33 protein-coding genes and 2 pseudogenes are annotated in these 43,492 nt (G+C 67.2%); 21 read left to right on the forward strand and 14 right to left on the reverse strand.

The features are described 5' to 3' along the window. A pseudogene (locus tag D7Y13_RS06450) lies at positions 1 to 874 on the reverse strand (hypothetical protein); the annotation flags it as partial. Between the two features lie 215 nt (positions 875 to 1,089). Between D7Y13_RS06450 and D7Y13_RS06455 the strand changes: the two are divergent. From D7Y13_RS06455 to D7Y13_RS06475, 6 genes are all read left to right on the forward strand, one after another. Continuing rightward, positions 1,090 to 2,013, forward strand: a complete 924-nt coding sequence (locus D7Y13_RS06455; RefSeq protein ID WP_120583466.1) for a DUF2381 family protein — start codon at positions 1,090 to 1,092, stop codon at positions 2,011 to 2,013. 10 nt (positions 2,014 to 2,023) lie between these two features. Next, positions 2,024 to 2,521, forward strand: a complete 498-nt coding sequence (locus D7Y13_RS06460) for a hypothetical protein (RefSeq protein WP_120583467.1) — start codon at positions 2,024 to 2,026, stop codon at positions 2,519 to 2,521. A 131-nt stretch (positions 2,522 to 2,652) separates the two neighbouring features. Beyond that, positions 2,653 to 4,008 (forward strand): cation-translocating P-type ATPase, encoded by a 1,356-nt coding sequence (locus tag D7Y13_RS47780; RefSeq protein WP_233595512.1) that lies wholly within the window; start codon positions 2,653 to 2,655, stop codon positions 4,006 to 4,008. A gap of 25 nt (positions 4,009 to 4,033) precedes the next feature. After that, complete coding sequence (locus D7Y13_RS47785) at positions 4,034 to 5,257, forward strand: HAD-IC family P-type ATPase (RefSeq protein ID WP_233595513.1); 1,224 nt, start codon at positions 4,034 to 4,036, stop codon at positions 5,255 to 5,257. Between the two features lie 78 nt (positions 5,258 to 5,335). Then, entirely contained in the window at positions 5,336 to 6,820 is a 1,485-nt protein-coding gene (locus D7Y13_RS06470) for a serine hydrolase (RefSeq protein ID WP_120583468.1), read from the forward strand. Positions 6,821 to 6,907: 87 nt separating this feature from the next. Beyond that, positions 6,908 to 7,480: a glutathione S-transferase family protein gene (locus tag D7Y13_RS06475; protein ID WP_120535574.1), complete on the forward strand. Its 573-nt coding sequence runs from the start codon at positions 6,908 to 6,910 to the stop codon at positions 7,478 to 7,480. A 22-nt stretch (positions 7,481 to 7,502) separates the two neighbouring features. Here the strand turns inward: D7Y13_RS06475 and D7Y13_RS06480 are convergent, their stop codons facing one another. Further along, positions 7,503 to 8,417, reverse strand: coding sequence for a LysR family transcriptional regulator (locus tag D7Y13_RS06480; RefSeq protein WP_120583469.1), 915 nt, complete (start codon positions 8,415 to 8,417; stop codon positions 7,503 to 7,505). Positions 8,418 to 8,521: 104 nt separating this feature from the next. On the opposite strand from D7Y13_RS06480, the gene D7Y13_RS06485 reads away from it, so the two are divergent. The 6 genes from D7Y13_RS06485 to D7Y13_RS06510 all read left to right on the forward strand — a co-directional run bounded on the left by D7Y13_RS06485 (position 8,522) and on the right by D7Y13_RS06510 (position 16,078). After that, positions 8,522 to 9,280 carry an SDR family oxidoreductase gene (locus D7Y13_RS06485; protein WP_120535572.1) on the forward strand — a complete coding sequence of 253 codons (759 nt, stop codon included), beginning with the start codon at positions 8,522 to 8,524 and terminating at the stop codon, positions 9,278 to 9,280. Positions 9,281 to 9,376: 96 nt separating this feature from the next. Next, on the forward strand, positions 9,377 to 11,284 hold the full coding sequence (locus tag D7Y13_RS06490; protein ID WP_120583470.1) for a M23 family metallopeptidase: 1,908 nt from the start codon (positions 9,377 to 9,379) through the stop codon (positions 11,282 to 11,284). Between the two features lie 114 nt (positions 11,285 to 11,398). Further along, positions 11,399 to 11,944 (forward strand): RNA polymerase sigma factor, encoded by a 546-nt coding sequence (locus D7Y13_RS06495; RefSeq protein WP_233595514.1) that lies wholly within the window; start codon positions 11,399 to 11,401, stop codon positions 11,942 to 11,944. Continuing rightward, entirely contained in the window at positions 11,941 to 12,648 is a 708-nt protein-coding gene (locus D7Y13_RS06500; RefSeq protein WP_120583471.1) for a hypothetical protein, read from the forward strand. Before D7Y13_RS06495 ends, D7Y13_RS06500 begins: the two co-directional genes overlap by 4 nt. 54 nt (positions 12,649 to 12,702) lie before the next feature. Continuing rightward, on the forward strand, positions 12,703 to 13,209 hold the full coding sequence (locus D7Y13_RS06505) for a hypothetical protein (RefSeq protein ID WP_233595515.1): 507 nt from the start codon (positions 12,703 to 12,705) through the stop codon (positions 13,207 to 13,209). Positions 13,210 to 13,234: 25 nt separating this feature from the next. Continuing rightward, positions 13,235 to 16,078, forward strand: a complete 2,844-nt coding sequence (locus D7Y13_RS06510) for a CHAT domain-containing protein (RefSeq protein WP_120583472.1) — start codon at positions 13,235 to 13,237, stop codon at positions 16,076 to 16,078. Positions 16,079 to 16,120: 42 nt separating this feature from the next. On the opposite strand, the gene D7Y13_RS06515 is transcribed toward D7Y13_RS06510, so the two are convergent. Both D7Y13_RS06515 and D7Y13_RS06520 read right to left on the reverse strand, forming a co-directional pair. After that, positions 16,121 to 18,742: a DEAD/DEAH box helicase gene (locus D7Y13_RS06515; RefSeq protein ID WP_158620356.1), complete on the reverse strand. Its 2,622-nt coding sequence runs from the start codon at positions 18,740 to 18,742 to the stop codon at positions 16,121 to 16,123. A gap of 33 nt (positions 18,743 to 18,775) precedes the next feature. Next, positions 18,776 to 19,723 carry a HamA C-terminal domain-containing protein gene (locus tag D7Y13_RS06520; RefSeq protein WP_120583473.1) on the reverse strand — a complete coding sequence of 316 codons (948 nt, stop codon included), beginning with the start codon at positions 19,721 to 19,723 and terminating at the stop codon, positions 18,776 to 18,778. A 477-nt stretch (positions 19,724 to 20,200) separates the two neighbouring features. Here D7Y13_RS06520 and D7Y13_RS47790 point away from each other — a divergent pair, with 477 nt between their 5' ends. Further along, positions 20,201 to 20,518 carry a CHAT domain-containing protein gene (locus tag D7Y13_RS47790; RefSeq protein ID WP_244222326.1) on the forward strand — a complete coding sequence of 106 codons (318 nt, stop codon included), beginning with the start codon at positions 20,201 to 20,203 and terminating at the stop codon, positions 20,516 to 20,518. A 42-nt stretch (positions 20,519 to 20,560) separates the two neighbouring features. Here D7Y13_RS47790 and D7Y13_RS06530 read toward each other — a convergent pair whose 3' ends face one another. After that, the gene (locus D7Y13_RS06530; protein WP_158620356.1) at positions 20,561 to 23,182 is read right to left on the reverse strand and encodes a DEAD/DEAH box helicase; all 2,622 of its coding nucleotides are present in this window, start codon (positions 23,180 to 23,182) and stop codon (positions 20,561 to 20,563) included. A gap of 33 nt (positions 23,183 to 23,215) precedes the next feature. After that, positions 23,216 to 24,163 (reverse strand): HamA C-terminal domain-containing protein, encoded by a 948-nt coding sequence (locus D7Y13_RS06535; RefSeq protein WP_120630645.1) that lies wholly within the window; start codon positions 24,161 to 24,163, stop codon positions 23,216 to 23,218. Between the two features lie 438 nt (positions 24,164 to 24,601). On the opposite strand from D7Y13_RS06535, the pseudogene D7Y13_RS48990 reads away from it, so the two are divergent. From D7Y13_RS48990 to D7Y13_RS06545, 3 genes and pseudogenes are all read left to right on the forward strand, one after another. Beyond that, positions 24,602 to 24,715 (forward strand): annotated as a pseudogene (locus D7Y13_RS48990) (CHAT domain-containing protein); the annotation flags it as partial. Between the two features lie 99 nt (positions 24,716 to 24,814). Beyond that, entirely contained in the window at positions 24,815 to 26,059 is a 1,245-nt protein-coding gene (locus tag D7Y13_RS06540) for a GAF domain-containing sensor histidine kinase (protein WP_244222325.1), read from the forward strand. 52 nt (positions 26,060 to 26,111) lie between these two features. Then, a complete protein-coding gene (locus D7Y13_RS06545; RefSeq protein WP_120535738.1) occupies positions 26,112 to 26,906 on the forward strand; it encodes an ABC transporter ATP-binding protein in 795 nt (264 codons plus the stop codon). Between the two features lie 24 nt (positions 26,907 to 26,930). On the opposite strand, the gene D7Y13_RS06550 is transcribed toward D7Y13_RS06545, so the two are convergent. Further along, entirely contained in the window at positions 26,931 to 28,433 is a 1,503-nt protein-coding gene (locus D7Y13_RS06550) for a DUF8189 domain-containing protein (protein WP_120584994.1), read from the reverse strand. A gap of 309 nt (positions 28,434 to 28,742) precedes the next feature. Here D7Y13_RS06550 and D7Y13_RS06555 point away from each other — a divergent pair, with 309 nt between their 5' ends. After that, positions 28,743 to 29,387: a TetR/AcrR family transcriptional regulator gene (locus D7Y13_RS06555; protein ID WP_233595797.1), complete on the forward strand. Its 645-nt coding sequence runs from the start codon at positions 28,743 to 28,745 to the stop codon at positions 29,385 to 29,387. 13 nt (positions 29,388 to 29,400) lie between these two features. Here D7Y13_RS06555 and D7Y13_RS06560 read toward each other — a convergent pair whose 3' ends face one another. The 3 genes from D7Y13_RS06560 to D7Y13_RS06570 form a co-directional block, all read right to left on the reverse strand. Beyond that, entirely contained in the window at positions 29,401 to 30,804 is a 1,404-nt protein-coding gene (locus D7Y13_RS06560) for an amidohydrolase family protein (RefSeq protein WP_120584992.1), read from the reverse strand. Positions 30,805 to 30,891: 87 nt separating this feature from the next. After that, entirely contained in the window at positions 30,892 to 31,530 is a 639-nt protein-coding gene (locus tag D7Y13_RS06565; protein WP_120584991.1) for a M23 family metallopeptidase, read from the reverse strand. Beyond that, positions 31,527 to 32,393, reverse strand: a complete 867-nt coding sequence (locus D7Y13_RS06570) for a TolB family protein (RefSeq protein ID WP_120584990.1) — start codon at positions 32,391 to 32,393, stop codon at positions 31,527 to 31,529. Before D7Y13_RS06570 ends, D7Y13_RS06565 begins: the two co-directional genes overlap by 4 nt. Positions 32,394 to 32,617: 224 nt before the next feature. Here D7Y13_RS06570 and D7Y13_RS06575 point away from each other — a divergent pair, with 224 nt between their 5' ends. Then, positions 32,618 to 33,568, forward strand: coding sequence for a hypothetical protein (locus tag D7Y13_RS06575; protein ID WP_120535744.1), 951 nt, complete (start codon positions 32,618 to 32,620; stop codon positions 33,566 to 33,568). A 54-nt stretch (positions 33,569 to 33,622) separates the two neighbouring features. Next, a complete protein-coding gene (locus tag D7Y13_RS06580) occupies positions 33,623 to 35,416 on the forward strand; it encodes a Vps62-related protein (RefSeq protein ID WP_199732879.1) in 1,794 nt (597 codons plus the stop codon). Between the two features lie 21 nt (positions 35,417 to 35,437). Here the strand turns inward: D7Y13_RS06580 and D7Y13_RS06585 are convergent, their stop codons facing one another. Continuing rightward, positions 35,438 to 36,346 carry a CPBP family intramembrane glutamic endopeptidase gene (locus D7Y13_RS06585; RefSeq protein ID WP_120584989.1) on the reverse strand — a complete coding sequence of 303 codons (909 nt, stop codon included), beginning with the start codon at positions 36,344 to 36,346 and terminating at the stop codon, positions 35,438 to 35,440. A 203-nt stretch (positions 36,347 to 36,549) separates the two neighbouring features. Here D7Y13_RS06585 and D7Y13_RS06590 point away from each other — a divergent pair, with 203 nt between their 5' ends. After that, the gene (locus D7Y13_RS06590; protein ID WP_120584988.1) at positions 36,550 to 37,869 is read left to right on the forward strand and encodes a ferritin-like domain-containing protein; all 1,320 of its coding nucleotides are present in this window, start codon (positions 36,550 to 36,552) and stop codon (positions 37,867 to 37,869) included. A gap of 65 nt (positions 37,870 to 37,934) precedes the next feature. On the opposite strand, the gene D7Y13_RS06595 is transcribed toward D7Y13_RS06590, so the two are convergent. Further along, on the reverse strand, positions 37,935 to 39,206 hold the full coding sequence (locus tag D7Y13_RS06595) for a DEAD/DEAH box helicase (protein WP_120584987.1): 1,272 nt from the start codon (positions 39,204 to 39,206) through the stop codon (positions 37,935 to 37,937). Positions 39,207 to 39,383: 177 nt separating this feature from the next. Between D7Y13_RS06595 and hflX the strand changes: the two genes are divergently transcribed. Continuing rightward, positions 39,384 to 40,814, forward strand: coding sequence for a GTPase HflX (hflX, locus tag D7Y13_RS06600; protein ID WP_120584986.1), 1,431 nt, complete (start codon positions 39,384 to 39,386; stop codon positions 40,812 to 40,814). Positions 40,815 to 40,860: 46 nt separating this feature from the next. Here the strand turns inward: hflX and D7Y13_RS06605 are convergent, their stop codons facing one another. After that, a complete protein-coding gene (locus D7Y13_RS06605; protein WP_120535749.1) occupies positions 40,861 to 41,667 on the reverse strand; it encodes a hypothetical protein in 807 nt (268 codons plus the stop codon). Between the two features lie 231 nt (positions 41,668 to 41,898). Further along, a partial coding sequence (locus D7Y13_RS06610) for an AAA ATPase domain-containing protein (RefSeq protein ID WP_120630647.1) occupies positions 41,899 to 43,492 on the reverse strand: 1,594 nt, incomplete at its 5' end.

Below are 43,492 nucleotides of genomic sequence, written 5' to 3' on the forward strand. Positions count from 1 at the left end.
GGCGGCGCACTTCCAGCCGTGCTCGCAGGTCCAGCGTTGGCGACACCGCGTCGACTCCCGCGCCCGCCACCACGCCCCATGCGCCACCCTCACCGGGACGTCCTCCCCAGCCGGCGAATATCTGCGCTTCAAAGCCACTCGCCTTGTCCCGTCGCGCAACCAGCACCGCCGTGCCGTCCAGGTGCGCCAGCGTCACCGTTCGCGAAGGACCGTCCGTCCGCCGTCCGTCATGCACCGCGGACAATGCCAGCGCGTAGCGTCCAGGCCGTGATGGCCGGCCAGAGAGGAGGTGCTGCAAGTCCAGTGCGACCTCCGCGCCCATGAGGCGGAGTCCCAGGACGTCGGAGGTGAAGCCCTCCAGGTAGAAAGGCCCAGCGGTGGCGGTGAGCACCCCTCCGGCGGGATGTTGGTCCGGGTTGCCCCGGTTGGAGTAGTGACGCACCAGGTGCCCGGACAGCAGGCTGTAGCTGTCCATCGCGCCTGCCCACAGCGCCACGGGTGTTGCCTCGTTTCCCAGGCGGAGGAAGCGCACCCACTGCCCCCAGTCGGACAGGGTGTCCCAGTCCTCCTTGCGGAGCAGGCCCGCGCCTTTGTCCCCGTTCCACAGCCTCCATCGCACCGGGGCCCCCAGATTGAGTCCGAGCGTCGCTCCTCCGTCCACCACCACCGTGGGCTCCATCTGCATGAAGCCTTCGTCCTCGCCCGTCTTTGAACGCAGCGTCAGCGCCATGGCCTCCAGTCGCAACAGGTAGGCCCACTCCCGGCGAGGAGGGCGCTCCTCTTCCAACGGCGATGCGTCCGGGAGGGTCTCCGCCCCGACAGAGGCAGGCAGGAGCAGCCACAGCCAGAGAGCCCACTTCCGCGCCACGTGCATGCCGCCTCCTGTGACTGAAAGCCCAGCGATGCCGGAAGCAAAGGACACACGTCTGACGTTCGACCCGGCTTCGATGCCACGGTCTTGAAGGGCAGAGTCTCCGCCTCCTCTCGCGGACAGCCGCGCTCCCGTAAGCGCGGGCCCCGATGAAGGGACGCGAGGCGCAGTGCGTCCCTCCTGGACGGACGCACTGCGGACGCTATGCTTCAGGTCCTATGAAGACGTCCCTACCTGCGAAGTGGGTGTTGCTCGGCGCGCTGCTCGCGGGCTCCGCGTTGGCGGAGGGGCGTGAGCAGCCCGGTGTCCGGAGCCTGTTCCTGTCGAGTCAGCCAGACGCCGCGCCTCAACGTGTGTACGTGAAGGGGCAAAGGGTGACGGTCCTTCGCTTCGCGCAGGCAGTGGACGTGGAGCGGACCCGCCTGCTGGGAGGGGAGGGCCGGTTCGAGCCCCTGGGCATCGTCGGGCGGAAGGTCATCCTGGAACCTCGTCAGGATCTGGCCTCGGACGAAGGGTTCTCCCTGGTGGTGACCCTGGCCGACGGGCGTGAAATTCCCTTCCTCCTTCGTCCTCATGGACAGGGGGAAGGGCGAGGCGCGGACCAGCAACTCGACGTCTTCGATGATCACCAGAGTTGCGAAGCCTCGGTGGCGGCGCTCCGCGATTCGGCGCAGGAGAACAGGGCCTTGCGCGCGGAGTTGGAGAAGCTCCGCAAGGAGGAAACCTCCGAGGACCATGCGCTGGCGGCGCTGATGGCCTCGGGCTCCGTGGCCCAGACGCCCTTCACGCTCGCGGACCACTTCTCTGGGAAGGATGAAGACGCGGCATTGGACGGCTCCGTCTTTCGAGGCAACGGGAAGGCTGCCGTCGTCTTCAAGGTGAAGAACCTCAATGCGACCCAGCCATGGAGCGTGAAGACCGTGCGTCTGGTGGGGGTTTCGGATGCGAGGGAACGAGCCGTGGCCCTGCGGCTGTCGGCGGCGGAAATCGCGCCAGGAACTTCCGGCGTGGTGGCACTGGTCGCGGATGGGAGCGCATTCTTGGACGAGGGCACGCTGACCTCCCTGTTCCTGGAGTTGTATCGCCAGGACGGGCTTCGGCAGGCCATGGTTCAACTGGATCCGCACCTGATCGGAAAGTAAGAGCGACCGGATGAGTTCCCGCAAATGCATGTTCGTGGGGTGGATGGGCCTGCTGGGATTGTCGTTGGGCTGCGCCACGGTCCCTGGAGAAGTTCGCCTTCGAGCCGACGGCACGCCCCTGTCGGAGAAGTGCCCGGAGAAGTCGCAGGAGGTCATGAAGTATCTGCGGCTCTTCGTGGGGGAGGCCGCCTGGGTCCAGCTGGATGCGAACCAGAGCCGTGCGGACACCATCACCCTCTACGACGGCCCCATCGAGAGCGTGTTGGACGAGGACATTGGGACCCTGGATGCGCCGGCCCGGCTCTACGGACGCGTCTGGACCGGAGGAGCGCAACCGGTCATCCGCTACTACTCGGCCCAGTCCATGAAGGGCGGAGACATCATCCCCATCTGCGCCGTGGCGCGGCTTGGGTTCGGACAGTTGCGCAAGCTGCCAGAGTCCAAGCCGGGAACCGCGGTCCTCGCTTCACCGCGAGCAGGTGTCTACATCGTCAATGAGTTCAGGTGAGTCCTGGCGTCCGCCGGGGACTGAAGACGCGACGCACGCGCTCAAGGACCTGAGGCCCAGGCCAACAGGCGCTCCGTCTCCCTCTGGCATGCCAGGTGGTCATCCCCGGTAACGCTGTCCACCCTTGGGGTATGGCCGACGAACGCCCGAGCGGCCGTGCTGCCAGGCCCGCGGTGCGGTCCCCAGGCCATGGTCGCAAGCGGCGAGGACCGGCCCCGAGGCGCCCGGGCCCGCCCGCCTGGAGCGGCCCCCTGGAGGCGCTGTGTGCCCGGCTGGACACGACGCCCCAGGGACTGTCCCAGGCAAGGGCGGAGGCGCGACTCGCCTCGGGAGGCCCCAACACGGTGGAGGCCCGGCACCGGCGCTCGTTGCCGGTGGAACTCCTCCTGCGCCTGGGCAACCCGCTGGTGCTCGTGTTGCTGGTGGCCTGTGGCGTGTCGGCCGTCGTCCATGACCTGACCAGCTCCGCCATCATCGCGGTCATCGTGTTGATCAGCGTGGCGCTGGACTTCGTCCAGGAGCACCGCGCCAGCAACGCGGCGGAGCGCCTGCGCGGCGCGGTGGCCCTGCGCGCTCGCGTGCTGCGCGACGGTGAGGAGCGCGAACTGCCCGCGGTGTCTCTTGTCCCCGGAGACGTGGTCCTGCTCGCGGCTGGCAGCCGGGTGCCAGCGGATGCGCGCCTCCTGGCGTCGCGGGAGCTGTCCGTCAACGAATCGCTGCTCACCGGCGAGCCCTATCCCGTGGAGAAGGCCCCCGCGGACGTGCCGGCGGACGCTCCGCTCGCGGAGGTGGGCAACGCCGTCTTTTCCGGCACCTCGGTGTTGGAAGGCACCGCCCGGGTGCTCGTCTTCGCCACCGGAGGCGACACGGAGGTGGGCGGCATCACCCGGGCCCTGGACACCCCCGTCGCCTCCACCGCGTTTGAAAAGGACACGCGCCGCTTCTCCGGGATGTTGATGCGGCTGACGGTGCTGATGGTGCTGTTCGTGCTCCTGGTGAACCTGACCCTGGAGCGACCGTTGCTGGAGTCCTTCCTCTTCGCCGTGGCGCTGGCGGTGGGACTGACGCCGGAGTTGTTGCCCATGGTCGTGTCGGTGACGCTCGCGCGAGGCGCCCTGCGGCTCGCGAGCCAGGGCGTCATCGTCAAGCGGTTGAGCGCGGTGCACGACCTGGGGTGCATGGACGTGCTGTGCACGGACAAGACGGGGACGCTCACCGAGGCGAGCATCCGGATGGAGCGCCACGAGGACGCCTCCTGTGAGCAGAGCGAGCGCGTCCTGGAATGGGCCTTCCTCAACAGCCACTTCGCGACCGGCCTGCGCAGCCCCATGGACGCGGCCATCCTCGCGCGCCCCCTGCCGTGCACGCAGGGCTGGAGCAAACAGGACGAACTGCCCTTCGACTTCGAGCGTCGCCGCGTGTCCGTGCTGCTGGAGAAGGCCGGCCGCCGCGTGCTGGTGGTGAAGGGCGCGCCGGAGGACCTGTGAAGCACGGGAGGACGCGGACGGGACCATGCGCGCCCTGGACACGGCCGCGCGAGACGCCTTGCAGGCCCGGGTGGATGCGCTGGGGGAGGAGGGCTTCCGGGTGCTGGGTGTCGCCTGGCGCGAGGGGCTGTCTCCGGGAGCACCCGCGACCCTGGAGGACGAGGCGCGGCTCGTCTTCGCGGGCTTCGTCGCCTTCCTGGATCCGCCCAAGCAGAGCGCGCGTCCGGCGCTGGCGGCGCTCGCCCAGGCGGGCATCGCGGTCAAGGTGGTGACGGGCGACAACGCGCGCGTGGCGGTGCATGTCTGCCGCGAGCTGGGGTTGGAGGTCGAGGACGTGCTCACCGGCGCGGAGGTGGCGCTGCTGGACGACCCGGGCCTGCGCGCGCGAGCCGGATCCACCACGGTCTTCGCCCGGGTGTCCCCCGCGCAGAAGGGCCGCATCCTGCGCGCGCTGCGGCAGCGGCGCCACGTGGTGGGCTACCTGGGAGACGGCATCAACGACGCGCCGTCGCTGCACGAAGCGGACGTGGGCATCTCCGTCGCGGGGGCGGTGGACGTGGCGCGCGAGGCCGCGGCGTTGATCCTCCTGCGACAGGAGCTGGGCGTCCTGCACGACGGCGTCATGGAGGGGCGGCGCACCTTCGGCAACGTCATGAAGTACATCCGCATGGGGACCAGCTCCAACTTCGGGAACATGCTGAGCATGGCCGTGGCGTCGCTGGTGCTGCCGTTCCTGCCCATGCTCCCCATCCAGATCCTCCTCAACAACCTGCTGTATGACGTGTCGGAGCTGGCCATCCCCCTGGATACGGTGGACGCGGAGCAACTGGAGAAGCCCCCGCGCTGGGACATGCGCGTCGTGCGCCTGTACATGGCGGTGTTCGGCTCGCTCAGCTCGCTCTTCGACGCGGCCACCTTCGCGGTGTTGCTGCGCGGCTTCCACGCCGACGCGACGCTCTTCCAGACGGGCTGGTTCATGGAGTCGCTGACCACGCAGGTGCTGGTCATCTTCATCATCCGGACCCGGGGAGGGCCGGGGCGCAGTCCTCCGTCGCGCTGGCTGCTGCTGTCATCGCTCAGCATGGTGATGGTGGCCAACGTGCTGCCCTTCACACCCCTGGGAGCCTTCTTCGGCTTCGTGGCGCCCCCGCCGAGGGTGCTGCTGTCGCTCGCCGCGCTGGTGGTGCTCTACCTGCTGTGCGCGGCGCTGCTCAACCGCTGGTTCCTCCGCCGCTTCAGCACCGCGTGACACCGCGTTCTTTTTCGCGCCGCCCATGCAATCGCTCGGCCCCTGGCGCGTGTGGAGGCTCATGAGCGGAGAGACCGAATGAATTGGAACCCCGTGCGCCTCTTGAGCGTCCTCGCCGTCCTGTTGCTGTTCGTGCCCGTCGCGGGCGCGGCGCCGAAGGCGCAGGAGCTGGACCGGCTGGTCACGCAGTACCACCAGCTGCGCCAGTTCAACGGCGCCGTGCTCGTCGCCAACGAGAAGGGCGTCATCCTCAAGAAGGGCTACGGCTTCGCCAACTTCGAATGGCAGGCCCCGAACACGCCGGACACGAAGTTCCGCCTGGCCTCCGTCTCCAAGCAGTTCACCGCGATGGTCGTCCTGCAGCTCGTCGCGGAGGGCAAGCTCCAACTGGAAGACCCGCTGGTGAAGCTGCTGCCCGACTATCGCAAGGACACGGGCTCGCGCGTCACCCTCACGCACCTGCTGAACCACACCTCGGGCATTCCCAACTACACGTCCGCGCCTGGCTTCTTCGAGAAGGTGTCGCGCAATCCCTACAAGGTCGCGGACTTCGTGAAGGAGTTCGCCAGCGGCGACCTCCAGTTCGAGCCCGGCTCCAAGTTCGCCTACAGCAACTCCGGCTACTTCCTGCTCGGCGCCATCATCGAGCGCGCCACCGGCAAGACGTACGCGCAGGCGGTCCAGGAGCGCATCTTCGACAAGCTGGGGATGAAGAGCTCCGGCTACGACGTGTACGCCACCGTGCTCCCCAAGCGCGCGAGCGGCTACGAACTGGAGCCGGAGGGCTACATCAACGCCCCCTATCTGGACATGTCCATCCCGTACGCGGCCGGCTCGCTGTACTCCACGGTGGAGGACCTCTACCTCTGGGACCGCGCGCTCTACACGGACGCGCTGCTGCCCTCGGCGCTCAAGCAGAAGATGTTCACGCCCGGGCTGGAGAAGTACGGCTTCGGGTGGACCATTGAACCGATGAAGCTGCAGGACGACAAGACGGAGCTGGCCACGGTGACGCACAGCGGCGGCATCAACGGGTTCAGCACCCGCATCTTCCGCATCCCCGCGAGCCGGGAGGTCGTCATCCTCCTGGACAACACGTCGCGCGGCGACAGGCTCAAGGAGCTCGCGAACGGGTTGTTCAGCGTCCTCCATGGCATCACGCCCAAGGCGCCCCGGCCCGGCATCCGGGAGACCTTGAGCCAGACGCTCGACAAGGCGCCCGTGGCGGACCTCATCGCCCGGTATCGCGACCTGAAGGCGAAGAAGGCGGACGCGTATGACTTCTCCGAGCAGCAGCTCAACGACCTGGGCTACCAGTTCCTCCGCGCGGGGCGGGTCACGGACGCCATTGAAGTCTTCAAGCTGAACGTGGAGATGTTCCCGAAGAACGGGAACCTCTACGACAGCTTGGGGGAGGCGTACCTGGCCCACGGCGACAAGGAACAGGCCCGGGTGAACTACCGCAAGGCGCTGGAGCTGGAGCCGAACATGCCGAGCGCGGTGGAGGCACTCAAGACGCTGGGGCCCGCGGCGACGGCGCCCGCGACGAAGGCTGTTCCCTGAAGGACCGTGCGGGGAACGAATGGACCCGTTCCCCGCGACGTTCTGCTAGGTGGAGGCCCGACGTTCGTCCCTTCCGGAGGTGCCTGGATGAAGCTCTATTTCAATCCGAAGAGTCGCGCGGTGATCGCCAAGTGGATGCTCGATGAGTGCGGTGCCGAGTACGAGATCGTCCCCATCAGCTTCGAGAAGGGCGAGCACAAGGCGCCGGAGTTCCTGAAGATCAACCCGGCCGGCAAGCTGCCCGCGTTGGTGGACGGAGCGACCCGCGTGTTCGAGGGCGCGGCCATCTGTCTGTACCTGGCCGACAAGTATCCCCAGGCGAAACTCGCGCCGAAGCTGGATGCGCCGGAGCGCGGCCGCTACCTGTCCCTGATGGTGTACTCGACGTCCCAGTTGGAGCCCTCGATGGGCGACTTCCTGATGAAGGCCCCGACGGCGCCCTCGCGCGGCTGGACGGACTTCGAGGGGGCCCTGAACGCCATCGAGAACGAGCTGGGCGACGGGCCCTACCTGTTCGGCGACTGGTTCACCGCGGCCGACGTGATGATCGGCTCGATGTTCATCTGGCAGCGCATGTTCGGCTCCACGTCGGGCCGTCCGAAGATTGACGCCTACGTGGACCGGCTCCTGGCCCGTCCCAAGGGCATGAAGCTGCGCTGAAGCCTCCGGGGCGCGCCCTGTCTCAAGCGCGCCCCGAGTCGTCCCCTGCCGGTGCCGCGAACCCGCGCGCCAGCCAGTCGATGAACACGCGCACGCGAGGCGAGAGCTGCCGGCTGCGCGGGTAGAGCAGCGACACCGGCGTCGGCGTGGGCGGATGCGCGGTCAGCACCGGCACCAGCGTGCCTTTCGCGAAGTCCTCCTCCAGGTGGTAGCGCGGGGCCTGCATCAGCCCGAAGCCCAGCCGCGCGGAGGCCACCAGACTCTCCGCACCGTTCACCGACACCGTGGCGGGAAGCACCACGTGGCGCACCTCACCGCCCACGGTGAACTCCAGCGGCAACAGGCTCCCCGTCGCGGAGGAACGGAACCCCACCATCCGGTGTCCCTGCTGGAGCGCTTCAAGGCTCTCCGGCACGCCATGCCGCGCCAGATACGCCGGTGACGCGCACGTCACCTCCTCCAGCATCGCGACCCTCCGGGCCACCATGTCGCTGTCGTGGAGGTCCCCCACGCGCAGCACGCAGTCGATGCCCTCCCGGACCAGATCCACCAGCCGGTCCCCCTCGCTCATGTACAGCTCGATGCCCGGGTAGCGCTCCAGGAACTCCGGCAGCCGGGGCAGCACGAACCTGCGCGCCAGCGTCCCGTGCACGTCCACGCGCAACAGCCCCTTCGGCTGCGCCCCCGCGAACGCCGCGTCCGCTTCCTCCAGGTCCGCCAGCAGCGACACGCAGCGCTGGTAGTACGCCTCGCCGTCCAGCGTGGGGCTCACATGCCGCGTCGTGCGCTGGAGCAGGCGCACGCCCAGCCGCTCCTCCAACTGCTTCACCGCGTCCGTCACCGACGACCGGGGAAGCCCCAGGTCCTGGGCCGCCTGCGTGAAGCTCCTGCGCTCCACGATGCGGGTGAAGACCCTCAGTGCATCGAACCGGTCCATTGTCCGCCCTGTCGAACAGTGATGACGAACCGTGCCTGATTATCCGTACGGGGGAAAGGCGCATCTTCCTCTCATCCACGCAGCAGCGACCCCGGAGAGAGACCATGACCGCCCAGACCCAGAACCCCCAGAGCACCAAGAAGACCGCCATCGTGACCGGCGCCTCGCGCGGCATCGGGGCCGCCGTGGCGGAGCGGCTCGCCCGGGACGGCTTCAACGTCATCGTCAACTACGCGGGCAGCAAGGACTCCGCCGAAGCGCTGGTGCGCAAGATTGAGGCGGCCGGGGGCCGCGCCCTCAGTGCCCAGGCGGATGTGTCCGACCCGACAGCCGTCGCCCGGATGTTCGACTCGGCGGAGACCGTGTTCGGCGGCGTGGACGTGCTGGTGAACAACGCGGGCGTGATGATGCTCAAGCGCTTCGCGGACAGCGACGACGCGCTGTTCGACCGGCAGATCGCCATCAACTTGAAGGGCACCTTCAACGGCCTGCGCGAAGCCGCGCGCCGCCTGCGCGACGGGGGCCGCATCGTCAGCTTCTCCACCAGCGTCGTGGGGCTGAAGCTGGAAACCTACGGCGTCTACGCCGCCACCAAGGCCGCCGTGGAGACGATGACGGCCATCCTCTCCAAGGAGCTGCGCGGCCGCTCCATCACCGTCAACGCCGTCGCCCCCGGCCCCACCGCCACCGACCTGTTCCTCGACGGCAAGTCGCGGGACGTCGTGGACCGCATGGCGAAGATGAACCCGCTGGAGCGCCTGGGCACCCCGGAGGACATCGCCGCGTCGGTGGCCTTCCTCGTCGGCCCTGACGGCGGGTGGATCAACGGCCAGGTGCTGCGCGCCAACGGCGGCATGGTCTGAGGCTTTTCTCCGGGAGGGAGTGAGGAGAAAAAAGGGGCCATTTCGTTGGGAGGGGGCAGGCGCGAAACCAGCGCCCCCGTCCCAGGAGCCGCACCCATGCCCTCCCGCCTTCGTTCCGCCGCCCGGCTCACCGCCGTGGCCGTCGCCACCGTCAGCGTCGGTGCCTCCGCGCAGACCTATGCCTTTCCCGGCAGCAGCGCGGACCTCCCGGAGGGCAGCCACTGGTGGATCTCCAGCGACCATGACGGCACGGAGAACCGGGACCTCAATGCCGTGCGCTTCGATGACACCACCAGCCGGTTCACCCGCGTGAAGATTCCCTTCGCGGACTACGCCGTGAACCCCAAGAACTCCGACTGGGTCATCTACGGGCTGCCCGTCTCCGCCATCGCGGACGGTGAGGTGGTGACCTGCTGGCGCAACGCCCCGGAGGGCCTCAAGCCCGCCGTGCACGGCGGTGACGACGTGCCCCACCCGGGCCGCACCTCGGATCCGCTCAGGATCCCGCGCTCGGGCAACCACCTGAACATCCGCACGAACGACGGGAAGATCATCCTCTACGCGCACATGCAGCCGGGCAGCATCCCGGAGGCGCTGTGCCCCTTCAATGACACCTACGTGGCGGACGCGGAGGACCGCGTGGGCGACCTTCCCCGCGAGGTGATGGTCCCCACCGCGCAGCGGGCCTTCGTGAAGCGCGGGCAGTTCATCGGCCGCGTGGGCAGCTCCGGCGCTTCGTCGGGTCCGCACCTGCACGTGCACCTGAAGCCCATGCTCAGCGAGACGACGATGGGGGAATCCCTGCCGCTGCCTTTCTCCCAGGCGTGGCAGAAGAACGGGTCGGTGGCGTACGACTCCTCGCTCGACTTCGTTCCGCTGCGCGCTGAAGCGCTGAACCAGTTCCCCTCCGCCATCCACCCGGATCCGCTGCTGCGCCGGGGCTCCATCACCGGGGATGCGGCGATGGAGGTGGCGATGACGTCCTCGGGCGACACGGTGGTGACCGCCACGCGCGACGTCTCCGGGCGGCTCGCGCTGGGCTCCTGGCGGCTCGCGGGGGACGGCACCTTCACGAAGCTCCACGGCACCACCACCACCGACGCCTCCACCTACGTCTCCATCGCGAACCCCGGCCTGGGCCGCGACGTGGTGACGGCCGCGCGGGATGGTGACGGCAAGCTGAAGCTCACCGCGTGGCGCGTGTCACTCGGCGGCAGCTTCACCCGGCAGGCGGAGGCGGGCGGGGATGCCATCTCCAGCCAGATGGCGCTCGCGTCCATGCCGGGCGGGAGCCTGGGCGTGGTGAGCGCCGTCCGCGACGCGGCGGGCCGCTTGAAGGTCAGCACCTGGGAGACCTCCTCCAGCCTGGACACCATCACCCGCCGGGGCAACGGCTTCGGTGAGGATGCCACCCACGTCTCGCTCGCGGCCGTCGCCAATGGCCGCGTCGCGGGGGACACGGGCAGCAGCTTCAAGGGCGTCGTCACCGCGGTGCGCACCCCGGCCGGCAAGCTGAGCGTCACGGCCTGGGAGATCGGCTCCACGGGCCTCGTCTCCAAGCGCGGCACCTACCTGGGGGGCGACGTGGCGGACGTGGCCATCAGCAGCCTCTCCTTCACCAACGTGCGGGACCTGGTGGTGGTCAGCGCCCGGCTGCCCACGGGCGTGCTGCGCAACATCTCCTTCGACCTCACCACGGCCGGACAGCTCGTGCGCCGTGACGACGAGGACGCCAGCGGTGTCCTGGACGTGCAGGCCGCGCGGGTGGTGGGCCAGCACCTGGTGACGTCGGTGCGCGACTCGGGCGGCAACCTGCGCGTGTTCACCTGGGACGTGGACGCGAACAGCCAGGTGCACCGCACCGGGCAGGAAATCGCGGGCGACATCCTGGACGGGACGGCGCTCACGTCCACCTATGTGGGTGGCCGCTTCGTCATCACCGCCGTGCGCCTCACGACGGGCGGCGATGTGCGGTTGATCGCCTGGGACGCGAACCTTCCGTAGCGGGTGTTCGTCTCCGAGCACCGACTCGGGGATTTGCCCGGTTTGCCCGACTCCGCCTTGCCGCCGATGAGGCTTTCAACGACCATCGGCACCCTTTCCCGGAGGGGATGCATCTTGGAGCTGCGACACGGCCACTCCGCGGGGGCCTCGCCGGACGCCGGGCTCGAAACGCTGCGGCGCGACCTGGAGAAGGCCCTCGCCCGCGTCTGCCCTCCGTCCCTCGCGGACCGGCGGGACGACCTGGTGCAGGTGGCGATGATGCGGGTGGTGGAGCTGCGCAAGCGGGACCCGGGACACGCGGACCTCTCGTCCGCGTACCTGTACCGGGTGGCGTACACGGCGCTCATCGATGAGCTGCGCCGGGTGAACGCACGCAAGGAGGTGGCGCTGGAGGAAGTGGAGCAGTCGCCCGTGCAGCCCGTGGCGCCGGGGGACCCGGAGCGTTCCGCCGGTGCCGCGCAGATTGCCCGGGCCGTGCGCGACTGCCTCCAGGGGCTGGTGCAGGACCGCCGCCTCGCCGTGACGCTGCACCTGCAGGGGCACACCATTCCGGAAGCAGCGGAGCTGCTGGGCTGGGAGAGCAAGCGCACCGAAAACCTCATCTACCGCGGACTCAGCGCCCTGCGCGCGTGTCTCTCCACGAAGGGAATCACGCCGTGAGCGAACGCCGCCCCGAGGATGACTCCATCGACGACGCGGGGGTGGAGCGGCTGCGCACGGCGCTGCGCGAGGACGCGGCGTCAGGAGAACCGGTGGACGCGGACCTCGTCTGGCGCGCCGTGATGAAGGAGCTTCCGGCGGATGAGCGTCGCGCGGTCATCGAGCGCGTCGCGGCGGACCCCGCATGGGCCCAGGCCTGGCGGCTGGCGATGGAGATGTCCCGGGCGGCCACGGAGGCGGAAGCACCGGCGAAGGTGCTGTCGCTGACGGACCGCAAGGCGCAGGGCAAGCGCTTCTGGAGTGGCCGTCCTGTGTGGGCCGCGATGGCGGCGATGTGGGTGGTGCTGGTGGGCGCGGTCGTGGTGTTGCGGCAGCAGCAGCAGGGGGCGGATCCGGAGCGGATCCGGGGGGGCGCGGCGGAGGCCATCACCTCCGAGGTGCCGGAGGCCACCGCGCTGCCTCGTGACCGCTTCGTGTTGCGTTGGAGCGGGGTGCCCCAGGCGACGCACTGGAGCGTGCAGGTGTCGTCGGAGGACCTGAAGGTGTTCCACCGCGTGGAGCGGCTGGAGCAGCGGGAGTACACCGTACCCGCCTCGGTGCTGACGGAGCTGCCCTCGGGGGCGAGGGTGCTCTGGCAGGTGGAAGCGCGGTTGCCGGATGGCGGTGTCCGGCGTGGCAGCACGTTCGTGAATCGGTTGCAGTAAGTCCGCGCGAGGCCGGCGCGCGGTCCATTCCAAGACAATGCAGAGGGGGATGTGATGATGGCAGGCAATGCTGGCGGTGGATGGGTGCGGGCGCTCGCGGTCACCGCGCTCGTCTGGGGTTTCACGGCGATGGCGCAGGCCGTGCCCACCACGAAGGTGATGACGACGGTGCCGGTGACGGGAGCGGCCCTCGACACGGTGGTGGCCTCCGTGCTGGACGTGGGGGTGAGCCGGGGCGGCACGCTGACGGTGACGTTGCGCATCCTGTCGGACAGTGGGGCCGTGCTCGCGGAGGTCACGGGGCCGGTGACGGAGGGTGTCCCGCTGCGCCTGTCGGCCCGGGCCCCCTCGGCCGCCGGCGTTCGGGCCCAGCTCGTCTTTCCGTCGAACACCGAGCCGCTCGCCCTGGGCGGTCTGGTGTTCGAGCGATGGACCCCGCCGGCGCCTCCCGGAAATCGACCCTTGTTCTGCAAGATTCCCAGGACCGGTGATCCGCTGGGCGGGTATCCCAATCCGACCACGGGGGAACCCCTGCGGTGCACGGTGGCCTACGGGAACTGACGTGTCCGGGGTCCGGCGACAGCGCATGCCGCGTCTGGGATTGCTCCTCCTCGCGGTGGGGCTGACCCTGCACGGCCTCGTGGCCGTCGCCGGACCTCCAGAGCCCTCCGCGCTCGCCCGGTGCGAGGAGGGCTTCGCCGCCCATCCGGAGGGTTCGGACGCGGCGATGTGTTTCTTCCGCGAGGCCCAGGACCCCGCCCGTCGCGACGAGGCCCGGCGCAGGCTGGGCGGCCTCATCGCGAGCCATCCGGATCGCCCCTGGCTCACGCTGGTGCTCGGACACGTGGAGATGCTCTCCGAGCCGCGCCTGGCGGAAGCGTCCTACCGCCGCGCGGCCCTCGCGTTCCGGCGGCTGGGGGACGCGGAGGGGGAGGTGATGGCCGGCATCAACCTGCGCAACGTGCTGGGGTTGCTGGGCCAGACGGAGGAGGCGCACGTCTGGGTCCTGCGGGTGGGGGAAGTGGCCCGTGCCTCCGGGGATGCCCAGCTCCAGGTGCGAGCGCTCATCCTGGAGGCGTCCGAGCTCTCCGACCTGGGCCAGGACCTGGGCCGCGCCTATCGCCTCCTCAAGCGCGCGGAGGTGCTCGTCTTCTCCGGGGGCAGCGACGGGATGAAGAAGCAGTTGCTGAACGGCCTGGCCACCGTGAGCGCGAACCTGGGGCATTACGACGAGGCGCTGGATGCGTATGGGAAGCTCGCGGAGCTCGCGCGCAGCACCCACGACCTGGGCACGGAGGCGCGGGTGCGGCTCGCCTTCGCCACCCTCGCGTTCCAGCGCCATGAGGAGCAGCCCGAACCGGGAGGTCGGCCGGAGCTGCTGCGCCTCGCACGCGAAGCGCTCGCGGCGGCGAAGCGCGCGGGCAGCAAGGCCTTCGAGGCGATGGCCCTGCGCCTCGTGGCGGAGCTGCTGGGCGACGGCCCGGAGGAGCAGCGCGAGGCGGATGGACACCTGACGCGCTGTCTGGACCTGGCCCGCGAGGCGGGGCTGCCCGAGCGGCGCATCGCCTGTCTGTGGACGCGCGCGGAACGGCTCGCGGGCGTGGATGCCGCCGCCGCCGAGCGCGACGCGGACGAAGCCCTGGCCCTCGCCGCCGAGCATGACAATCCGCGCTACCTCGCCTCCGCGTGGCGGGCGCGCTCGATGGTGGCCTTCCGCACGCGGCCCCTGCCGGAGGCGCTGCGACAGGCGGAGCGCGCGCTGGACGCGGTGGAGGTCCTGCGCCAGTTGCAGAAGGACGCCTCCAGCCAGGCGGAGCTGTTCTCCAGTTGGGCCCATGACTATCACCGGCTCGCGGGCCGCACGCTGGAGGCCGGTGAGACCTCCGCGCTGCCGTCCCGCGAAGCGATGGAGCGCGCCTTCGCGGTGAGTGAGCGGCTGCGCGCCCGGACGTTGTTCGAGGCGCTGGCGGCTTCCCGGGCCCTCTCCGCCGGAGAGGACACGCCCGAGCGTCGGGAGGCGCGGGCCCACGCGCTGCGCGGCCTGTCCACCACCCAGCGCCGGCTGCTCGAAAAGGACCTGTCCGAGTCCGAGCGCACGCGACTGCTGGCAGAACTCCAGGAGCTGGAGCGACGGGAGCACGAGCTGCGGCCCGCACCCCGTCACGCCGAGGTCCGGTTCGCGTCGCTGACCCAGACCGAGCAGCGCCTGGGGACCGACGAGGCACTGCTCGTCTTCCTCGTGGGCGCGGACCAGGACTTCCAGGGCGCGCCAGCGGGTGGTGCGTGGGTGCTGGCGGTGACCCGCGAGGGCACGCGCGCGCACCGCCTTCCCGAACGGGCCCGGCTGCGTCCCGCGGTGGCGCTCCTGTCGGGCCTCATCGAGCGGCGCGACGGTTCGGAGGCCGGGGCCGCCGCCGCGCTGTATGCGCAGTTGCTTGCCCCCGCGCTGCGGGAGCTTCCTTCGAGCGTGTCGCGTCTGTTGTTGGTGCCGGACGGGCCGCTGCACGACCTGGCCTTCGCGGCGTTGCGGGAGCGCGCGGACGGACCGCCGTTGATCTCCCGGTACGAGCTGGCGTTGGTGCCCTCCGCGAGCCTGCTGCACCACTGGCGGGAGCGGGCCGTGCGCCCCCCGGGAGGCGAGGCCCTGGTCCTGGCGGATCCGGACCGGGCCGCGGCCCCGACGGTGGTGGCCTCCGCGCGGGGCGGCGTGTTCGGGGAGACCGCGAACCTGGGAGCGCTCCCCGAAGCGAGGCGCGAAGGGCACACCGTGGAGGCGTCCCTGGAGGACACCGCCGTGAAGCCCCGGCTGCTGGTGGGGGCCGCCGCCTCCGAGCAGGCCCTGAAGGCGTCCCGGTTGGACGACGTGCGCATCCTCCACGTCGCCGCGCACGCCGTCGTCGACGTCGAGGCCCCGGAGCGCTCCGCGCTGGTGCTGGCCCCGGGCGCGGAGCAGGAGGACGGTCTGCTCCAGCCCCGGGAGATCACGGAGCTGGGCCTGGGGGACGCGCTGGTGGTGCTCTCCAGTTGCCAGGGCGCGTCCGGCGCGCAGCTCGCGGGGGAAGGGGTGCTGAGCCTGGCGCGGGCCTTCTTCGAAGCCGGTGCGCGCGCCGTGGTGGCCAGCCTGTGGCCCCTGCGTGACGCCGAGGCCGCGTGGCTCCTGGAGCGCTATTACAGACATCTGGCCATGGGGCAGGGCGTGTCACAGGCCCTGCGCTCCGCCCAGCGCGACGCCTGGGAGGACGGTCAGCCCGCCGCGGCCTGGGCCGGACTCGGGGTGATGGGGGACGCGGCGCTGGTCCCCGTGCCTTCCCAGGCGCAGGATGTGTCAAATGCGGCGGCTCTGGGATGGACGTGGTTTCTTCCTGCTCTAATCTGCGCCCTTCTTGGGACTGCCTACTGGCATTGGAAGAGGAACGCTAGCAATAGATAGAAGTTGCCAACAAGCAGAGTGGGAGGATCTGAATTGTTGTGACTATCGTGCATGCACACGAGAGGTCGACTTAAAAAGAGAGCGTATTTCCTGACGACAAAGTTCAGGTAGTTGCAGGGTAGCTAAGTCTAGTTCTTGAATTTTCTGCATTAGATCATCTCGATCCAGCGCCCGCGGCCAACGAGTGGCGCTCATTAACAGAAGCGCGGTCATTCTTGACAATCCTGCCGCAATTAAGGATAGCGTAGTCTTGTCGCTTGCTCCGAATTCAATATAAAAGTGTAGCGGGACTAGTGAGGCCACGAGGTCTCCTTTCCCTGATGCTTGAAGGAATGCGGCTAGAGTTTCGTTGTAAACCCGCAAGTACTTCACGTATTTGTAGTGAAGGTCGCGTTCGAGGGCCTCCAGCAGGTCACGGATGGCTGTGTTCGTTTGAGTATCCGGAATGCTATAATACGTGATTCGATTGGAAATCAGCTCGCGAAGAGAGTCCCCCAGACACCAGCGACATGCGAGTGCCCCGAAATATTTGTAGCTCTCGTTCTCGGTGCGAAAAAACACATCATCAAGTCTTTTGAATAGGGCCTGGATTTTTCGGGCGGCTTGTACTGCGCGCGGATCGGGCGGAAACATCGACTGGATGTCTTCGACATCGGTGAAGAGTTGCCATAGATCACGTATCTTCCAAGGCGATACCGTGCCGCTTCTTCTGAGAAGATCTGAAGGCACGCCTACCTTTTCAACTACTTCTTTGACTACGTCGCGACAACGCACGTCTAGCTCTAGAAGGCGCTTGCGCGTGCCTTCCGAGGAGAACTGGGAGTCAGCAAGTGAAATGCCTGTGAGTGAGTATTCTGAAACTACCTTTGAGAAGGCTTGTTCCCCTAGCTTTGTTGCCTCGTGTTCCGAAGGGAGTGAGGGGTCATTGATTGCGTCCAGGATTTTCTGGAACTTGGCATCGATGGTTAGTGTTTCTCGAAAGGATGAGCGAATTTTGCGTAGGCGGGATGCGCTTATTGCCTCTTCTGCCCATTGCTCATTTTCGAGGCACCAAACGTTGCCCGTAAATGTGTAGCGTAGCCGGCCAGCTCTGCCGGCTAGGTTCCAGAAATCCCCAGACGACATGGGTTTTTTGCGCCCGCGCATTGGCTGCTGGACAAATAGGTTCTTGGCTGGAAGGTTGACCCCTTGCAGCAAGGTGCTTGTGCAACATACGAATCGAATCTTTCCTGTTCTGACGAGGTCTTCGATGCGCGCTCGTACAACATGGGGCATCGCGCCATAGTGGTAGGCGACCCCTCGTCGCAAAACCTCAATCAGTGCGTAGCTGCGGTGAATATGATTTTGCATGAAGTCTATGAGTTCTTGAAGCTCCTCTTCGACAGGCTCAATTTCGGGTAGGCCTGCGGCAATTGCTTTGGCGACCTCTTCTGCTGAGTGTGCGTCGTTTGCGTAGATGATGCTGGTCTCTGCTGCTCCCGTAAATGTAAGGGCTGCCGCTGCTATTTTGTTTCGCACCCCGCGAAACCGTCTGTTGATTGTGGTTGAGCTAACATTGAGCAATCCACGTGTTCCGAGGACGCGAACGCCAACTTGCTGCGGCATTCGTTCAATCTCGGATAGAATGATGAGCGTTTGGGAGACAGGGGACTCTTCGGTTGTGAAAAACTCGCCGTCGCGCTCCAATGAGAATTCGCTCAGCAAAAAACCTGGGTTCTCCGCTAGAGGGCTTGCAAAGTGAATGAGTGCTCGAGGAAATACCTCCCGGACGCGCGACACTGCTGTGTGCAGTAGCATGCCTCTGTCGTCGTCCTCTAGTTCCTGTGCCTCGTCAACGTAGAGCACGTCAATACGCGGCCGAGGTTCCGGTTCGGCTGGGTTGAGCAAGCTCATCAACCGCTCCTGGGTCAATACGTAAACTATTCCTTTGAGGAGCTGACTCGAGTCCACTGGCAGCGGAGCAGATGTGACCTCGACACTGTCGAGGTTGTATCGACGAAGTTGTGAAATTAAGTCTGCCTGAACTTGTCGAATCAGGGCGCGTGTTGGGACTAGATAGACAATAGAGGTTGGGTGCCCGGTAGTTAGTCGAGTTGCGAACTCTCGAATAATGTCTAGCGATAAGACGAATGATTTGCCTGCGGACGTAGGAGCGGAAACGCTTACTGGGCGCCGGCTGCCGAGCGCCTCGAACAGGCGGTGTTGAAAATCGGTGAGAACTTCGGTGACCTCATTGCCGATTGATATGGCAATTGGTGCTACGGTGTTCTCTTGCTCGCGGACAAGTGTCTCGATGGTTAAGGTGGAGAAAGTTCTTTCCCCTGAGACTCTCCCGTGGACCTCTTGAAGCAGGGGTCTGGCGGGGAAGTGGCCAAGCCGTGCTAGAACAACGTCGGCTGCGAGTTGTTCTCCGATGCCTCCGTTGTCAGTGACGATCTTTGTTACTGCCTCGTACGCATATCGGCGGAATCGTTCACGTTCCGATGCGTCCTCAAAGTCTACGCCAAGTGCAAGGCGAGATGAGATGAGTATGACGAAGCGCCGCTCTGACGAGGTTAATGCCGCATCTGCTGATGAGAGAGGGGCAGGAAGTCTCGCGTATACTTCTCGCCTCCGAAGTTGGTCTAAAAGACTGAGATATCGAGCAGTGTCTTCGGGGTTCAATGAGCGAGGCCTTTGGTTGCGCGTGATCTGAGGTTAGCTTTCGCCTCTGAGTTCCTTGTGGAAATAATCACGAAATTCCTGAACGCTTTGGAATGGCAGAAGTAGAAATTCAAAATTTAGGTGGGCGTATTCGAATTTTGAAAATCTGTTTTTGATCATCTGTGCGATGTTTGGGAGGTATTGCTTGTAGAGCGACTCAAAGTTCTTGGCGAAAGCTCGGCGGTCTGTAGACATCTCTCGATATTTGCCCCAGTCCCAACCAATAAGACAGGCATGGACTATCCGACATCGTCGGTTGGCGGGATCTGCGTCGTCAATGAATTTGCTGATTTCTTCGCGAAATCTCTCGTTGATGTGCTTGAAGTGAGATGTGACGAGCATGAGTTCGTTTTTTCTACGATTCTCGTCGTGGAAGTCTTTAATGCTTGTAAATGCGCTGCTCAGTCCTCCAGCGATTTCTCCGTGGAGCTTTGATTCCCCTAGATAGACGACCAAGCAGTCGGAGGTATTGTCCCACCTGGCATGGATTCCATCGCACCCCTTGACTTCGTCGTTTTCATTTGTCTTGAGTTCCATCTTGCAGACAAGTTGAGGAGCCTCGAAAAGGCTTTCGAGCAGTAGGTAGAGCAAAAGCTCGCCTGGGTCTCCCGCTGTCTTTTTCTGCGTGAATAAACGCCGTGCTTCGCGCCATTCCAGTGCTGACAGGTCGTCAGGGTCTGATGAAATGGATTTGAGTTGGTGTCTGACTCGGGATGAAAGTGCGTATTTGACGATATGGCGCATCAACACCGAGGCCAGCACACGAATCTTGGGCTCACCGTCTCCATCGAAGTCGATGTAGTGCGCATGGAGGGTTGCTTCGACCCCTTGAATTTCGGCTGAGAACTCGACTTGACGAATGCACGCTCGGCACTGTTTGGCCGAGGCCGACAGTAAGTTCTTGAGGCCGGGTAGGATAAGCGGAGGATCCTGGGCGTCCATGAGCTGCCATCCTACACCGGCATCGCCCGCTTACTATCTCCATGGGCGTGCCGCCCCGTAGAGCAAGCCCAAGATGAGGGACGGTGGTGGAGTGTCGCTCAATCTCGCGATGTCGCGCCACGACGAGAGCTTCTCTGCACCTGGACTGCATGCGAGAGGGAGCACAAGTTCGTTGATGACTTGGCGGTCGGTTGTTCTGAAGAGGGCACGGAGGTCAGTAGGGTCAAGTGTTGAATACAAGGTCATCAATGCGATTCCTCGTGCTATCCGCCGGCGGTTACTATTGGTGACGGACCAGTACCTATCGATGAGGGGACTCGCGGGACCGCGTAAAGGCGCTCCCCCCCCATCCGTTGATGTACACAGGGAACCGCATTTCGTTGTTCACGCCGCTCGTGTAGAAGATGTCCAGGTGCTCGTAGCCCCGGCTCATGCCCCCTGGCGCGGGCCTTCTTCGAAGCCGGTGCGCGCGCCGTGGTGGCCAGCCTGTGGCCCCTGCGTGACGCCGAGGCCGCGTGGCTCCTGGAGCGCTATTACAGACATCTGGCCATGGGGCAGGGCGTGTCACAGGCCCTGCGCTCCGCCCAGCGCGACGCCTGGGAGGACGGTCAGCCCGCCGCGGCCTGGGCGGGGCTCGGGGTGATGGGGGACGCGGCGCTGGTCCCCGTGCCTTCCCAGGCGCAGGATGTGTCAAATGCGGCGGCTCTGGGATGGACGTGGTTTCTTCCTGCTCTAATCTGCGCCCTTCTTGGGACTGCCTACTGGCATTGGAAGAGGAACGCTAGCAATAGATAGAAGTTGCCAACAAGCAGAGTGGGAGGATCTGAATTGTTGTGACTATCGTGCATGCACACGAGAGGTCGACTTAAAAAGAGAGCGTATTTCCTGACGACAAAGTTCAGGTAGTTGCAGGGTAGCTAAGTCTAGTTCTTGAATTTTCTGCATTAGATCATCTCGATCCAGCGCCCGCGGCCAACGAGTGGCGCTCATTAACAGAAGCGCGGTCATTCTTGACAATCCTGCCGCAATTAAGGATAGCGTAGTCTTGTCGCTTGCTCCGAATTCAATATAAAAGTGTAGCGGGACTAGTGAGGCCACGAGGTCTCCTTTCCCTGATGCTTGAAGGAATGCGGCTAGAGTTTCGTTGTAAACCCGCAAGTACTTCACGTATTTGTAGTGAAGGTCGCGTTCGAGGGCCTCCAGCAGGTCACGGATGGCTGTGTTCGTTTGAGTATCCGGAATGCTATAATACGTGATTCGATTGGAAATCAGCTCGCGAAGAGAGTCCCCCAGACACCAGCGACATGCGAGTGCCCCGAAATATTTGTAGCTCTCGTTCTCGGTGCGAAAAAACACATCATCAAGTCTTTTGAATAGGGCCTGGATTTTTCGGGCGGCTTGTACTGCGCGCGGATCGGGCGGAAACATCGACTGGATGTCTTCGACATCGGTGAAGAGTTGCCATAGATCACGTATCTTCCAAGGCGATACCGTGCCGCTTCTTCTGAGAAGATCTGAAGGCACGCCTACCTTTTCAACTACTTCTTTGACTACGTCGCGACAACGCACGTCTAGCTCTAGAAGGCGCTTGCGCGTGCCTTCCGAGGAGAACTGGGAGTCAGCAAGTGAAATGCCTGTGAGTGAGTATTCTGAAACTACCTTTGAGAAGGCTTGTTCCCCTAGCTTTGTTGCCTCGTGTTCCGAAGGGAGTGAGGGGTCATTGATTGCGTCCAGGATTTTCTGGAACTTGGCATCGATGGTTAGTGTTTCTCGAAAGGATGAGCGAATTTTGCGTAGGCGGGATGCGCTTATTGCCTCTTCTGCCCATTGCTCATTTTCGAGGCACCAAACGTTGCCCGTAAATGTGTAGCGTAGCCGGCCAGCTCTGCCGGCTAGGTTCCAGAAATCCCCAGACGACATGGGTTTTTTGCGCCCGCGCATTGGCTGCTGGACAAATAGGTTCTTGGCTGGAAGGTTGACCCCTTGCAGCAAGGTGCTTGTGCAACATACGAATCGAATCTTTCCTGTTCTGACGAGGTCTTCGATGCGCGCTCGTACAACATGGGGCATCGCGCCATAGTGGTAGGCGACCCCTCGTCGCAAAACCTCAATCAGTGCGTAGCTGCGGTGAATATGATTTTGCATGAAGTCTATGAGTTCTTGAAGCTCCTCTTCGACAGGCTCAATTTCGGGTAGGCCTGCGGCAATTGCTTTGGCGACCTCTTCTGCTGAGTGTGCGTCGTTTGCGTAGATGATGCTGGTCTCTGCTGCTCCCGTAAATGTAAGGGCTGCCGCTGCTATTTTGTTTCGCACCCCGCGAAACCGTCTGTTGATTGTGGTTGAGCTAACATTGAGCAATCCACGTGTTCCGAGGACGCGAACGCCAACTTGCTGCGGCATTCGTTCAATCTCGGATAGAATGATGAGCGTTTGGGAGACAGGGGACTCTTCGGTTGTGAAAAACTCGCCGTCGCGCTCCAATGAGAATTCGCTCAGCAAAAAACCTGGGTTCTCCGCTAGAGGGCTTGCAAAGTGAATGAGTGCTCGAGGAAATACCTCCCGGACGCGCGACACTGCTGTGTGCAGTAGCATGCCTCTGTCGTCGTCCTCTAGTTCCTGTGCCTCGTCAACGTAGAGCACGTCAATACGCGGCCGAGGTTCCGGTTCGGCTGGGTTGAGCAAGCTCATCAACCGCTCCTGGGTCAATACGTAAACTATTCCTTTGAGGAGCTGACTCGAGTCCACTGGCAGCGGAGCAGATGTGACCTCGACACTGTCGAGGTTGTATCGACGAAGTTGTGAAATTAAGTCTGCCTGAACTTGTCGAATCAGGGCGCGTGTTGGGACTAGATAGACAATAGAGGTTGGGTGCCCGGTAGTTAGTCGAGTTGCGAACTCTCGAATAATGTCTAGCGATAAGACGAATGATTTGCCTGCGGACGTAGGAGCGGAAACGCTTACTGGGCGCCGGCTGCCGAGCGCCTCGAACAGGCGGTGTTGAAAATCGGTGAGAACTTCGGTGACCTCATTGCCGATTGATATGGCAATTGGTGCTACGGTGTTCTCTTGCTCGCGGACAAGTGTCTCGATGGTTAAGGTGGAGAAAGTTCTTTCCCCTGAGACTCTCCCGTGGACCTCTTGAAGCAGGGGTCTGGCGGGGAAGTGGCCAAGCCGTGCTAGAACAACGTCGGCTGCGAGTTGTTCTCCGATGCCTCCGTTGTCAGTGACGATCTTTGTTACTGCCTCGTACGCATATCGGCGGAATCGTTCACGTTCCGATGCGTCCTCAAAGTCTACGCCAAGTGCAAGGCGAGATGAGATGAGTATGACGAAGCGCCGCTCTGACGAGGTTAATGCCGCATCTGCTGATGAGAGAGGGGCAGGAAGTCTCGCGTATACTTCTCGCCTCCGAAGTTGGTCTAAAAGACTGAGATATCGAGCAGTGTCTTCGGGGTTCAATGAGCGAGGCCTTTGGTTGCGCGTGATCTGAGGTTAGCTTTCGCCTCTGAGTTCCTTGTGGAAATAATCACGAAATTCCTGAACGCTTTGGAATGGCAGAAGTAGAAATTCAAAATTTAGGTGGGCGTATTCGAATTTTGAAAATCTGTTTTTGATCATCTGTGCGATGTTTGGGAGGTATTGCTTGTAGAGCGACTCAAAGTTCTTGGCGAAAGCTCGGCGGTCTGTAGACATCTCTCGATATTTGCCCCAGTCCCAACCAATAAGACAGGCATGGACTATCCGACATCGTCGGTTGGCGGGATCTGCGTCGTCAATGAATTTGCTGATTTCTTCGCGAAATCTCTCGTTGATGTGCTTGAAGTGAGATGTGACGAGCATGAGTTCGTTTTTTCTACGATTCTCGTCGTGGAAGTCTTTAATGCTTGTAAATGCGCTGCTCAGTCCTCCAGCGATTTCTCCGTGGAGCTTTGATTCCCCTAGATAGACGACCAAGCAGTCGGAGGCATTGCCCCACCTGGCATGGCTCCCATAGCACCCCTTGACTTCGTCGTTTTCATTTGTCTTGAGTTCCATCTTGCAGACAAGTTGAGGAGCCTCGAAAAGGCTTTCGAGCAGTAGGTAGAGCAAAAGCTCGCCTGGGTCTCCCGCTGTCTTTTTCTGCGTGAATAAACGCCGTGCTTCGCGCCATTCCAGTGCTGACAGGTCGTCAGGGTCTGATGAAATGGATTTGAGTTGGTGTCTGACTCGGGATGAAAGTGCGTATTTGACGATATGGCGCATCAACACCGAGGCCAGCACACGAATCTTGGGCTCACCGTCTCCATCGAAGTCGATGTAGTGCGCATGGAGGGTTGCTTCGACCCCTTGAATTTCGGCTGAGAACTCGACTTGACGAATGCACGCTCGGCACTGTTTGGCCGAGGCCGACAGTAAGTTCTTGAGGCCGGGTAGGATAAGCGGAGGATCCTGGGCGTCCATGAGCTGCCATCCTACACCGGCATCGCCCGCTTACTATCTCCATGGGCGTGCCGCCCCGTAGAGCAAGCCCAAGATGAGGGACGGTGGTGGAGTGTCGCTCAATCTCGCGATGTCGCGCCACGACGAGAGCTTCTCTGCACCTGGACTGCATGCGAGAGGGAGCACAAGTTCGTTGATGACTTGGCGGTCGGTTGTTCTGAAGAGGGCACGGAGGTCAGTAGGGTCAAGTGTTGAATACAAGGTCATCAATGCGATTCCTCGTGCTATCCGCCGGCGGTTACTATTGGTGACGGACCAGTACCTATCGATGAGGGGACTCGCGGGACCGCGTAAAGGCGCTCCCCCCCCATCCGTTGATGTACACAGGGAACCGCATTTCGTTGTTCACGCCGCTCGTGTAGAAGATGTCCAGGTGCTCGTAGCCCCGGCTCATGCCCCCTGGCGCGGGCCTTCTTCGAAGCCGGTGCGCGCGCCGTGGTGGCCAGCCTGTGGCCCCTGCGTGACGCCGAGGCCGCGTGGCTCCTGGAGCGCTATTACAGACATCTGGCCATGGGGCAGGGCCCGTGCGAAGGCCGCCTGGTCGCCCAGAGTCCAGGGGGCGGGACGGCTGCACGGGTAGCTTCAGCGGGAAGGGATCCCCACCATCATCCTGTGAGTGAACCCCTGAAAGGCCCCGAGACGACGGATGCACGGCTGCAAGCGCTGGAGCGCCTGCTGGCCCTCCCCGCGGCGGAACTCCAGCCCACGCTGAACACGGTAGGGCAGATCATCTCGGAGCTGACCCACGCCGAAAAGGTGGACGTCTTCCTCCTGGAGCCGAGCACCCAGAGCCTGGTCGCGTTCGGCACCAGCGACACGCCCATGTCGCGTCTGCAGAAGGCGCTGGGCCTGGACCGGTTGCAGCTGGCCAACGGGGGCCGCGCCGTGCAGGTGTACGAAACGGGCGAGCCCTTCATGACGGGCCGTCAGGAGGAGGACCCGGAGGAGCTTCCCGGCATCAAGCACCGGCTGGGGGTCCGCTCCTCCCTGCTGGTGCCCCTGCCCATCGGCATGGAGATCCGGGGCGTGGTGGGCGTGGCGTCCGCCCGGAACGACTTCTTCACCGACCGCGACCTGCGCTTCCTCCAGGCGGTGGCGCGCTGGGCGGGCATGGTGGCCCACCGGGTGGAGCTGACGCGGGAGCTGACGAACCTGGCCGTGAAGCAGGCCCGCCGGGCGGCGGCGGAGGAGCTCGTCACCGTGCTGGCCCACGACATGGCCAACTACCTGCTGCCGCTCCAGGCCCGCATCCAGCTCATCCAACGGCGGGCCCGGCGCAACCAGGACCTGGAGGACCTGCGGGACGCGGATGGCGCGGCGTCGTCGCTGCGCTCCCTCACCCGGCTCATCCGGGACCTGCTGGACGTGGGGCGCCTGGACCAGGGCCTCTTCACCCTGCGTCCCCAGCCGGTGGACGTGGCCGGGCTGGCGCGCGAACTGGCGGCCACCGCGAACACGCCCGAGCATCCGGTGCACTACCGGGGCCCGGAAGAGAAGGTGCTGATCGCGGACCCCGAACGCCTGCGCCAGGCGCTGGAGAACCTGGTGGCCAACGCGCTGAAGCACTCGCCGCAGGGGCTTCCCGTGGTCCTCGACGTGAGTACGCAGCAGCGGCAGGAGGGGACGTGGGCGCGCATCTCGGTCATCGACGAAGGACCGGGAATCCCGCCCGAAAAACTGCCCACCCTCTTCGAGCGCTTCGCGCGGGGGCCCGGCTCCACGGGGCTGGGCATCGGCCTGTTCCTCGCCCGGCGCATCGCCGAGGCCCACGGGGGCACGCTGGAGGTGAGCTCGAAGCCGGGGGAGGGCACGCGCTTCGAACTGGCGCTGCCGGAGGGGCTGGCGAGCTCCGGGTAGCCGGCAGGCAGCGCTCGCGTGTCACGGGGCCGCGCACTAGGGTTCCGGGGCGATGAGTGACGCGAGCCGTGAGTCGACGCCGAAGCTGACCCTCGAGGTGAAGGACCTCCACAAGTCCTTCGGCGGCCAGCCGGCGCTCCGGGGCGTGAACCTGGTGGTGCCGGAGGGCACGACCTGCGTGCTGATGGGGGTGTCCGGTTCAGGCAAGACGGTGCTGATGAAGCACATCATGGGCCTGATGCGGCCCGACAAGGGCGTGGTGCTGGTGGAGGGGGAGGAGGTGGCGCGGATGAACGAGCTGTCGCTCAACCACATGCGCCGCAAGCTGGGCATCCTCTTCCAGGCCAACGCGCTCTTCGACTCGCTCAACGTCTTCGACAACGTGGCGTTCCCGCTGCGCGAGCGCACCGGCATGGTCGAGTCGGAAATCACGAAGACGGTGAACCAGACGCTGGAGAAGGTGGGCCTGTCGCACGCGGCCACGCGCTTTCCGGGAGAGCTGTCCGGCGGCATGCAGAAGCGCGTGGGCTTCGCGCGCGCGACCATCCTCCAGCCGAAGATCCTGCTCTACGACGACCCCACGGCCGGTCTGGATCCGCTGACCACGGCGGCCGTCAACGAGATCATCACCACGGGCAAGCAGCAACTGGGCGCCACGTCGCTGGTGATTACCCCGGACGTGGCGTCCGCCTTCGGCACCGCCGACAACCTGGCCCTGATGCACGAGGGACAGGTGGTCGAGTACGGCCCGCCGGAGCACTTCAAGCAATCGCAGCACCCGGAGGTGAAGGCCTTCCTGCGCAACTGGCTCCGGCGCCGCTCCGAACAGCGCCCGCCCAAGGCCTGAGCCCGGGGCGGGGCCGCGTGGGGACTACCAGCCGTTGATGTACCAGGAGTGCCGCATCGTGTTGTCGGTGCCGCGATAGAAGACATCCATCCGGCCGGCGCCCCAGCTCGCGACGTCGGGCGCGGAGGTCATCTCACCGCCCAGCCACTGCCAGCCGCTCCAACTGGAGCCCGTCCACGCGTTCACCCAGAGGGCGTTGTCCGTGCCCCGGCCGAACACCTCCAACTGGTTGACGCCGCGCGAGACCGCCGCCGGAGCGGAGGTGAAGCTGCCGCCCAGCGAGTACCAGGGGCTCCAGCCGGCGCCATCCCAGGCCTTGTGAAGGAGGGTGTTGTCGGAGCCCCTGGCGAACAGGTCGATGCGGTTCGGGCCCCAGCTCACCGCGGCTGGATCCGACGTCACGACGCCCGGAATCACGTTCCACGCCGTCCAGCCCGAGCCCGTCCAGGCCTGGTGATAGAGCTGGTTGTCCTGGCCCTGGCCGAACACGTCCAACCGGTTCGCGCCCCACGACGCCACGGCCGGGCCGGATTTGAAGACGCCGCCCTGCGAATACCAGAGGCTCCAGCCGGTGCCATCCCACGCCTTGTGGAGCATGGAGTTGTCCGTGCCGCGCGCGAACACGTCGATGCGGTTCGGACCCCAGCTCACCGCCGCCGGGTCGGAGGTGATGGTGCCCCCGTGGAGGGCCCAGCCGCTCCAGCCCGCGCCCGCCCAGGACTGCTGGTAGAGCTGGTTGTCCAGGCCCCGGCCGAACAGGTCCAGCCGGTTCGCGCCCCAGGACGCCACCGCCGGGCCGGAGTTGAAGCTGCCGCCCAGCGACTCCCAGGGGATGCCGTAGGTGAGCTTCGCGCCCTGGACGTCCGTGGCGCTGAGGTTGCCGTCCCCATTCCAGGCCGGGTTGCAGTAGTTCATCACGGAGCCCAGGTCCCACGGCCCGATGAGCCAGTCCCCCGACGAGCCCTGCGCGGGCTCGGTGCAGGTGGAGGGCCGGTCCGGACGGTTCTGCTCGTGGGCGTAGCCCAGCGCGTGGCCAAACTCATGCACCGCGATGGCGTCGATGCAGTACTTGAGGCTGCTGGCGCACGACGGGCTCCAGTTGGCGAACGTGAAGTTCAGCACCATGCCCTGGGCCATGCCGTTGAGACCCTTGCCCAGCGCCTTCACGTGCGGGCCCACGTCGCTGATGTTGATGCGCACGCCGCTGGAGGAGGTGGAACACGTCCCCCAGCCGTAGAAGCGCGCGCTCGAGTTCGCCTCCCACGTGCGTGTCACCGCGTCGCGCACCCACTGCCGCTGGGTGGCGTTGCCGGCGGCCGGGTTCTCCCAACACACGGGGATGCTCAGCGGCCGCCAGAGGGTGGAGGACGCCACGTAGAGGTCGGCCTCGCTGTTGCGCAGCTCTCCCGGAGGCGTCTGCTCGGAAGGCATGGACGCCTCCGGCGCGCCGCCACAGCCCATCAGCGACCCCAACCCGAACGTCGTGAGCAGCGCCATCCCCAGGCGGTGCGTGTTTTCAGTGAACATGTATCCCCTCTTGAGTCCGCCCCCCGGGATGGGGCCTGCATGGCCCACCGCTCCACGGAGCGAGACGGGCCGCCCTTTGACACAAAGCCTGACGCACTGGAAGTGAAATCAAGCAAGTCCAGTGAGTGCAGGAAGTTCTTGGGTGCGCAGGCTTTGAAATCACAGTCGCTGTCGCACGCTTGAGCGGGCTCATGACACATCCGGACCTGGCGCGGCTGCCCTATGCTCCGGCCCATGACCTCCGGCGCGAACAGTCTCCGAGCAGTGCGTGGGCCTCGGCCGCGGCTGTCGCGGGAGGCCGTGGTGGAGATGGCCGTCGCGCTCGTCCGCGAGCAGGGGCTGCGACAGCTCTCCATGCGGACGCTGGCCGAACGGCTCCGGGTCACGCCCATGGCCGTGTACAAGCACGTCGCGAACCGGGACGCGCTCGTGCTCCTGTGCGCCGAGGCCATCCTCCAGACCCTGGTGTTGCCGGAGGAGCGGCTGGAGCCAGTGGCGTGGCTCCGGCGGCTCGCGGGCCGCCTGCGCGCCGTGGGGCTGGCGCACCGGGGGCTGATGGAGCTCTTGCTGGAGCAGGGCCCCGTCGTCCACACCGCGCTCGTCATCCTTGACCGGACGGTGCTCAAGCTGCACGCCGCCGGCATTCCCTGGAAGGAGGCGGCGGCACTGCACAACACGTTCTTCTCCTGGCTGGCCGGAGCCATCCGCCGGCAGGAGCCATGGGACGTGGGTCCCCCTGGGACGCCCCCGCCGTTCGAGCGGTTCTTCGCGGCGGCCCAGGCGCTCCCCGCCAGGGACTACCCGGGGCTCGCCCACGGCGTGCCGCACATGCGGGCCACCGACGTGGGGCGTGAGTTCGAGGCCAGCCTCGGCTTCATGCTGGAGGGCATCCAGCGGCGCATCGACGCACGGCAGGTCCCCGCGCGGAAGCGTCCCCCACGTCGCCAGCGCTGAAGCTCGCTTCGCGTCACGCGTCCTTTGTGACGCCCGCGCTTCCCATGTCCCAGTGCGCGGAGAGGTCCGCCCGTTCGCCCAGGAGTGTGTCCGGTCCTCCCACGCGGGCGAGCACCGCGTCGCGGGCCTCGATGACGCGGCGCCGGACCGTCGCGAGGTCCACGTCCACCAGGTCGCCCTGGAGCTTGGCCCACCGTCCGCGCACCATCACCGATTCGACGTTGCCCGCATGCGCCTGGAGCACCACCGCGTCGCGCGGGCGGTTGAGCGGCGTCAGGTTCAGCGCGTCGGCGGCGAGGACGATGAGGTCCGCGTCCTTGCCCGGACGCAGCGAGCCCGTGACGCGTCCCAGCCCCAGGGCCTCCGCGGCGTCGAGCGTCACCATCGGCAGCATGCGCGCGGCCTTGAGCGCGAGGACCCGGGACAGCCCGTCCTTCTCATGGGCCCTGCCCCGTTCCACCTGGAGGGCCAGCCGCATCGCGGTGAACAGGTCCCCGCCGTTGCTGGAGACGACGTCGCACCCGAGCGTCGTCCGCACCCCCGCGCGCAATGCGCGTCCGGTGACGGGAAAGCCCATGCCCATCTGCAGCTCCGTCTCCGGCGTCACCGCGACGCCGCCGCCGCTGTCGGCGATGCGCCGCAGGTCCTCGTCGGAGCTCCATGTGCAATGGACGAAGAGCACGTCCGGACCGAGCAGGCCTTCGGCCGCCATCCGCTGCACTTCGCTCGGGCCTGACACGGGCCACGCGGAACAGTGGGCGGTGATGGGGACGCCCAGCTCGCGCGCGGAGAGGACCTCCGCCCGGCTCTGCTCCCAGGGAACCTGCATCTCCGTCAGCGCGATGCCCATGCGGACAAGCCCGCTGTCGGAGGCCAGCCGGGTGGAGCGCAGGCGCCGGGCGTCCTGGAGCCGGCTCGCGGAGGTCGGCAGCGCGGTGCCCTGCTGGGGACCCGCCGCGTAGCCGTAGGCGAAGAGGGCCCGGATGCCGGAGTCCTCGAGCGCCGTGAGCGCGGCGTCCGCGTGCGCGGGTGACTCCACGCAGTGCGAATAGTCCACGAGCGTGGTGATGCCCGCGTCCAGGGCCTCCAGGGCCCCGGCCAGGTTGGCGGCATGCAGGTCTTCCGGCTGGAACGCGGGCGACAGCTTCACGCGCACCGCCGCCAGATAGTCCATCACCGTCCAGTCCGCTCCCAGGGCGCGCAGCGGCGTCTGCCACGTGTGCCGGTGCGCATCGATGAGGCCCGGCAGGAGCAGCTTCCCGCGCAGGTCCACGACGCGACAGTCCCCGGCGTGCAGTTGGGGACCCATCGCGACGATGCGCCCGTCCTCCACCAGGACGTCACCTCGCGGCAGGTCCTCCTGTTCGGGGTCGCAGGTGATGATCTCCGCCCCACGCAGCAGCCATCGGTCGCCCATGCGGTGCTCCTCCTGTCAGGCCCAGCGGGTATACACTGTATACCCGCTGGGCCCGGAAGGGCCTACCGAGGGGATGGTGGTGGGGGATTACTGGCAGGTGATGCCGGGGAGGCCCCGGTAGGCGCCCTGCGCGGTCCAGCGCGTGTAGGGCGTGCCGCAGGAGCCCGCGTACGGATCATCCGTGCCGTAGCCGGGGACCCAGTACTCGAAGTGCAGGTGCGGGCCGGTGGAGGCGCCGGACGAACCCACCCGGGCGATCCAGTTTCCGCAGGCCAGGGTCGTGCCGCGCGCGAACTGCTGGGTGTATGCCTTCAGGTGCCAGTACTTGGTCTGCGTGTTGTCCGGGTGCCGCATGATGATGTAGTTGGCCGTGTAGAGGCCGCAGGCGGCGTAGGGGTTGGCCTGGTCCCAGTAGTTGCACCGGTCGAAATAGCCATCCACGGACGCCTCGACGTAGCCCCGGGCGGCGTTCATGGCCCAGACGCCGTAGTCCATCTTGCTGAAGCCGCCGACCAGGGCGTAGTCGATGCCCGTGTGGCCGCTGTAGCGCACGCCGCCGCAGGCGTAGTCGCGGCCGCCGTAGTCCTTGTACGCGCTCACCACGCAGCCGCCGTTGCCACACTGGTCCGCGAGCTGGGAGGCGGGAAAGCGGAACATCGTCTGGGCGGAGGACACCGCCGGGAAGGCCAGCAGCACGAAGGCCAGCGCCAGGGTCAGGGTCTTCACGGGGCACCTCCCACGTCCGCGGCCGCGTGGCCCGTGCGCACGTTGAGCTTCCAGAACGCGCCGCCGCCAGCGTTGTAGCGAAGCACGTCCTCGTTCACCCACTCCATGTGGTGGGTGGAGACGGGCGGGGGCACGAACTCCTTGGGCGGGCCGCCGAACAGCATCCAGTTCTCCAGCCCGACGTTGGTGAGCTGCCGGGCCTGCGCGCCCTCCACGTTCGTCACGTAGAACGACGCCACGCTGGTCCGGCCGGACACGAACACCACGGTCTTGCCATCCGGAGAGATGCTGGGCGTCGCGTCCACGCCGGGGCCGTCCGCCAGGACCTTCACGCGGCCCTGGAGGTCGATGATGCCCACGGCGGTCTCATGCGGCCCCTCGCTGCTCATCAGGAGCGTGGCCACCAGCGCGTCCGCCTTCGCGGTGGGGAACAGGTCCCCGCCCACGCCTCGCGCGAGCACCCGGTCCCGGCCGTTGGCGTCGCGCATGCGCAGGGTGCCGTCACCCTCCAGCAGCGCCACCTCCGGGCCCACCGTGCGGGCTTCGCGGTACTTGAACTCGCGGTCCACCACGCGCACCGCGCCGGTGGACTCGTCGTACCGGACGATGGCCAGCAGCGGCAGCTCGTCCGTGCCCAGCGGCTGCGACGGAATCTCCGCGACGACGCCCGCCAGCATTCCCGGGCCCTGCCCGAAGAGGTGGACGAACCGGGCCTTGGGCCCGAACTCCTTCGCGACGGCGGGGACCAGGGACTCACGCGCCTTGGTGACACGGCGCAGGTCCGCCGGGTTCATACGGTCCTCCGCCAGGGCGCTGGTGCCCACCAGCGTCAACAACGTGAGGGTCAGGAATCGCTTTCGCATCTCGCTCCAGGGGATGGGGGAAACAACGGGGACGATGTGACGACAGGGTTTTCTCGCTTCCCGTGAATGAGTTGCTGATAAAGCGGTTATTCATGTAAAACTTGAAAATTACATGTTTGTCATCTGCTCGCCTGTTGGAGGGTGGGCTGTCCGGGATGCGGCGCGTCGTGGCAGGCTGTGTGGGCCCGTGGGCCGGCGGGTCTGTGATTGAAGAGGGTGTCTCCATGTCCCGCCGGAAGCTGCGCCGTGCCTTCTCCCGCCTGTGGCTGCTCGCGCCCGTCACCACGCTGGGGGTGGGGTGTTCCTCGACGTGGGGATGCGACTCGGAGTCCCACCCGGAGACGTTCTCGCTTGCCTCCCTCACGTTGGCGGATGGGGGCGTGGCCACGGCGGACACCTCCTGCGAGGAGCTGTGCGCCCGGGTGATGGGCGGCGCGCCCTGTGAGTTCACGCGTTCCGCCGAATCACTTCCCGAGCCCGACGAGGTGCGCTGTCAGGTGACGTTCCTGTGCGAGGGCCGGCGGCCGGAAGGCCTGTGCGGCGAGGGCGCGGTGGAGGGGCGGGTGCCGGCGCTGGGAGCGCTCTTCGCGAGGATGGCGCACCTGGAGGCCGCGTCCGTTCCCGCGTTCGAGCGGCTCGCGGACGAGCTGGCCGCGCACGGTGCGCCGGAGCGGCTGGTGCGGGCCGCGCGTCGTTCCGCGGGAGAGGAGGTGCGGCATGCGCGCGCGATGGAGGCCCTGGCGGTGCGTCACGGGGCCGCGATGCCGGAGGTGAAGGTGGCGCCGTTCGGGGACCGGTCGCTGGAGGCGCTGGCCATCGAGAACGCGGTGGAGGGCTGCGTGCGGGAGACCTTCGGCGCGTTGCTGGCGGGGTGGCAGGCGCGGTGCGCGGAGGATGCGACGGTGCGCGAAACGCTGGCGGCCATCGCGCCGGACGAGCTGCGTCACTCGGAGCTGTCCTGGGACATCGATGCCTGGGCGCAGGCGCGGCTGCCCGAGGATGCACGCGCGCGGGTTGAAGCGGCCCGGCATGAGGCCTGGCTCGCGTTGGAACGCGACGCCGCGGACAGCCTCATGCCAGAGCACGTGGCCCGCCGTTCCGGGCTGCCGTCGCCGGAAGTGGCCCAGCGGCTGGTGCGGGAGCTGGCGCGGACGTGTTCGACCGCGCGGGCGTGAGCGCTGGAATCGGGGCCGGCTATGGTCCTGGGTTCCCCTTTCCCCCAGGTCTCCATGCTCCTCCGGCAATTCCTCCCCCTGGTCGTGTTCGCCACGACTTCACTCCTGGCGAACACGGCCCGGGCCAACACCGTCTACGGCGCGTGGCTGGGCTCGGGCGGACAGAGTCCCTCCAGTCCGGGCAACCGGGTGTTCCTGCTGGACTCGCAGACGTCCGGCGGCCCGGTGACCTTCACGCTGACGTCGTCGGCGGATGCGTGGCTGTACCTGCTGGATGCGAACGGCACCCTCCTCGCGCAGGACAACAACGGCGGGGGCGGCACGAACTCGCGGCTGGCCGTCACGCTGTCTCCGGGCAGCTACAAGCTGGTCGCGGCGACCGCGCTGGCGGGTCAGAGCGCGGAGTTCACGTTGAGCGCGGACACGGTGGCGCTGCGTCAACCGAAGGCACTGGAGGTCAAGGCCACGAGCCGGTTCACCTGGGTCTATGACGATCACGGTACCGGCGCGACGAACGACATCTCCGTCTGGCGCCCCGACCTCTCCCAGTCCCCCGGCTTCTTCTCGCTGGGCGACGTCGCCATGTCCAACCGGGGACAGGCCCCCGCGACGACGTTCCTGGTGCGCGGCGAGGGCGACCTGCTGGCGCGTCCGTCCAACTACACCTGGACCTGGAGCGACTCCGGCTCCGGGGGAACGCACGACGTCTCCTTCTGGGAGCCCGTCGCCCCCGCCGGCTACACCTGCCTGGGCCACGTCGCGGTGCTGGGCTACTCCAAGCCCTCCACGGACCTCATCCGCTGCGTGCGGAGCGAATACGTGCTGCCCGCCAACCCCGCCTGGGTCTGGGACGACAGCGGCTCCGGCGCGAACGACGACATCGGCGTGTGGCAGGCGGTGGCGCGCGACCACCGCGGCCTGCCCGCGTCCACCTTCGTCTCCCGTCCCAGCCACGGCGACACGGGCGGCAGCCGCTACTGGGTCCTCAACAAGAGCGCCACGTCCAACCCGGAGCTGCGCGGCCTGCCCGTGGACGCGCAGACGGTGGCCGCGTTCGCGCCCCGCGTGTGGCTGCACCCGGACGAGGCCTGGTTTCCATCCTCCACCCAGTTCCATCTGGCCAACGTCCATGAGGAGAACGGCCACCTGGTGACGAACCAGGCGCTGGGCTGTGACTCCTGCACGGATCCGCAGTTCCTGGACGGTCAGCGTCCCAATCAGACGTCGGTGCCCGTCTACGCGCAGATCATCCCGCGCACCCAGGGCGGCCAGCCGACGAACGTGACGGACGTGCTGTATTGGAATTTCTACCCGTACAACAATGGCAAGCGGGTGTGCATCGGCTGGTATTCGCCCTGGGGCTGCGTGGGTGGCTACTCCACCTTCGGCAACCACGTGGGCGACTGGGAACACCTCACCGTGCGCTTCATCGATGGGCGCCCCGCGCAGGTCTACCTGAGCCAGCACGCGAACGGACAGCTCTTCACCTTCGGTGACAAGGCCGTGTTCCTCGCCGGCTGGCATCCGGAGGTCTTCTCCGCCAATGGCTCGCACGGCCTGTATCCGGACGCGGCCCGGCACATCTACGAAACCATCTTCAACGGCGACTTCCTGGCTGATGACACCGGGGCGGGGCTCGCGTGGGACACCTGGAACCACGTGGTGTCCATCCCCTGGCAGCCGGCCGGCACGTACACGGGTTCCCTCTCCTGGATGAACCTCACGGCGTACTGGGGCAACCCGGAGGGCGGCTGTGACAACCCGACGGGCTACTGCGTGAACAGCGGCGGGCCTTCGCCGTTGAGGAACCGGTCGGTGTATCAGCCGGAGTACATGACGCTGGAGTAGCCACCGGGGCTTGGGCTGCCGTCAAAGTGGCGGCAGCTTGTCCAGGAAGCCTGACCTGGACAGCCACATCACCAGCGCGAAGCTGATGGTGTTGAAGGCCGCGTGCGCGACAATCAACGGCAGCAGGCGTCCCCGGAACCAGAAGACGAACCCGAACCAGGCCCCGATCACGAAGGTCTGGAAGACGGCGAGGATGCCTTCGTAGAAGTGGCCCACGCAGAAGAGCAGGGCCGCGACCAGCACCGCGGGCACCCAGCGGCCCAGCACCACGCGCAGGCGGGGCACGAGGAAGGCTCGGAAGACGAACTCCTCGAAGCCCGTCACCAGCACCATGATGGCCGCGAAGGCGGGCACGCCCAGGCCGGTGTCCATGAGCGCGGTGGCCATGCCCTTGCGCGCCAGCATCTCCTTGCCGGCCAGCTTCAACGCCACGGCGACGGCCGCCATGGGCACCGACGCGGCGATGTGTACCGCGTAGGTGCCGACGAGCACCGGCACGCCGAGCAGCAGCTCCTTCGCCCAGCCCTCGCGCGCCAGCCCCACCTGCGCGGGGCCCTGTCCGTCGCGCCACACCAGCACCGCCACCAGCAGGCACATCCCGAGCGCCCGGATGCACAGGGGCGCCATGGACAGCGAGAAGCCCTTCTCCACCTCCGCGGCGGAGGCCACCCAGGCGCTCGCGCCCGTGCCGCCCAGCGCCACGAGCAGCCCCAGGATGCCCAGCCAGGCGCCCCCGCGCGGGGCCTCCCACGGACGCAGCAGGGCCAGCCCCCACGCCAGCAGTGCGATCGCGAGCACGGCCAGGACGACCCGGCCCGCGGGCCCCGCCGACGTCGGCCCCAGGACGGCGAGGAACACGAACGCCGCTTCGGACAGCGCCCGGCGCCGCGACGGGGCCTTCTCCAGCAGCACGGCGACATCACGACGCACGGGGTGTTCCTCCGGTCCAGGTCCACGGGGCAGGGGCCTCGCGGGATTCCGGACACGCTAACGGCTTCGCCCTCAGGTTTCTGATCCCTCCTCGGTTTTCCAGGCACGCGGCGGGCGCTTTTCAACGGGAGCGCCCTGTGAGGGCAGGGTGGCATCCGCATTGCTCCTGTGTCCGGGCCACCCCGGCCTCCAGGAGTCACCCCATGCAAGTACACCGACTGCGCCATCTCTTCTCGCGGGCCCTGCGGGCTTCGCTCGCCACCCCGCTGGTGCTGGCGGGCTGCGGCTCCAACACCACGGGCCTGGAGGACTATGGGCCCATCGCCTGCGACGACGACGTGCCCGCGGTCAGCGACCTGAAGATCTCCCCCAAGCAGGACTACCTCCAACTGCGCCTCCTCCACAGCGACTACGAGCCGCCTTCCTTCGAGGGCAAGGCCGCCTTCGGCGAGGCGTGCTCGACGGCCTCGGACGTCCCGGCGTGTCAGGAGGCCTTGGGCGCCACGGTGCCGGGCGAGGGCTTCCATCACAGCTGCTTCCAGCTCTGCGCGGACTACTTCCTGGCGACGACCCGGGGCGACGAGGTGAAGACGTATTCGACGCTGGAGTCGCTCAAGGGGTTGCTGGGCACCATCGACACCGCGCAGGAGGCCACGCTGGTGGCGTTCGCCGCCGGCTACAAGGTGAGCTGCGAGCACCTGGACCGGGGCGCGGTGAGGCAGAACCCGGATGGCACCTTCAACGTCGTGGGGACGAAGGGGTATCTCTGTGGCGAGGGCACCGAGGTGACGCAGCACGTGGTGGAGGTGTCCGCCTCCGGTGAGGTCCGCGAACGGGAGCAGCACGTCCTGGAGAAGGGCACGGGAACCTGCGCGGTGGGGCGGCGGCCGGTGGGACTCCAGGTCGCGGGGGACTGTGACAGCGCGGATGCGATGGGGCGCTACTTCGCGGAGGTCGCGCACCTGGAGGCGGCGTCCATCCATGCCTTCCTGCGGCTGCGCAAGGAGCTGGCCCTGCACGGCGCGGGGCCGGACCTCCAGGCCGCGGCGCTCGCGAGCGCCGTGGACGAGGTGCTGCATTCCGACGTGACGGGAAGGCTCGCGCGTCGCTTCGGCGCGTCACCGCCGCCGCCCGCCGTGGCGGAGCTGCCGATGCGTCCGCTGGCGGAGGTGGCGCGGGACAACGCCGTGGAGGGCTGCGTGCGGGAGACGTACGGCGCGCTGGTGGCTCACCACCAGGCCCTGCACGCGCGCGACGCGGGGGTGCGCGAAGCCATGGTGCGCATCGCCGAGGATGAGACGCGGCACGCGGGCCTGTCCTGGGACATCGACCGGTGGGCCCGTTCGCGCCTCTCTCCCCAGGAGCGGGACGCGCTGCGCGAGTCACAAAGGCTCGCGGTGGCCCTGCTGCGCGAAGAGGTCGCGACGCCGCTCGACGCGGGGCTCATCACGGATGCGGGACTGCCCACGCCCGAGGTCGCCCTGGCCCTGCTGGACACGCTGGAGCAGGAACTCTGGGCCTGAGCTGATCCGCTCACGGGCTCGCTGCTTCACGCCGTCGAAGTCGCTGGCGCCGTGAAGCAAGTCCGCTACGGCTTGCGCTTCGGGGGACGCGCGGCGGCGGCAGCGGCGGCTTCGCGCAGCTTGTCCTTCTTGCTCTTGCGCCGGCCCTTCACGCCGCCGTTCGGATCCAGGGGCGGCACGGCCAGCGAGGCCTCTTCCGTCGGCTCGAACCCCGGGACCTGCTCGCGCGCGATGTCGAGCTGGTGGCGCTTCTCGATGAGTCGGAAGTGGGCTTCGGTGTCCGCGCTGACGAAGCTGATCGCCATGCCCTTGTCGCCCGCGCGCCCCGTGCGACCGATGCGGTGCACGTAGTCCACGGTCGAGCGGGGCAGGTCGTAGTTCACGACCGCCGGCAGTTGCGCGATGTCCAGACCGCGAGCGGCGACGTCCGTGGCGACGAGCACGCGCACGCGCTTCGCCTTGAAGTCCGCGAGCGCTTGCGTCCGCGCGCCCTGGCTGAGTTCCCCATGCAGCGACGTCGCGGCGATGCCGGCGCGGTTCAGCTTCAGCGCGACATGGTCCGCCGCGTAGCGACTGGCCACGAACGTGAGCACGTGCGACCACGCGTGCGTCTCCAGCAACTGCCGCAGCAGCATCGTGCGCCGGGGCGCATCCACCTGGATGGCCCGCTGGACGATGAACTCCGTCGTGGGCAGCTCCCCGTCATCGACATCGATGCGCGTGGGCTCGTGCAGCAACTGCTCCGCGAACGTGCGCACGGCGGGCGGGAACGTGGCGGAGAACAGCAGGTTCTGGCGGCGCGCGGGCAGCAGCGCGAGCAGGCCGTTGAGTTCGTCGGCGAAGCCCAGGGAGAACAGCCGGTCGGCCTCGTCGAGCACCAGCGTCTCCACCTCGCCCAGCCGGAGCGCGTTCTGCGACGCCAGGTCCAGCGCGCGGCCGGGCGTGGCCACGACGACGTCCGCGCCGCCCCGGAGCGCCATCATCTGCGGGTTCGCGGAGACGCCGCCGACCGCGAGGCAGGTCTTCAGCGGCTTCTTCAGATATCGGCCGTACTGCTGGACGGACTCGACAATCTGGGCGGCCAGCTCCCGCGTGGGCACCAGGATGAACGCCCGCACCGGCCGGACCGAACCGCCGGGCCGCGCGCGCAGGGCCTCCAGGAGGGGCAGCAGGAACGCGGCGGTCTTCCCAGAGCCGGTCTTCGCCGAAGCCCAGACGTCGCCGCCGCGCAGGACCACGGGGATGGTCGCGCGCTGCACCGGCGTGGGTTCGTCGTATCCGAGTTCGGCCACGGCGCGGGTGAGCGCGTCCGACAGGCCGAGCGAAGCGAATGTCATGGGAGGGGAGCCTTGGGGTGGCGCGAGGACCCGGGGAGCCTACCCTGCCCGGAGGGCCTGCCCCCGGGCATTCCTGCCCCCTCCCCATCCAGGCGAGGCATCGCCCGGGCCCGGAGAGTGTCGGATGGCGCGGACTCGCCCCGTCACGGGAAGGCCCGACGTGTTACGAGCATCCGCATGGCGATCTCCACCCTCCCTGAACGTCCGCGCGCCGTCCTCGTCGGTGTCCAGCTTCCGGGCGTCTCTGACGAAGAGCACGCCGCGGACTTCGCGGAGCTGCGCCGGCTGGTGCACACGCTGGGGTACGACACGGTGGCGACCGTGTCCCAGAAGCGCGAGCGGCTGGCCACGGGCACGGTGCTGGGGACGGGCAAGCTCAAGGAGTTGGCCGCCCTGACCGGAGGCTCGGGCGTGATTGCGTCCGGAGCGCAGGACCGGACGTCGAAGGCCCGCGAGAAGTGGGAGGCCGCCGCCAGCACCGGGTCCGAGTCCGAGCCCGAGGACGAGGACGTCGACGAAGAGGCCGACGACGCGGAGCCGGAGGAGGACGCCCTGCCGCCGCCCTCGGAGGAGGACGACAAGGCGGAGCCTCGGCCCACCGTGGTGGTCGTGGACCACGAGCTGTCCCCGGGCCAGCTGCGCAACCTGGAGAAGGCCACCGGGGCGACGGTGATGGACCGCGCGGGCGTGATTGTCGACATCTTCCACCGACACGCGAAGAGCCACGAAGCGCGGATGCAGGTGGAGATCGCCCGGCTCAACTACCTGGCCCCGCGGCTGCGCGAGTCCTCGGGAGGCCGCGAGCGGCAGCAGGGGCGCGGCGCGGGTGACTCGGCGGTGGAGCTGGACCGCCGCAAGATTCGCGACCGGCTGGCGGAGCTGCGTGAGGGCCTTGCGGCCATCCAGAAGGACCAGGACCACCGCCGCTACGCGCGCAGGGACCAGCTCCGGGTGGCGCTGGTGGGCTACACGAACGCGGGCAAGTCCTCGCTGATGCGCGCGTTGACGGGCAGCACGGTGCTGGTGGCCGACCAGCTCTTCGCCACGCTCGACACCACGGTGCGCGCGATGCAGCCGGAGACCCGTCCGCGCATCCTCGTCTCCGATACGGTGGGCTTCATCCAGAAGCTGCCGCACGACCTGGTCGCGTCCTTCCGCTCCACGCTGGACGAGGCGCTGGAGGCCTCCCTGCTGCTCTACGTGGTGGACGCGTCGGATCCGACGTGGGCGGCGCAGCTGGAGGTCACCCGCGCGGTGCTCCGGGAGATTGGCGCGGACTCCGTGCCGAGCAAGCTGGTCTTCAACAAGGCGGACCGGCTGGAGGCGCCAGCGAAGGAAGCGCTGCTGGCGAAGCACCCGGACGCCCTGATGCTCTCCGCGCACCAGCCGGACGACGTGGTGATGCTGCGCAAGAACATCATCGCCTTCTTCGAGTCCTCCATGGTGGAGGCGGACCTGGTGATTCCCTACGCGCGGCAGGGGCGCATCAGCGAGGTGTACGAACACACCACGGTGGTGTCCCAGGCCTACGATGAGAGCGGCAGCCGCCTGCGCGTGCGGGGACTGCCGGGCGCCATCGCGAAGCTCACCCAGTCCTTCCAGGAGTAGGGGGCCGCGCCAGGGCCCCTGGCGCGGAAGAACGCAGGGCGGCGGATCAACGGAGGACGGGCACCGTCACGGGGTCCTTGTCGTCCACGGTGATCTCCGCCTTGCCCACGCGCCAGAGCACCGGCTGGAAGGCGATCTTCAGGGTGCGCCCTTCCGCGGTCTCCAGCAGGGCCGTGCCCTCCTTGGGCAGGTAGTTGCCGACTTCGTACTCCAGCCCCGTGAGGGTGAAGCGGTCGGTGCCCGCCGGGCCGGTCAGCTCTCCCGGACCGTCGAAGATGAGCGACGTGCCCCCGATGATGGGCAGGCCCTCGCGCTTGCCCACCTTGCTGTTCACGCGGAAGGTGTGGCCCGCGCGGCCCGGCACGTCGCCCTCCACGTCCGCGAACAGGCGCGCCTCGTCGCCGCAGGTGCCGTAGCCCACCTTCGCCTGGAGGGGCTGGCCGTCCACGGTCATGCCGCGCAGGTCCGCGTGCATCTCCATCAGGTCCTCGCCGCCCTGGTACTCCAGTCGCGCTTGTCCTGTGAAGCGCAGGCCATGCACGGAACAGCCGCCCTCCGCGAACTTCACCAACACCGAGTCGGTGACGTCATCCACCGGGGTCACGGTGGCCGTCGCGCACGACACGGAGGCGGAGAGCCCTTCCACGGCGTGATTCAGGAACGAGCGCCGGGGCTCGCCGCACGTGTACACGGGCATCAGGCCCAGCACTTCCAGCGCACCGCGCACCAGATGGGTGGAGGCCGCGATGCGCTCCACGCGCGCCGTCGCATCGTTGATCTCTCCCTGGGTGGGCGTGCTGTCGCCACAGGCGGTGGCGAGGACGGTGAGGGCAAGGCAGGTGGCGCGGCGCATGGAAGTCTCCGGGAAATGGGTGGGGTGCCGACGCTTCCTCGCGGCGGACCGTGCCCCAGTCTCTCAGCAACGGTCGTGCCCCTCACAACCCCCCGAATCCAAAGGGAAAGGGTGACCATGACCCCACCGTGTGTGTGCAGCGCGCTGCGCACTCACGGGCGGGCTCGTCAGGGCATGACCCCGGTCCCCCACGGTTCGGCCACATCCGCCTTCCGCCCCTCGGCCCGGGCCTCAGGGCTCGGAGCCTTCCTCCTCGTCGTGGGGCGCCTCGGTCCCGGCTTCCTCGTCGTCCGGAAGCTCCTCGTCCGTGGGCTCTGGCTCGGAGGTCTCCGCCACGCCAGTGCCCGCCGGGTAGATGACCAGGTGGCGCTTCGGCTCACTGCCCAGGCTCACCGCCTCCAGGTGGTTGCGGATGACGAGCGTGTGTTGCACCCGCCGCAGGCGGGAAGGGCGGGGCGCGAGTGGCACGGGCTGCCCTTCGGCGAGCACGCGCCGGATGGCGTCCTGCGCATCCGCGACGGCGGCGCGGACCTCTTCCGGATCCACGCCGTCCAGGAGGTTGAGCTCGGAGCGGAGCGCCCGGCGCATCTCGGTGGCGCTGTTGCGCTTGATGACCAGCACGCGCGCGCCCCCGCGCTCGGCGGCCCGGCGCAGGCGCGGAGAGTTGGCGCGGCTGCGCGGGGTGAGCACCAGCTCGGCGCTCTCCGGCCGTCCCACCACGACGGCCTCCACGGGCAGGTCGCGCAGCACGCGCTCCAGCAGCTCGCGGCTCACCGCGTGCACCGCGATGCGAAGGGGCCCGGCCCGGGGTGCGCCCAGGGCCGGTGTGCCCGGGGGCACGTGCCCACCCGGTGGCGTGGCCTCCACGACCTCGGGCGTCGCCTCCACGAGCACCGTGTCCCCCTGCTGGCGGCGGCGCTCGCCCCCGACCTCCGTGCCCGCGAGCAGCCGGTCCACGGCGGCGCCCGTGTCGCGGTGCACGCGCACCTCCTCGCGGTTCACCATCTCCACCACGATGTCGAAGGTGGGCGTCCCCCTGCGCTCGGTCACCGTCTTCTGCGTGCGCCGCCGCCGCGCCTCCTCGTCGCTCAGGGTGACGGTGTGCACGCCGCCCACGAGGTCGGAGAGCGTGGGGTTCAGCACCAGGTTCTCCAGCGTGTTGCCGTGCGCGGTCGCCACCAGCTGCACGCCGCGCTCGGCGATGGTGCGCGCGGCGGTGGCCTCCGCGGAGGTGCCAATCTCATCCACCACGATGGCCTCCGGCATGTGGTTCTCCACCGCCTCGATCATCACGTCGTGCTGGCGGTCCGGCCGGCTCACCTGCATGCGCCGCGCACCCCCGATGCCCGGATGCGGGATATCCCCGTCGCCGCCAATCTCGTTGGACGTGTCCACCACCATCACCCGCTTGCCCAGCGCGTCCGCGAGCACGCGCGCCACCTCGCGCAGCTTGGTCGTCTTGCCCACGCCGGGACGCCCCAAGAGCAGCAGGTTCTTCCCCGAGTCCACCAGGTCGCGAAGCATGTCGATGGTGCCCACGATGGCGCGGCCCACGCGCAGCGTGAGCCCCACCACGCGGCCCTGCCGGTTGCGGATCGCCGACACGCGGTGCAGGGTCCGCTCGATGCCGGCGCGGTTGTCCCCCCCCGGCTCCCCCACCCGCGACAGCACCGCCTGCAGCGCGTCCGCGTCCACCAGCACGTCGGACAGGCGCGCCACGCGGCCCACGAGCCGGGCCTCCGGTGGCCGCCCCAGGTCCATCACCACCTCCAGCAGCTCCGCCTGGGGCAGGCGCCGCACGGCGTCCTGGAGGGGCGGGGGGAGG

Origin of the sequence: Corallococcus praedator (assembly GCF_003612125.1) — a bacterium.
Taxonomy (GTDB): domain Bacteria; phylum Myxococcota; class Myxococcia; order Myxococcales; family Myxococcaceae; genus Corallococcus; species Corallococcus praedator.

Coding starts and splice junctions, on each gene's coding strand:
- D7Y13_RS06455 (WP_120583466.1), top strand. CDS start 1,090: ATGAAGACGTCCCTACCTGCGAAGTGGGTGTTGCTCGGCGCGCTGCTC.
- D7Y13_RS06460 (WP_120583467.1), top strand. CDS start 2,024: ATGAGTTCCCGCAAATGCATGTTCGTGGGGTGGATGGGCCTGCTGGGA.
- D7Y13_RS47780 (WP_233595512.1), top strand. CDS start 2,653: ATGGCCGACGAACGCCCGAGCGGCCGTGCTGCCAGGCCCGCGGTGCGG.
- D7Y13_RS47785 (WP_233595513.1), top strand. CDS start 4,034: ATGCGCGCCCTGGACACGGCCGCGCGAGACGCCTTGCAGGCCCGGGTG.
- D7Y13_RS06470 (WP_120583468.1), top strand. CDS start 5,336: ATGAATTGGAACCCCGTGCGCCTCTTGAGCGTCCTCGCCGTCCTGTTG.
- D7Y13_RS06475 (WP_120535574.1), top strand. CDS start 6,908: ATGAAGCTCTATTTCAATCCGAAGAGTCGCGCGGTGATCGCCAAGTGG.
- D7Y13_RS06480 (WP_120583469.1), bottom strand. CDS start 8,417: ATGGACCGGTTCGATGCACTGAGGGTCTTCACCCGCATCGTGGAGCGC.
- D7Y13_RS06485 (WP_120535572.1), top strand. CDS start 8,522: ATGACCGCCCAGACCCAGAACCCCCAGAGCACCAAGAAGACCGCCATC.
- D7Y13_RS06490 (WP_120583470.1), top strand. CDS start 9,377: ATGCCCTCCCGCCTTCGTTCCGCCGCCCGGCTCACCGCCGTGGCCGTC.
- D7Y13_RS06505 (WP_233595515.1), top strand. CDS start 12,703: ATGATGGCAGGCAATGCTGGCGGTGGATGGGTGCGGGCGCTCGCGGTC.
- D7Y13_RS06510 (WP_120583472.1), top strand. CDS start 13,235: ATGCCGCGTCTGGGATTGCTCCTCCTCGCGGTGGGGCTGACCCTGCAC.
- D7Y13_RS06520 (WP_120583473.1), bottom strand. CDS start 19,723: ATGGACGCCCAGGATCCTCCGCTTATCCTACCCGGCCTCAAGAACTTA.
- D7Y13_RS06535 (WP_120630645.1), bottom strand. CDS start 24,163: ATGGACGCCCAGGATCCTCCGCTTATCCTACCCGGCCTCAAGAACTTA.
- D7Y13_RS06545 (WP_120535738.1), top strand. CDS start 26,112: ATGAGTGACGCGAGCCGTGAGTCGACGCCGAAGCTGACCCTCGAGGTG.
- D7Y13_RS06550 (WP_120584994.1), bottom strand. CDS start 28,433: ATGTTCACTGAAAACACGCACCGCCTGGGGATGGCGCTGCTCACGACG.
- D7Y13_RS06555 (WP_233595797.1), top strand. CDS start 28,743: ATGGCCGTCGCGCTCGTCCGCGAGCAGGGGCTGCGACAGCTCTCCATG.
- D7Y13_RS06560 (WP_120584992.1), bottom strand. CDS start 30,804: ATGGGCGACCGATGGCTGCTGCGTGGGGCGGAGATCATCACCTGCGAC.
- D7Y13_RS06570 (WP_120584990.1), bottom strand. CDS start 32,393: ATGCGAAAGCGATTCCTGACCCTCACGTTGTTGACGCTGGTGGGCACC.
- D7Y13_RS06575 (WP_120535744.1), top strand. CDS start 32,618: ATGTCCCGCCGGAAGCTGCGCCGTGCCTTCTCCCGCCTGTGGCTGCTC.
- D7Y13_RS06580 (WP_199732879.1), top strand. CDS start 33,623: ATGCTCCTCCGGCAATTCCTCCCCCTGGTCGTGTTCGCCACGACTTCA.
- D7Y13_RS06590 (WP_120584988.1), top strand. CDS start 36,550: ATGCAAGTACACCGACTGCGCCATCTCTTCTCGCGGGCCCTGCGGGCT.
- D7Y13_RS06595 (WP_120584987.1), bottom strand. CDS start 39,206: ATGACATTCGCTTCGCTCGGCCTGTCGGACGCGCTCACCCGCGCCGTG.
- hflX (WP_120584986.1), top strand. CDS start 39,384: ATGGCGATCTCCACCCTCCCTGAACGTCCGCGCGCCGTCCTCGTCGGT.
- D7Y13_RS06605 (WP_120535749.1), bottom strand. CDS start 41,667: ATGCGCCGCGCCACCTGCCTTGCCCTCACCGTCCTCGCCACCGCCTGT.